The sequence below is a fragment of the Clostridium sp. YIM B02506 genome, assembly GCF_022324845.1.
In the GTDB taxonomy this organism is placed as follows: Bacteria; Bacillota; Clostridia; order Clostridiales; family Clostridiaceae; genus Clostridium_T; species Clostridium_T intestinale.
In genome coordinates this window covers 288,358-346,028 of record NZ_JAKGTG010000002.1, presented here as the reverse complement: position 1 = coordinate 346,028, position 57,671 = coordinate 288,358, and the positions used below count along the sequence as shown (strand labels likewise).

61 protein-coding genes (2 of these 61 only partly in view) are annotated in these 57,671 nt (G+C 30.9%); 55 read left to right on the top strand and 6 right to left on the bottom strand.

All coding sequences use genetic code 11. The features are described from left to right. From L1S49_RS03625 to L1S49_RS23160, 4 genes are all read left to right on the top strand, one after another. Positions 1-307, top strand: the end of a protein-coding gene (locus tag L1S49_RS03625; protein WP_238902585.1) for a WbqC family protein. Its footprint begins 401 nt before the window's first position; only the last 307 of its 708 coding nucleotides appear in the window; the start codon falls outside the window, past its left edge; the stop codon is at positions 305-307. Then, positions 307-1,263 carry a hypothetical protein gene (locus L1S49_RS03620; RefSeq protein WP_238902584.1) on the top strand — a complete coding sequence of 319 codons (957 nt, stop codon included), beginning with the start codon at positions 307-309 and terminating at the stop codon, positions 1,261-1,263. Before L1S49_RS03625 ends, L1S49_RS03620 begins: the two co-directional genes overlap by 1 nt. 25 nt (positions 1,264-1,288) lie before the next feature. Further along, entirely contained in the window at positions 1,289-1,846 is a 558-nt protein-coding gene (locus L1S49_RS03615) for a GNAT family protein (protein WP_238902583.1), read from the top strand. A gap of 75 nt (positions 1,847-1,921) precedes the next feature. Continuing rightward, the gene (locus L1S49_RS23160) at positions 1,922-2,941 is read left to right on the top strand and encodes a CatB-related O-acetyltransferase (protein WP_275299510.1); all 1,020 of its coding nucleotides are present in this window, start codon (positions 1,922-1,924) and stop codon (positions 2,939-2,941) included. 80 nt (positions 2,942-3,021) lie between these two features. On the opposite strand, the gene L1S49_RS03605 is transcribed toward L1S49_RS23160, so the two are convergent. Both L1S49_RS03605 and L1S49_RS03600 read right to left on the bottom strand, forming a co-directional pair. Continuing rightward, positions 3,022-3,243 (bottom strand): DUF2922 domain-containing protein, encoded by a 222-nt coding sequence (locus tag L1S49_RS03605; RefSeq protein WP_238902582.1) that lies wholly within the window; start codon positions 3,241-3,243, stop codon positions 3,022-3,024. Positions 3,244-3,290: 47 nt separating this feature from the next. Further along, positions 3,291-3,524, bottom strand: a complete 234-nt coding sequence (locus tag L1S49_RS03600) for a DUF1659 domain-containing protein (RefSeq protein WP_021800909.1) — start codon at positions 3,522-3,524, stop codon at positions 3,291-3,293. A gap of 184 nt (positions 3,525-3,708) precedes the next feature. Between L1S49_RS03600 and L1S49_RS03595 the strand changes: the two genes are divergently transcribed. The 33 genes from L1S49_RS03595 (at position 3,709) to L1S49_RS03435 (ending at position 32,448) form a co-directional block, all read left to right on the top strand. Then, a complete protein-coding gene (locus L1S49_RS03595) occupies positions 3,709-4,890 on the top strand; it encodes a hypothetical protein (protein ID WP_238902581.1) in 1,182 nt (393 codons plus the stop codon). Positions 4,891-4,959: 69 nt separating this feature from the next. Then, positions 4,960-5,280 (top strand): hypothetical protein, encoded by a 321-nt coding sequence (locus L1S49_RS03590; protein ID WP_073018637.1) that lies wholly within the window; start codon positions 4,960-4,962, stop codon positions 5,278-5,280. A gap of 145 nt (positions 5,281-5,425) precedes the next feature. Next, a complete protein-coding gene (locus tag L1S49_RS03585; RefSeq protein WP_238902580.1) occupies positions 5,426-6,598 on the top strand; it encodes a DegT/DnrJ/EryC1/StrS aminotransferase family protein in 1,173 nt (390 codons plus the stop codon). 108 nt (positions 6,599-6,706) lie between these two features. After that, entirely contained in the window at positions 6,707-7,567 is an 861-nt protein-coding gene (locus L1S49_RS03580; RefSeq protein WP_238902579.1) for a flagellin, read from the top strand. Between the two features lie 384 nt (positions 7,568-7,951). Beyond that, positions 7,952-8,347 carry a flagellar basal body rod protein FlgB gene (gene flgB / locus L1S49_RS03575; RefSeq protein WP_238902578.1) on the top strand — a complete coding sequence of 132 codons (396 nt, stop codon included), beginning with the start codon at positions 7,952-7,954 and terminating at the stop codon, positions 8,345-8,347. A 2-nt stretch (positions 8,348-8,349) separates the two neighbouring features. Beyond that, positions 8,350-8,754 carry a flagellar basal body rod protein FlgC gene (flgC, locus tag L1S49_RS03570; RefSeq protein WP_021800928.1) on the top strand — a complete coding sequence of 135 codons (405 nt, stop codon included), beginning with the start codon at positions 8,350-8,352 and terminating at the stop codon, positions 8,752-8,754. Between the two features lie 9 nt (positions 8,755-8,763). Next, the gene (gene fliE / locus L1S49_RS03565) at positions 8,764-9,069 is read left to right on the top strand and encodes a flagellar hook-basal body complex protein FliE (RefSeq protein ID WP_181601037.1); all 306 of its coding nucleotides are present in this window, start codon (positions 8,764-8,766) and stop codon (positions 9,067-9,069) included. Between the two features lie 22 nt (positions 9,070-9,091). After that, positions 9,092-10,654, top strand: a complete 1,563-nt coding sequence (gene fliF, locus L1S49_RS03560) for a flagellar basal-body MS-ring/collar protein FliF (protein ID WP_238902577.1) — start codon at positions 9,092-9,094, stop codon at positions 10,652-10,654. 4 nt (positions 10,655-10,658) lie between these two features. Next, the gene (gene fliG / locus L1S49_RS03555; protein WP_073018650.1) at positions 10,659-11,672 is read left to right on the top strand and encodes a flagellar motor switch protein FliG; all 1,014 of its coding nucleotides are present in this window, start codon (positions 10,659-10,661) and stop codon (positions 11,670-11,672) included. Next, on the top strand, positions 11,656-12,420 hold the full coding sequence (locus L1S49_RS03550) for a FliH/SctL family protein (protein WP_238902576.1): 765 nt from the start codon (positions 11,656-11,658) through the stop codon (positions 12,418-12,420). The genes fliG and L1S49_RS03550 overlap by 17 nt, the downstream gene beginning before the upstream one ends. Positions 12,421-12,428: 8 nt before the next feature. Then, positions 12,429-13,733: a flagellar protein export ATPase FliI gene (gene fliI, locus L1S49_RS03545; protein WP_238902575.1), complete on the top strand. Its 1,305-nt coding sequence runs from the start codon at positions 12,429-12,431 to the stop codon at positions 13,731-13,733. A gap of 11 nt (positions 13,734-13,744) precedes the next feature. Further along, the gene (gene fliJ, locus L1S49_RS03540; RefSeq protein ID WP_073018657.1) at positions 13,745-14,185 is read left to right on the top strand and encodes a flagellar export protein FliJ; all 441 of its coding nucleotides are present in this window, start codon (positions 13,745-13,747) and stop codon (positions 14,183-14,185) included. Between the two features lie 7 nt (positions 14,186-14,192). Continuing rightward, complete coding sequence (locus tag L1S49_RS23380) at positions 14,193-15,737, top strand: flagellar hook-length control protein FliK (RefSeq protein ID WP_238902574.1); 1,545 nt, start codon at positions 14,193-14,195, stop codon at positions 15,735-15,737. 11 nt (positions 15,738-15,748) lie between these two features. After that, complete coding sequence (locus L1S49_RS03530) at positions 15,749-16,423, top strand: flagellar hook capping FlgD N-terminal domain-containing protein (RefSeq protein WP_238902573.1); 675 nt, start codon at positions 15,749-15,751, stop codon at positions 16,421-16,423. Positions 16,424-16,435: 12 nt separating this feature from the next. Further along, positions 16,436-16,822 carry a TIGR02530 family flagellar biosynthesis protein gene (locus L1S49_RS03525; RefSeq protein WP_021800936.1) on the top strand — a complete coding sequence of 129 codons (387 nt, stop codon included), beginning with the start codon at positions 16,436-16,438 and terminating at the stop codon, positions 16,820-16,822. Positions 16,823-16,900: 78 nt separating this feature from the next. Further along, positions 16,901-19,195, top strand: coding sequence for a flagellar hook-basal body complex protein (locus L1S49_RS03520; protein WP_238902572.1), 2,295 nt, complete (start codon positions 16,901-16,903; stop codon positions 19,193-19,195). A gap of 123 nt (positions 19,196-19,318) precedes the next feature. Beyond that, positions 19,319-19,510, top strand: coding sequence for a flagellar FlbD family protein (locus L1S49_RS03515; RefSeq protein WP_073018667.1), 192 nt, complete (start codon positions 19,319-19,321; stop codon positions 19,508-19,510). Positions 19,511-19,520: 10 nt separating this feature from the next. Continuing rightward, positions 19,521-20,330: a motility protein A gene (locus L1S49_RS03510; RefSeq protein ID WP_238902571.1), complete on the top strand. Its 810-nt coding sequence runs from the start codon at positions 19,521-19,523 to the stop codon at positions 20,328-20,330. After that, positions 20,330-21,022 carry an OmpA family protein gene (locus L1S49_RS03505; RefSeq protein WP_238902570.1) on the top strand — a complete coding sequence of 231 codons (693 nt, stop codon included), beginning with the start codon at positions 20,330-20,332 and terminating at the stop codon, positions 21,020-21,022. Before L1S49_RS03510 ends, L1S49_RS03505 begins: the two co-directional genes overlap by 1 nt. A gap of 1 nt (position 21,023) precedes the next feature. Next, positions 21,024-21,485, top strand: coding sequence for a flagellar basal body-associated FliL family protein (locus tag L1S49_RS03500; protein ID WP_238902569.1), 462 nt, complete (start codon positions 21,024-21,026; stop codon positions 21,483-21,485). Positions 21,486-21,495: 10 nt separating this feature from the next. Continuing rightward, positions 21,496-21,846, top strand: a complete 351-nt coding sequence (locus tag L1S49_RS03495; RefSeq protein ID WP_238902568.1) for a flagellar biosynthetic protein FliO — start codon at positions 21,496-21,498, stop codon at positions 21,844-21,846. After that, positions 21,846-22,598 carry a flagellar type III secretion system pore protein FliP gene (fliP, locus tag L1S49_RS03490; RefSeq protein WP_238902567.1) on the top strand — a complete coding sequence of 251 codons (753 nt, stop codon included), beginning with the start codon at positions 21,846-21,848 and terminating at the stop codon, positions 22,596-22,598. The genes L1S49_RS03495 and fliP overlap by 1 nt, the downstream gene beginning before the upstream one ends. 9 nt (positions 22,599-22,607) lie before the next feature. After that, entirely contained in the window at positions 22,608-22,877 is a 270-nt protein-coding gene (gene fliQ, locus L1S49_RS03485; RefSeq protein WP_073018675.1) for a flagellar biosynthesis protein FliQ, read from the top strand. Between the two features lie 11 nt (positions 22,878-22,888). Next, positions 22,889-24,718, top strand: coding sequence for a fused FliR family export protein/FlhB family type III secretion system protein (locus L1S49_RS03480; protein ID WP_238902566.1), 1,830 nt, complete (start codon positions 22,889-22,891; stop codon positions 24,716-24,718). Positions 24,719-24,737: 19 nt separating this feature from the next. After that, complete coding sequence (gene flhA, locus L1S49_RS03475; protein WP_238902565.1) at positions 24,738-26,801, top strand: flagellar biosynthesis protein FlhA; 2,064 nt, start codon at positions 24,738-24,740, stop codon at positions 26,799-26,801. Continuing rightward, on the top strand, positions 26,802-27,956 hold the full coding sequence (gene flhF, locus L1S49_RS03470; RefSeq protein WP_238902564.1) for a flagellar biosynthesis protein FlhF: 1,155 nt from the start codon (positions 26,802-26,804) through the stop codon (positions 27,954-27,956). After that, positions 27,950-28,804, top strand: a complete 855-nt coding sequence (locus L1S49_RS03465; RefSeq protein WP_238902563.1) for a MinD/ParA family protein — start codon at positions 27,950-27,952, stop codon at positions 28,802-28,804. The genes flhF and L1S49_RS03465 overlap by 7 nt, the downstream gene beginning before the upstream one ends. Positions 28,805-28,812: 8 nt before the next feature. Continuing rightward, positions 28,813-29,451: a PilZ domain-containing protein gene (locus tag L1S49_RS03460; protein ID WP_238902562.1), complete on the top strand. Its 639-nt coding sequence runs from the start codon at positions 28,813-28,815 to the stop codon at positions 29,449-29,451. Between the two features lie 18 nt (positions 29,452-29,469). After that, positions 29,470-30,195, top strand: a complete 726-nt coding sequence (locus L1S49_RS03455; RefSeq protein ID WP_238902561.1) for a FliA/WhiG family RNA polymerase sigma factor — start codon at positions 29,470-29,472, stop codon at positions 30,193-30,195. Between the two features lie 11 nt (positions 30,196-30,206). Then, complete coding sequence (locus L1S49_RS03450; RefSeq protein WP_238902560.1) at positions 30,207-30,683, top strand: hypothetical protein; 477 nt, start codon at positions 30,207-30,209, stop codon at positions 30,681-30,683. Between the two features lie 35 nt (positions 30,684-30,718). After that, positions 30,719-30,877: a hypothetical protein gene (locus tag L1S49_RS03445; RefSeq protein ID WP_021800952.1), complete on the top strand. Its 159-nt coding sequence runs from the start codon at positions 30,719-30,721 to the stop codon at positions 30,875-30,877. Then, complete coding sequence (locus tag L1S49_RS03440) at positions 30,874-31,656, top strand: flagellar hook-basal body complex protein (protein ID WP_238902559.1); 783 nt, start codon at positions 30,874-30,876, stop codon at positions 31,654-31,656. Before L1S49_RS03445 ends, L1S49_RS03440 begins: the two co-directional genes overlap by 4 nt. Positions 31,657-31,674: 18 nt before the next feature. After that, complete coding sequence (locus tag L1S49_RS03435) at positions 31,675-32,448, top strand: flagellar hook-basal body complex protein (RefSeq protein ID WP_238902558.1); 774 nt, start codon at positions 31,675-31,677, stop codon at positions 32,446-32,448. A 31-nt stretch (positions 32,449-32,479) separates the two neighbouring features. Here L1S49_RS03435 and L1S49_RS03430 read toward each other — a convergent pair whose 3' ends face one another. After that, the gene (locus tag L1S49_RS03430; RefSeq protein ID WP_238902557.1) at positions 32,480-34,123 is read right to left on the bottom strand and encodes a putative manganese-dependent inorganic diphosphatase; all 1,644 of its coding nucleotides are present in this window, start codon (positions 34,121-34,123) and stop codon (positions 32,480-32,482) included. A gap of 186 nt (positions 34,124-34,309) precedes the next feature. Between L1S49_RS03430 and L1S49_RS03425 the strand changes: the two genes are divergently transcribed. Further along, positions 34,310-36,856, top strand: coding sequence for a calcium-translocating P-type ATPase, SERCA-type (locus L1S49_RS03425; protein ID WP_238902556.1), 2,547 nt, complete (start codon positions 34,310-34,312; stop codon positions 36,854-36,856). 186 nt (positions 36,857-37,042) lie between these two features. On the opposite strand, the gene L1S49_RS03420 is transcribed toward L1S49_RS03425, so the two are convergent. After that, on the bottom strand, positions 37,043-38,377 hold the full coding sequence (locus tag L1S49_RS03420; RefSeq protein ID WP_238902555.1) for a PLP-dependent aminotransferase family protein: 1,335 nt from the start codon (positions 38,375-38,377) through the stop codon (positions 37,043-37,045). Between the two features lie 176 nt (positions 38,378-38,553). On the opposite strand from L1S49_RS03420, the gene L1S49_RS03415 reads away from it, so the two are divergent. From L1S49_RS03415 to L1S49_RS03345, 15 genes are all read left to right on the top strand, one after another. After that, on the top strand, positions 38,554-39,867 hold the full coding sequence (locus L1S49_RS03415) for a 6-phospho-beta-glucosidase (protein ID WP_238902554.1): 1,314 nt from the start codon (positions 38,554-38,556) through the stop codon (positions 39,865-39,867). Positions 39,868-40,023: 156 nt separating this feature from the next. Continuing rightward, positions 40,024-41,637 (top strand): Na/Pi cotransporter family protein, encoded by a 1,614-nt coding sequence (locus L1S49_RS03410; RefSeq protein WP_021800959.1) that lies wholly within the window; start codon positions 40,024-40,026, stop codon positions 41,635-41,637. Between the two features lie 309 nt (positions 41,638-41,946). Beyond that, positions 41,947-43,191 carry an ammonium transporter gene (locus tag L1S49_RS03405; protein ID WP_021800960.1) on the top strand — a complete coding sequence of 415 codons (1,245 nt, stop codon included), beginning with the start codon at positions 41,947-41,949 and terminating at the stop codon, positions 43,189-43,191. A 13-nt stretch (positions 43,192-43,204) separates the two neighbouring features. Beyond that, positions 43,205-43,567: a P-II family nitrogen regulator gene (locus L1S49_RS03400; RefSeq protein WP_073018703.1), complete on the top strand. Its 363-nt coding sequence runs from the start codon at positions 43,205-43,207 to the stop codon at positions 43,565-43,567. A 204-nt stretch (positions 43,568-43,771) separates the two neighbouring features. Continuing rightward, a complete protein-coding gene (trkA, locus tag L1S49_RS03395; RefSeq protein WP_073018704.1) occupies positions 43,772-45,178 on the top strand; it encodes a Trk system potassium transporter TrkA in 1,407 nt (468 codons plus the stop codon). Then, positions 45,129-46,571 carry a TrkH family potassium uptake protein gene (locus L1S49_RS03390; RefSeq protein WP_238902553.1) on the top strand — a complete coding sequence of 481 codons (1,443 nt, stop codon included), beginning with the start codon at positions 45,129-45,131 and terminating at the stop codon, positions 46,569-46,571. The genes trkA and L1S49_RS03390 overlap by 50 nt, the downstream gene beginning before the upstream one ends. A gap of 307 nt (positions 46,572-46,878) precedes the next feature. Next, on the top strand, positions 46,879-47,205 hold the full coding sequence (locus L1S49_RS03385; RefSeq protein WP_073018706.1) for an ATPase: 327 nt from the start codon (positions 46,879-46,881) through the stop codon (positions 47,203-47,205). Next, the gene (locus L1S49_RS03380) at positions 47,192-49,144 is read left to right on the top strand and encodes a V-type ATP synthase subunit I (RefSeq protein ID WP_238902552.1); all 1,953 of its coding nucleotides are present in this window, start codon (positions 47,192-47,194) and stop codon (positions 49,142-49,144) included. Before L1S49_RS03385 ends, L1S49_RS03380 begins: the two co-directional genes overlap by 14 nt. Positions 49,145-49,161: 17 nt before the next feature. Then, entirely contained in the window at positions 49,162-49,650 is a 489-nt protein-coding gene (locus L1S49_RS03375; protein WP_238902551.1) for a V-type ATP synthase subunit K, read from the top strand. A 16-nt stretch (positions 49,651-49,666) separates the two neighbouring features. Then, on the top strand, positions 49,667-50,266 hold the full coding sequence (locus L1S49_RS03370; protein WP_238902550.1) for a V-type ATP synthase subunit E: 600 nt from the start codon (positions 49,667-49,669) through the stop codon (positions 50,264-50,266). A 13-nt stretch (positions 50,267-50,279) separates the two neighbouring features. Continuing rightward, complete coding sequence (locus tag L1S49_RS03365) at positions 50,280-51,281, top strand: V-type ATP synthase subunit C (protein WP_238902549.1); 1,002 nt, start codon at positions 50,280-50,282, stop codon at positions 51,279-51,281. After that, on the top strand, positions 51,274-51,585 hold the full coding sequence (locus tag L1S49_RS03360; RefSeq protein WP_073018928.1) for a V-type ATP synthase subunit F: 312 nt from the start codon (positions 51,274-51,276) through the stop codon (positions 51,583-51,585). Before L1S49_RS03365 ends, L1S49_RS03360 begins: the two co-directional genes overlap by 8 nt. Before the next feature lie 18 nt (positions 51,586-51,603). Then, positions 51,604-53,379, top strand: a complete 1,776-nt coding sequence (locus tag L1S49_RS03355; protein WP_073018716.1) for a V-type ATP synthase subunit A — start codon at positions 51,604-51,606, stop codon at positions 53,377-53,379. Next, positions 53,372-54,754 carry a V-type ATP synthase subunit B gene (locus L1S49_RS03350; RefSeq protein WP_238902548.1) on the top strand — a complete coding sequence of 461 codons (1,383 nt, stop codon included), beginning with the start codon at positions 53,372-53,374 and terminating at the stop codon, positions 54,752-54,754. The genes L1S49_RS03355 and L1S49_RS03350 overlap by 8 nt, the downstream gene beginning before the upstream one ends. A 3-nt stretch (positions 54,755-54,757) precedes the next feature. Continuing rightward, entirely contained in the window at positions 54,758-55,399 is a 642-nt protein-coding gene (locus L1S49_RS03345; RefSeq protein ID WP_021800972.1) for a V-type ATP synthase subunit D, read from the top strand. A 47-nt stretch (positions 55,400-55,446) separates the two neighbouring features. Here L1S49_RS03345 and L1S49_RS03340 read toward each other — a convergent pair whose 3' ends face one another. Continuing rightward, positions 55,447-55,854, bottom strand: coding sequence for a hypothetical protein (locus tag L1S49_RS03340; RefSeq protein ID WP_021800973.1), 408 nt, complete (start codon positions 55,852-55,854; stop codon positions 55,447-55,449). A gap of 154 nt (positions 55,855-56,008) precedes the next feature. Continuing rightward, positions 56,009-56,221 (bottom strand): DUF1450 domain-containing protein, encoded by a 213-nt coding sequence (locus L1S49_RS03335; protein WP_238902547.1) that lies wholly within the window; start codon positions 56,219-56,221, stop codon positions 56,009-56,011. A 194-nt stretch (positions 56,222-56,415) separates the two neighbouring features. On the opposite strand from L1S49_RS03335, the gene L1S49_RS03330 reads away from it, so the two are divergent. Next, positions 56,416-57,042, top strand: a complete 627-nt coding sequence (locus tag L1S49_RS03330) for an NUDIX hydrolase (RefSeq protein ID WP_238902546.1) — start codon at positions 56,416-56,418, stop codon at positions 57,040-57,042. Between the two features lie 80 nt (positions 57,043-57,122). Further along, positions 57,123-57,671 carry the 5' end (the start) of a patatin-like phospholipase family protein gene (locus L1S49_RS03325; protein WP_238902545.1) on the top strand. The gene runs 552 nt beyond the window's last position, so only the first 549 of its 1,101 coding nucleotides appear in the window; its start codon is at positions 57,123-57,125; its stop codon lies off the right edge, out of view.

Genomic DNA, 57,671 nt, shown 5'->3' with positions numbered 1-57,671 from the left:
CGATTTCATAATATCCTCTCAATATAATTTTAATTATGAAGAGGTTAACACCTCAGGTGATTGGGCATTAGAAATTTCTAAGCAACTTAATGCTACTGAATACATAAATCCATTTGGCGGAATGGAACTATTTGATGAAAAGAAGTTTATTGAAAATAATATTCAGTTAAAGTTTTTAAAGATGGCGGATATAAAATACAATCAGAGAAATAAAGAATTTCAATCAGGCTTATCTATAATTGATATAATAATGTTCAATTCCAAGCTTGAGGTATTGAGTATGCTTGATGGATTTGAGGTGTTTTAATGGGAAAGGAAATTGGTGGTTTCTTTGAGCTGGAACTGAAAAAAGACAGTGAATATCATAAAAATGCAATTAAGCTAAATAGTGCTAGATATTGTATACAATATTTGATAAGAGCAAAAGGATACAAAAAAATATATTTACCACATTATATAGGTAGTAGTGTATTACAACCTATAGTTGAAGAAAATATAGAATATGAATATTATTCAATAGATAGCGCTTTTAAACCATTATTAAAGGCTGATTTAGGCTCAGAAGAAGTAATTTTATATGTTAACTACTTTGGACTAAATTCGAATAACATAAAATATGTTTTAAAGCGATATGATAATGTCATAGTTGATAATACTCAAGCTTTTTTTGAAAAAGGTTCGCAAGAATTTGATAGTGTCTACTCTCCAAGAAAATTTTTTGGAGTACCTGATGGTGGATATTTATATACTGATAAAAAATTTAATATTGAATTAGAAGAGGATATATCATTTAATAGATTTGAACATCTACTAAAAAGAATAGATATGGATGCAAATAATAGTTATAGCTTGTTTAAGAAAAATGAAGAAACATTAGATAATTCCCATATGAAAAAAATGTCTAAAGCAACTATGTCAATTTTATCAAGCATAGATTATGAAGAATGTAAAAAAATTAGAAATAATAATTTTAAATATCTTCATTCGTATCTAGAGAAATATAATAAGATTAGTTTAGATGTAAGTAATTTAAATGGGCCTATGATTTATCCATTTGTGGTAGAGAAATCTGGATTAAAAGATTACTTAATTAAAAATAAAATATATGTGGCTACGTATTGGAAAGAAGTTTTAGAAAGAGTTGAAAAAAATTCATTTGAATATTTATTAGCTAAATATTTAATTCCGTTGCCTATAGATCAAAGGTATTCAGAAAGTGACATGAAACTAATTATAGATATAATTAATGAATTTAACTATTAATAATTAAAAATAAGGAAGTGAAAAAATGAATATACATGGGAAAAAAGTAGTATTAAGATCGATAGAAAAAGAAGATTTAGATACATTAAGAGGAATAATGAATGATCCAGAAGTTGAAAGACTATTAGGGGGATGGGCATTACCAGTTTCAAAATATGAGCAAGAACAGTGGTATGAGAAATCTATAAATAATAAAGATACACTAAGATGGGTTATTGAAACAAAAGAAGATGGCGTCATAGGAATGACTGGATTATGGAATATTGATTGGAAGTATAGAACTGCATTTACTGGAATAAAAATTGGAAATATAGATTATAGGGGCAAAGGATATGGAACAGATGCTGTAATGGCGGTTATGAGATATGCATTTGAAGAACTGCAACTTAAAAGATTGGATGGGGATATAGTTGAATATAATATAGCATCGCAAAAGCTTTATTGTGGAAAATGTGGATGGAAAGAAGAGGGCGTTAGAAGGAAACATATTTTTAAAAATAATAGATACTACGATAGGATATTAGTTGGTATATTAAATGATGAATATTTTCAACTGATAAAAGATAATAAGTATTGGGAGTGAAAATATATTTAATGGAAGTTATAAAAAGATATGAATTACAAATAAAGGAATGATATAAAATATAAGGGGATAGATATGGGAATAATAATTAAAAGTTCCGATTTTAAAGATGGAATGAGGAAATTTATTGCTAACAATAATAAATTTAAAGACTTTCCGATAGTTGTAATGGGAAATAGAAGTTATATAATGGGAATGGAAGTTGAAAGCCCTATAAATAATGAATTTAATAGTATAGTTATAGGAAATTATTCATCTATATCACATAATATAAAATGTATAATTGATGAAAATCATGATTATTTAGCGGTATCTACTTATCCTTGGCAAGCTGTGTTAGGATATAACATGGATTGGAATTTAAATATTAAAGGTCAAATAATTATAGGAAACGATGTTTGGATTGCTCAAGATGTAACTATTTTATCTGGAGTTACTATAGGAGATGGAGCTGTAATTGGAGCAAAAGCAGTTGTGGCTAAAGATGTTCCACCTTATTCAATAGTAGTAGGAAATCCTGCTAGAGTAGTAAAATATAGATTTTCTGAAGAACAAATAAAAAAACTATTAAAAATAAAATGGTGGAATTGGTCTGCAGAGTATATTCATGCAAATAAAGATTGGTTTAATGCTGATATAGATAGCTTTATAGAAGCGTTTTATAATAGGGAATGGGATAGTGAAAATCAAATAGAAGAACTGATATTTGATGCTAAAAAGAATAAAATATTATTCTATCCTGATTTTTATGATAATTATCCTGTATGGAAAAGAGTACTGGAAGAATATTTAAATAAGTTTTCAGGTGATGATAATGTCTCCCTTTTACTTAGAATAGAAGAAAATGATGATTTTGATAAACATGTTTTTGAAATTTCAGAGATGATGGAAAATAAAATAAATGCACCAGATGTATTGATTATTAATGACAGATTAAGTAACGAGGAGGGTTTATTTTATAAAGCTGATTATTACATAACTACAAGGAATATAAACACAGTAAATCATATTAATCTTTCTAACGAATATAACGTTAAAGTTCTATATGGAGTAGACAAACCTATATTTAGAGATGTTGTTTTGAAAGAAGATTAAGATATTTAAAACCCCACAGCAATATAGAAGCCCACTTACTAAAGAGTTACAAAAACTCTAAAGCAAGTGGGCTAAATTTTTTATTTCTTTAACTCAATAACTGAACTGCTCTTACTAACAATCTTAGCGGAGTAAGGTGTTACAAGAGTTCCGTTTTTAGTTAGAAAAGTATTATTTTCTATAATAACCTGCATCAATTCCTCAACTTCTTCATTAGTTAATCCTTCTCTAACATCAGGAATAGTTATAGAGGCTTTACTACCATTGCTGGTGATAAAGACTAGGGAAAGTGAATGATCCATATATCTCACCTCCAGTGCTAGCTAATGTTTTTTCAAAATTCATAATACTATTCTCCTTCAGTTTCTGAAATTTTACTTACTTTAGTTAGTAAATAGTCTCCAGTTTGAGTGTTTAATACTGAAGCTATGGCTTTAGCAACATTTAGAATATTTTCAGTTGGAGCATCAAGCCTTATTCCTGAAAAACTTCTTTTTTTATAGGTTACTTCACCTGAAGGTTTAGTTCCATTGTAGATTTCTATGGCTAAAGTGACTGTTTGCAAATCTTCATTTACATTCATAATAAATCACCTCCTTCCCTAAAATTCAATGTACTAATATAATATGTTGATAAGTTAAAATTGTGTCAATATTTAATGCAAAATGTAGAATAGTGCCTATACTAGAGAGTTTTAGAGATATATAGAAATCTTTTTCTAACTTTTACATAGTATAAAGGGAATAATTTTATTAGGAGAAAGTTTCATGAAGGAAATTACGGTAAGTGAGTTTGGAAGAGATGATAAAGATGAGTATTTAAGCCACTCGGTTTGGACTGATGGAGAGGAGGTTCAAGGAGAGGTTGAGAGAGAAATTTTCTTTAATAAAGATAAAAAGGAAATTAAAGAAGAGGTAATCTTGCCTATAAATAATAATTATCAAACTTCTTTTGATGATGATATAAACTTAGAATGTAAGCTTGAAGATTTAAGATTGACCTTAATAAAACAATATCTTTATGATATTAAAGGTGATCGATACCAAGATGCTTTAAAAATTTCAATCGAGGATATTGGGAAAAAGCTAGATATAATTAAAGAGTCATCAGGAGCTTTAAAAGTTAAAAATATTGGGGCTTTGATGTTTACTGAAAGACCAAAAGATTTTATTCCAGGAAGTTATATAAACCTTGTGCACTTTGAAAATTCATCTGCCGATAAGAAGCATATAATGACGGTTTTTGATGGGCCTATCCATGAACAAATAAGAGGGGTTTTAAGATATGTAAAAACTTATGTACTTAAAATAAATAAACTGGAGAGCGGGGATGTGTGTAACTATCCAATAGATGCTATAAAAGAAGCTGTTGTAAATGCTGTTTATCATAAAAACTATAAGCTGCATATGCCTATAGAGATTAGAATAGATAGGACTAAGTTTGTAATTATAAGTTATCCTGGAGCAGATAAAATTGTAGATGAAAATGAAATAAATGAGGGTGAAGTTTGTGCTAGAATATATAGAAATATAAGGATTGGAGAGTTTTTACAAGGTCTAGTATTTACAACGGGAAACTCTACTGGATTAGGCAAAATGATAAAGGCTATGCATATTAATAATTCCTCGAAACCGATATTTAAAAGCAATGAAAATAGGGATTACTTCTTAGTAAGGTTAAATGTAAATAAAACTTTTTTAGATGAGAAACAAGTAGGTGAAAAGCAAGAACAAGAAGATTATGATGATGTAAATCTAATTGAGAAAAATATTCTTGAACTTTTAAAAGATGGACCTTTAACTAAAAAAGAGATTGCAAATTACTTTGGGTATAAGATTATGTCAGGAGGTGTTAAAAGTTCATTTGACTCGTTATTAGATAAAAAATATATTGAGAGTACTGCAGTAAGACTAAATATCAGAAATCAGAAATACAGACTTATAAAGTAGAATAGTTTGATTTTTATATAAAGATTATCGTATAATTGTAATAAGATGGATTGGGTAGGGTGAATAGTTATGAGTATTAATGATAAACTAGTTGTAAAAAGAGAAGATTTAGAAAAACTAAAAGCTGATTTAAAAGTACTTAAGGTATTGAGTGATAATAAAGATGCTTTAAGGATTATAAATGAGATGTCTGAAGTGATTGAGGATAATCTTAAGTTTGAAGAAATAAACATCAAAGATAAGATTAAAGATAAGATGACTAAAACTGAAGTAACAAACCCTGAATTAAGTTTTAAATTATATATGCTTTATAGAAAGCTAAGTGATGGAAAGATTGATGATGCAGAAGCTGCCAGGGATTTTGAGATATATACAATGATGACGAATTAATAATTGAATAAATTTTAAGCACTTCCTAGTACTCTATTAGGCATAATAGAGTACTAGGAAGTGTTTTTTTACTTTTGTAGTAGATAGTAAGTTTAAGCTTCATATAATAGTAGAGAAAAGATTAACTAAGTTAAGGGGAAGTAATATGAAAGACGAAAGAAAAATTTCTTTTTCTCCTCCAGATATAACAGAGGAGGAAATAGAAGAGGTAACTAAGGTTTTAAAATCAGGATGGATAACTTCTGGACCTAAGGTAGTAGAATTTGAGGACAAGGTTAAAGAATATTGTTCAGTTGACAAAGCTGTAGCAGTTAATTCTGCAACGGAAGCTATGGAGTTAGTTTTAAAGGTTCTTAATATAAAAGGAAAAGATGAAATAATAACAACTCCTTATACCTACTCCTCAACTTCAAGTGTAGCTTTGCATAGGGGACTTAAACCAACTTTAATAGACTTAGAGAAAGATTCCTTTTTTATGGATTTAAATAAACTAGAGAGTGCTATAAATAGTAATACTAAAATGATAATGCCTGTAGATTTTGGCGGAGTTCCTTGTGACTATGATGGTATCAAGGAAGTTTTAAAAGCTAAAAATAGAGAAGATATAATTATACTATGTGACTCTGCACATTCCTTTGGGGGAAAATATAAGGGAGAAGTTGTAGGAGGTCAGTGTGACTTTCATACTTTTTCCTTTCATGCAGTTAAAAATCTAACTACTTCAGAAGGTGGAGCGATTACCTATAATGAGGATATTATTCTAGGAAAAAAAGATCTATACAGAGAGTTTAAAATTACATCTTTACAGGGTCAAACCAAAGATGCACTTTCTAAAACAAAAGCAGGGGCATGGGAGTACGATATCATAACTGATGGGCTTAAATGTAATATGACAGATATAAGTGCAGCTATTGGATTAGTACAACTAAAAAGATATCCTGACATGTTAGAAAAAAGGAAGAAGATTTTTAATGTTTATACAAGTTTGCTTAAAGACTATGATTGGGCTATAGTTCCTTTTGAAAAAGATGATTTAGGAACAGAAACTTCATATCATTTATATCCTTTAAGAATTAGAGAATTTAAAGAAGAGAAGAGAAATAAACTTATTGAGAACTTAGCTAAAAAAGGAATAGCAACTAATGTTCACTTTAAGCCGCTGCCTTTATTTACTTTATATAAGAAGCTAGGATATAAGATTGATCATTATCCAAATGCCCTTTCTCAATATGAAAATGAAATTAGTTTACCCATCTATTCAAGCTTAAGTGTTGAAGATGCTTGTTATGTTGGGGAAGAACTTATTAAAAGTATATAAAATGAACTGAGTCTGTTTTAATTGCAGACTCTTTTAAATTCACCTATAAAGTTTTTAAAGTTTATCTTCGATATAAATTATATATAGAAATTTATTGGAGTGATGAATGTGAGATTAAACACTAACTTAATGTCTCTTAATGTTTATAAAGGATATACAAAGGCACTTAAAACTCAAGAAACTGCTTTTAACAGAATATCTACTGGGTTAAAGATTAACTCGGCGAAAGATGATCCTAATAATTTAGGACAGTCTGAGATGTTAAGACTTCAAATAAGAGGACTTCAAGCAGCGGGAAGAAATCTACAAGATGGAGCATCTATGCTTCAAACCTTTGATGGAGCTTTAAATTCAGTTTCTGAAAGTTTATCTAGAATGAAAGAATTAATTGTTCAAGCTAACTCAGATTCTTTAAATGATGAAGATAAAGCTATTATTCAACAAGAAGTAAGCCAATTAAAGGAACATATAAACTCAGTAACTAAGGATACTGAATTTAATGGAGTAAAGTTGTTGAATGACCAAAATGTAACTGACAATAATAAACCTGGATTTATAAATACAACAATTGGAGCGAATGTAGGAGAACTTGCAAAAATTCCTACATTTAATACAAGTACAACAAATCTAGGCAAAGATGGCGTAGGTTATTTAGAGGAAATCAATGTTCTTGATCCAACTATGCGTAATAAAAATCTTGAAATTCTTGATTCAGCTGTAAATAGTGTAAATTCTATTAGAAGTAAATATGGAGCTATACAAAACAAGTTTGAATCTTTATCTCAGGGTTTAGGGGAAATCTCTCAAGCTGTAGAAAATGCAGATAGTAGTTTAAGAGATGCAGATATAGCTGAAGAAATGATGAACTATTCAAGAGAATCTATATTAGTAAACTCTTCTATAGCCATGATGGTTCAAACAAATAAGCTTCCACAAGACGTTCTTCAGATATTAGAAAGAATAAAATAGTCGAAATTTGTTGTATGATTGTACCTTTTTTTGATATTAAATGTATGTTAAAGTAGAAAATGGAGTTTTTAGAATAAAAAATTATTCTGAAAACTCTTTTTTTATTTTATAGAATAAGATATCATATATCTAATGAGTAATCATTATTATTAGGCAGAAAATTCTGACAATTAAATGTGAAAAGCAGGTTTTGATAAGTTAAAAGTTATTAACAAAGATTAAAATCAATTAAAAATATAAATAAAGACATGAAAACTTGAAAAATTATGTAGAAATATCTTTAAATATAAATTATAATTATATTAAATTGTTTGTTGGATTTTAGGGTTTTAGTAAGAATGATGTAAGAATTTAAATATATAAAGAGAGGATATGAGAAAATCTATGGCGAATATATCAGAATCAACATATAATTTAATCAAAAGTGGATTAAATGCTTCTTCATTAAGAGGAGAAATTATATCGAATAATATATCTAACATTAATACAGCAAATTTTAAAAGAAGCTATGTATCTTTTGAAGATCAATTTAAGAAGAGTTCTAGTGAATTATCATTAAAGGTAACTAAAAACAAACACATAACTGATAACAACGCTTCTGGTACAGCTAAAGTCTTAAAAGATGAAAGTACAAGCATGAGGACAGATGGAAACAATGTAGATTTAGAACTTGAAAAAACTAATCAGGCAGCTAATACTATGCTTTATAATGCCTTAGTTACTTCAGCTAATGGAAAGATAAGCAATTTAAGATATGTTATAACAGGTGGAGGTAAATAATTATGAGTATGTTTAATGCATTAAAGATAAGTTCTTCAGGATTAACTGCTGAAAGACTTAGAATGGATACAATTTCATCAAATATAGCTAATGTAAACACTACTAGAGGTGAAGATGGAAAACCTTATGTAAGAAAAATAGCTGTATTTAAAGAAATTTTAGATAATAAAACAGGTGGAGCAGGGGTAAAGGCTGAGAAGATAGTTGATGATCCATCTCCATTAAGAAAAGAGTATGACCCTTCACACCCAGATGCTGATGAAGAAGGTTACGTAACACTTCCAAATGTGAATATATTAAATGAAATGGCGGATATGATTTCAGCTTCAAGATCTTATGAAGCAAACATAGATACATTAAATGCAAATAAAAGTATGTTTATGAAAGCACTAGAAATAGGAAGGTAGGTATAATACGTGAAGATAAATTCATTCATTCCAAATGAACAGATTTTTAACACAAGTAATGAAAATAAAAATAGCAAAGTAAGTGAAACTGGTGGAAGTGATTTCTTTAAGATATTAAAGGACAAGCTAAACGAAGTAAATGAACAGCAGGTTAATGCTGATGAAATGACAACCAAGATGATTCAAGGTGAAGATGTTGAAGTACACGATGTTATGCTTGCAGCAGCAGAAGCTCAAACTTCTCTACAACTAGCAGTACAAGTTAGAAATAAAATAGTTGAGGCTATCCAAGAAATAAATAGAATGCAGATATAATGATAACAGTGAGGAGTTAATAATGGAGAAAATAAAAGAGATTATAAAGAAGTTCCAAGAGAAATTTAAGTCTCTTTCAAAAGGAGTTAAAATTTCTCTGATTATTGCCCTAGTTGCATTAGTAGTTGGTATTATAACCTTTAGTTTTTACTCTAGTAAAAATAAGTATGGTATTTTATTTAGCGATTTGGAAGCAAGTGATGCACAAACTATAACAGCTAAGCTTAAAGAAGCAAAAGTTGATATGAAGATAGACGGGCAAAGCATTTTAGTACCAAAGGAAAAGGTAAGCGAACTAAGATTAGAACTAGCAACAGAAATTAAGTCCGGAAGTAAAGGCTATGAACTTATGGACCAAAGTAGTTCTTTTGGTATGACAGATGAGGAATTTCAAGTAAAGAAAATACGAATGCTTCAAGGGGAGTTAGAAAAAACTATAAAAAGTTTTTCTCAGATAGAAGCAGCAAGAGTACATATAACCCCTGCACAAAGTTCAGTGTTTGTTAAGGATAAAACACCTGGCAAGGCTGCTGTTTATATACAGTTAAAAGCAGGAAAAACCTTGGAAAATGATCAAGTAAAAAGTATAGTAGCATTAGTTTCAGGAAGTACAGAAAACATTCCAAACGAAAATGTTGAAGTTATGGATTCGGATATGAATCTTTTATCTAAAGGTTTGTTTGATGATAATGGAGTTGAAAGTGCAACTTCAGTAGATAAACAAAGAGCAGCTGAAAAGCAGTTTGAAAAAGAACTACAACAAGCAATTATAGGTTTATATGAGCCAGTTTTAGGTAAAGGAAAAATATCAGCTCAAGTTAATGCTGATTTAGATTTTGATTCAAAAGCTCAAACACAAACGATTGTAGATCCCAATAAGGTTATAGTGAGTCAAGAAACCTCTAAAGATGTTAACCAAAATGGAACTACAACAGATGGAGCAAGTCCAGTTGATAATAATACAAGCAACACAATCGAAACAGAAAATGGTTCAGGGACTTCATCAAGTGAGAAACAAACCACAAATTATGATTATGGTAAAACAGAGACTAAAACTATAAGTGCTCCAGGTGGAATAAAAAGAGTTACAGCATCCGTTATGGTAGATGGAAACTTAGATGCAGCTACTCAAGAGCAGATGAGTAAATCTATAGCTAACGCTATAGGGCTTAAAGCAGATAGAGGAGATGAAATATCTGTTATAGGTATGACCTTTGATCCTACTGCAAATCAAGAAGCAAAAGATCAATTAGATGCTATGCAAGAAGAGATAGCTAAACAAGAAAGAATGGCTTTAATAAGAAATATTGCTATAGGAGCTGGTATAGGAATTATAGCTATAATAGCGCTTATCATATTCTTAAGAAGCAGAAGAAAGAAAGATGGGGATGAAAGACCACATGTCCTAGACATAGTTGTAGGAGAACAAATAAAACCTAAAGAAACAGTGGTTTATAATCCAATAGATTTTGAACCTAACGATGAAGCTAGTCATATAGAAAGTGAAGTTAAAAAATACGCAAAGGAAAAACCAGAACAAGTAGTTGAAATACTTAAGTCTTGGCTTAATGAAAGAGAGAGGTGATTGAGTGGCTAAAGATACAAAACTAACTGGAGTTCAAAAGGCTGCAATTCTTTTTATTACTTTAGGACCAGAGGCATCCTCATCCATAATAAAAAAGTTGCCAGAAAGTGAAATTCAAAAAATAACTTATGAAATAGCTAACATAACCTCAGTTACATCTGAACAAAGACATGGTATATTAGACGAATTTGTAGAGATGAATAAAGCTAGAGACTATCTTTTAGAAGGTGGTATGGATTATGCAAGAGTACTACTTTCTAAAGCTTTAGGGGCTCAAAGAGCTGAGGAGATATTAGAGAAGGTTTCTGATGCTACAGCTCAATATAGACCTTTTGCAATAGCAAGAAAAGCAGATTCACAACAGCTTTTAAATGTAATAATCAATGAGCATCCTCAAACTATAGCTTTAATACTATGTTATCTTCAGGCAGACAAGTCAGCTCAAGTTTTAGCTGAACTACCAGAAGAGATACAATCAGAGGTTGCATATAGAATAGCTACAATGAGTAATACTTCTCCAATGGTAATTAAAGAAATCGAAAAAGTTCTAGAAGGAAAGTTATCATCTGTAATTAGAACAGAAATGACTACCTTAGGTGGAGTAGATACCCTTGTTGATATATTAAACCAAGTTGATAGAACTACTGAAAAGAATATTACAGAAAGCTTAGAGAGAGAAGATGCAGAGTTAGCTGATAGAATTAAGAGTTCTATGTTTGTATTTGAAGATATCATCACTCTTGATGATGTATCTATTCAAAGAGTTCTTAGAGAAACAGATGCTAAAGAACTTGCACTTGCTCTTAAAGGATGTTCAGAAAGCGTTGCTGAAGCTATATTTAGAAATCAATCCAAGAGAGCAGCTGCTTCATTGAAAGAAGATATGGAATTCTTAGGACCAGTAAGACTTATGGATGTTGAAAAGGCTCAACAAAAGATTGTTTCAGTAATTAGAAGACTAGATGAAGCCGGAGAAATAATAATTTCAAGAGGTGGAGAAGATGCGCTCATCTTATAGTGTAATAAAAAAAGATAACTTAAAATCAGGTGAACAAAAAGTAATAACAACTAGCTATACTTCTGTTTCTAGAGCATCCTTTAGTGAGGATGGCTCTGGAGCGGACAATAGAGATGACATAATGCAAAGCTTCAATTCCATAGGAGAAAACATTGTAAAAAATGCTCGAAGAGAAAGAGACAATATTTTATATAAGGTTATGGAAGAGGCAAAGACTATAGAGAAAGAAGCTTATGAAAAAGGATATGCACAAGGTGAAAGTAATGGTTATGAAGATGGTCACGAAAAAGGCTATAGAGAAGCTTATGATGGAACTATAGTAAAAGCACAAGAAGAAGCAAATAGATTAATAAGTGAAGCCAACGAAGTTCTTTTAAAGTCTAATGATGTTTATACCAAATATTTAGAAGATAAGAAAAAAGAAATAGTCAATCTGGCTATAAATATTGCAGAGTCAGTTTTAAAAAGAGAGTTAGGAAAAGAAAATGGTATAGATGAATTAGTTCAAGAGTATATAGAAGCTTCAAAAGGGAATAAAGTCTTTTTAATAAAGTGTAATAAAAAACATAGTGAAAGTATAAAAGCTCATGTTCAAGAGTGGAAAAGTTATTATGGTATTGAAGAAATTCATCTAATTGAAGATGAAAGTATTCCAGAAGGAAATGCTGAGATACATAAAGATAACGGTAAATGTATAGTTGGAATTGATATAGGTATGGAAAAGATTAGAGATGCTTTAATTGGGTAGGTGAATATATGATTTCAATAGATTTTGAGCTTTTAAATAAAAAGGTTAAGGGATTATCCCCTACATACATAGAAGGAAAAGTTAAAAAAATTATAGGATTAACTGTTGAAGTTGAGGGCATTAAAGCCTTTGTAGGTGAACTTTGTACAATCTATAATGAGAGAAATATTCCTATAAAGTGTGAAGTTGTAGGATTTAAGGATAATGAAGTTATACTTATGCCACTTGGAGAACTTAATGGGATATCACCAGGTTGTAAAGTGGTTCCTGAGAGAAAACCTCTTAGCGTAAAGTGTAGTGATAATCTTTTAGGTAAGGTATTAGATGGATTAGGAAATCCTCTAAATGAAGATGAGATAGGTTTTGGAGAAGATTATCCTTTAGATAATTCTCCTCCAGATCCATTAAAAAGAAGAAGAATAAAAGATGTTCTTCCAACTGGGGTTAGAGCTATAGATGGATTCTTAACTTGTGGAGAAGGTCAGAGAATTGGAATATTTGCAGGTAGTGGAGTTGGTAAAAGTACTACCTTAGGTATGATAGCTAGAGAAGCTAAAGCAGACATAAATGTCATAGCATTAATCGGAGAAAGAGGTAGAGAGGTTTTAGACTTTATTCAAGCTGATCTTGGAGAAGAAGGAATGAAAAAGTCAGTAGTAGTATGTGCAACCTCAGATAAACCTGCACTTATAAGATTAAAAGGAGCACTTACAGCTACAGCAATAGCTGAATATTTCAGAGATCAAGGTAAGAAGGTTATCCTTATGATGGACTCTGTTACTAGATTTGCAATGGCTCAAAGAGAAGTAGGGTTAGCTATAGGAGAACCTCCAGCAACTAAAGGATATACTCCTTCAGTTTTTGCGAAACTTCCTATACTTATGGAGAGATCAGGAACTTCAGATAAAGGTTCAATAACAGCTTTTTATACAGTTTTGGTTGATGGTGATGATTTTAATGAACCTATCGCCGATGCTGTAAGAGGTATATTGGATGGACATATAGTTTTATCTAGAGCGTTAGCTCATAAAAATCACTACCCAGCTATTGATATTCTTAACTCAGTTTCAAGACTTATGCCATCTATTGCAGAGGATAATCATAAAGATGCTGCATCGAAGGCCAGAGATTTGTTAGCTACTTATAAGGAAGCAGAGGATTTAATCAATATAGGTGCTTATGTCAGTGGAAGTAACAAAAAAATTGACGTAGCTGTTCAATATAATCCTTATATTGAGAAGTTCTTAAAGCAAGGAATAAAAGAAAAATGTGGGTTTGATGAAAGTGTTAGAACATTAACATCAATGTTCTAGATGGAGGAAAGATGGCTGATAGATTTGTTTTTGGTTTAGAAAAATTGTTAGACATAAGGGTTAAAAAAGAAGAAGAGTCTATAAGAGAGTTTCAAGAGGTAACAAGACAAAAGAAGATTGTTGAAGACCATCTAACTTCTCTAAAAGATGATTATGAAAAACATAAGGGAATAAAAAAAGGTGAAAGTGTAGTCTACCAAAAGATAAAAAGAAACTATCTAATGGCACTTACTCAAGGAATAGACCAAACTGAAAGAGAGTTAGTTGATAAAAGTAAACAAGTTGACTACAAAAGAGAGATAGTAAAACAAAAGACTGTAGATAGAAAAACAGTAGAACTACTAAAGGATAAAAAGTTTCAAGCCTTTAAACAAGAGCAAGATAGGGTAGAGAGAGTTAGTAATGATGAATTCGCTCTATATTCATATTTTAGAAATAGTGAAAGGGGGTGAGAAATAAGTGAATATTAGTCAGATAAACTATACGCCAGACTTTAAAGTTGATAATACTTCTTATAAGTCAACTACTGAAAGTAGTGACAAAAAGAGTTTTAAGGATACTTTAGATAAAAGTACAGGTGTAGATAAAACTACTAAGAAGGTTGAAAACAATGAATCGAGTAAACCTAAAGATGTTGAAAATACAAATGAAGTTAAAAAAGAAGCAGTTAAAAACGATGAAACTAAAGTAGAAAACAAAGTTGAAACAACATCAAATAAAAAATCAACAGAAACTTCAAAATCAGATGAAGTTTCAAAAGAAGAAATTAAACCAGATTTCCTGGGAAATAAAGATGAAGAAGTTAACGAGGTTGTGATATCTACTTTAAGCAGTTTATTGAACCTACTTAATACAATTAAAAATCAAATTACTACTTCAGAAGTAAAGTCTGGGGAAGTTTCTACAGAGTTAAGTAGTTTAGTAACTAAGTTAGTAAATGGAGAAGTAACTTTAAAGGATGTATTATCTAATCCAAAACTATCATCTGATTTAAAAGAAGCGTTTAAAGCTAACAACTTTGACAATCTACTTAATGAAAAAGATGGCAAGTTAGGACAAGAAGTTATGAAACTTTTTAATTTAGAATTAACTGATGAAGTTAAAACAAGTGATATAAAAACTCTAGTGGACAATTTAGTAGCTAAGGTTTCAGAAGTTTTAGATAATGCTTCAACTAACAAGATGGTTAAAAACTTAGATCAAAAACCAACAGTATTAGATAAGTTAACTACACTAATTAGCAAAGAGTTAGAAGTACCTGTAACTAAAGTTGAAACTAATGCTAAAACAAATGAACTTCAAAGTTTGTTAAATGAACAACCTAAAAAAAGTGATTTTGATGTATTAGAACCAAAAGTTCAATATAGAACTACTGAAACTAATTCAAACTCAGTTAAAGTTGACCAAGAAGATAAAGTTAGTTACACAAAGTCAGAAACTACTGCTAAAGAAGATAAGTTTTTAAGTGGACTTCTTAGCGATAATAGTAAAGATGAAAAAACTTTACCAAAAGTAATTCAATTTACACCACTTAACAGTACAACTACTGCAAGTAATGTTTCAAATGAAACACCGGTAGTATCTAAAAATACAGTTGTACAAGATGTAATAAAAACTTTTAAGTATATGGAAGACAATAGTTTAAAAGAACTTACTGTTAAGATTAAACCTAAAGAGTTAGGCGAAATAACTATAAAGCTAATAACTCAAGGTGAAATTATGAAAGCAAGTATAAACGCATCTAATAAGGAAACTTATGATTTATTAAGTTCTAAAGTTCCAGAAATAAAGCATGCATTAAATACTCAAAACATTAAAATTGAAGATGTAAGTATAGATTTCAATGATAGTTTTCAATCATTCCAATCTGGAGAAGGTAATTTTTCTAGAGAAGAAAGGAACAGTTCACAAAATACTACTAAATACTCTGCTAAAGATAGTATAGAAGCTACAGATGCAGAAGATAATTTAGAAACTTTAAATAATTTAAATATTTTAGCATAGGAGGGAAAAGAATGGCTTCAACAAGTGCAATTGGATACAATGGGTCAGCTACTGCAACGGATAGAGGAACTAAGATAGTGAAAGCTGGTAGTGATTTAAATAAAAACTCATTTTTGAAGATATTAGCAGCAGAGTTATCCAATCAAGATCCAACAGCTAATGTAGATTCAACTCAATACATATCTCAGATGGCTCAGTTTACATCAATGGAGCAGATGGCAAATCTTAATAGTACAATGTCAGGCTTTGCTAATAATTCATTAGTTGGAAAAGGTGTAACCACAAATGTGTTAGATAGTAAAGGAAATGCGTATACAGGAGTTGTTCAAGCCGTTACAACACAAAATGGTGTTACAAGCGTATCAGTAGAGGTTAATGAGGATGGGAAAAATATTTATAAAGACTTTGATTTAAGTAGTATAGTAAGTGTCATAAATGTTCCTGATTACTCTATACCAGTATTAACCAGTTTGAATGGGAATATGAGCTTTTTATTAGCATCAGGTTTTATAGGTAAAAATGTTGAGTTAACTGAAAAAGATAGTAGCGATAAAAATATTAAAGGAACAGTTATTGGTGTAAGTAAAGATAACGGAGTTGTAAATATAAAGCTAAAAGTAGATGGCAGTGATGAAATATTGACAGTAAGTGTTGATAAAGTAAGCAAAGTAGAAAATAAAGAATAGAAGTGATTAAAGATGGGCTATAGAATAATTAATGGCAGAGCCTATCCTGTAGGAAATTTCCCAGAATATAAAGATCCTGTTACTAAAAATAGTAAGGTAACTGGAGAAACTTTTAAAGAAGTTTTAGATAGGCAAATAGAAAAGACAAGTGGAGGGTTTACACTTTCCAAACATGCCGCAGAAAGATTGGACAATCTTAATTTTACAAAAGATGATTACAAGGAAATAGAAAGAGGATTAGGTAAGGCTAGAGAAAAAGGCTCAAAAAATACTCTTATGCTTTATAAAGATGTGGCTATAATAGCTTCAGTTCAAAATAACACCGTAATAACTGCTGTTGATAAAGAAAGATCAAAAGAAAATGTATTTACAAACGTAGATAGCGTAGTAATTTTATAGGCTGGACCTTAAATAAGGAAGCCTTCACCTGCTGAATGATAGATGCAGGAAAATAAAAAAACTTGGAGGTAAGAAAATATGTTAAGATCAATGTATTCTGGAATATCTGGAATGAAAGCAAATCAAACAAAATTAGATGTTATAGGTAATAATATATCAAACGTTGGAACAACTTCATTTAAAGCTTCAAGAGCTAAGTTTCAAGATATGTTATATCAAAATGTTAAAGATGCTATGACTCCTTCAACAAATCAAGGTGGAGTTAATGCTAAGCAAGTAGGACTTGGAGTTCAACTTTCAAGTATTGATAGAATAATGACACAAGGTATGATGCAACCTACTAATAGAGCACTAGATGTTGCAATAGATGGTAATGGATACTTCATGGTAAGTAGTGGTCCAGCTGTTTTAGGTGATAATACTTTAGAAGTTTCACATACTGCTGGTTCACATAACATAACTGATCAATCATTATCAAGTTCAGGATCTAAGATAATGTACTCAAGAGATGGTGCATTTACATTAGATGAAAGTGGAAACTTATTAACTTCAGATGGATATAGAGTATTAGGATATACATTAACTAATGATGATAATGCTCAAGCTGCTACAGCTATATCTCCAGATGGAATGAATCTATCAAGTATAAATTTTAGTTTCGGTCCAGGATCACAGCTTAATGGTTATAAGATAGCATTTGGAAAGATTTCTCCAGGAACAGTTGCTTCAGCAGAAGTTGATAAAACAAATAAAGTAATAGTTATAAATGGAGATTTTTCAGAAACTTCAACTTTAACTACTGCTCAAGTGGAGTCAGCAGTTAATAAAGCTGTATCCTCAGCTGGAATATCTCAAAGAGTAAAAGCTTCAGGTGAAATACCAGCTTATGCTTCTATAGGAACTAAAGCTATAGAAGGTGGTTCAGATGCTACAGCACCAGATTCAGTTAGACTAGTAGGAGTTCAGATAAACTTTGAAAAAGGTGAAGAACTTAATGGATACTCATTTAAAATTGACCAAATAGCTAATGGAGGCACAACCACAGCTGCAATAGATACAACTAACAAAGTTATAACTATTTCAACTGATTTATCTAGTGCAACTCCAGATGATATAGTTAATGCTATTAATGCACAGTTAAGTGCTACAACTAACCCAGAAACAACTGCAGTATTTGCGCAAAAACTTAAATCAGGGACAGGGGTTGTTTCACCAATATCAGGAACAGAGGTTACAGCAGCTGGTGCAACAGCAACAACAGCTCCAACAGCTACAATACAAGGATTAAATATAACTTTACCTACTGGAACCTTAACTGATTATAAAATATCAATAAATAGAGTAAATGGACCTACCCCAGCTACAGCAGCAGTAGATGCAACTAATCATGAAATAGTTATTAACGGAGATTTCCTAACACCTTCAACTACCTTAGCAGCTGATCTTCAGGCAGCAATTGCAGCTGTTTTACCTGGAAGTACAGTTACTGGAAATGGGAAAGCTTTAACAGGATTAGAAAGCACAACTATACAAGGTGGAGCAAAAGATAGTAAACCATCTGATCAAGAAGCTTTTGGTATGAAATTTACTTTTGCAGAAGGTGGATCTTTAAACGGGTATAAGATTCAAATAGGAAAAATTACTAAAGGTACAGATCTTTCAACTGTGGTAGATGAAAAAGCAAAAACAATAACAATAAATGGAGACTTTACAACAACTCCTACAACTTTAGATAACAATAAGATACAAGCTTCTTTACGTAAAGCACTTAATGATAAAGGGTTAACTCAATTAGTTACTGTAGCTAATGCACCTAAAACTATATCAGAAGCTATAACTGCAACTGAGGTTACAGGCGGAACACCGGTGCAAAGTTTAAATGCTGATGGAACAATATCATTTGTTGATGCTACTAAAGACTTAAAATCATATGATGGAGCTTTAAAATCTTTGAAAATTCCAGAAACAGTTGTAGTTCCAGGAACTGGACAAGAATTAAAGGTTAAGTCTTACACTATAGATAAAACAGGAGTAATAAGTGCAATCTTAGAAGATGGTTCAGTTGCGGCTTTAGGTCAAATAGCTATGGCAAGTTTCAGAAATTCAGAAGGTTTAACTTCTTTAGGTAAAAACCTTTATGAAGCATCAGCAAACTCAGGTGGAGCTACTATAAAGAGTGGGCTTGAAACTACTGGAGAAGATAACTCTAAAGGTTATGGAGACAATGTTCAAGGTATGCTTGAAATGTCAAATGTTGACCTTGCAGAACAATTCACAGATATGATAGTTACAAACAGAGCTTTCCAAGCAAGTGGAAAGATGATAACAACTGGAGATGAAATTCTTCAAGATATAATAAATCTAAAAAGATAATTAATTAGTTGAGAGTTGAAATTTGAAGGTTAAGAGTAAGTAAAGAAATTCAGATATAGGATTTCGGTTGGATCTCTTAACTCTTCACTATCACTCTCAATTAAACTAAATTGGAGGGTATATATGGTTAATTTAACAGCTATGAATGGAAAAGAACTTATACTTAATGCAGAACACATAGAGAAGATTGAAGAAGTTCCAGAAACTATAATTACTCTAACTAATGGGAAGAAGTACATTGTCTTAGAAACACCAGAAGAAGTAGTGGATAGAGTAATAAGATACAAGAATAGAATTTTTAATATGAAGCTGTAGGAGGAACAACATGAAGAGGACAGATATATTAACCATAGCAGGGCTAGTGGCTGCTATAGTTTTAACTATATGGGGAATGGCTATGGGAGGAACCAACATGATAATTTTCTGGGATGCAGCATCAGTTGCTATCACAGTTGGTGGTTCCTTTGCAACAGTAGTAATTACTGCATCTTCAGAAGACTTTAAAAATTTGCCTAAGGTTTTTATGCAAAGTTTTAAAGAGTCAAAAGAATCAAGAATTGATTTAGTTAGTAGATTTTCTGGACTTTCCAAAAAAGCTAGAAGAGAAGGTCTATTATCTCTTGAAGATGAAATAAATGGAGTAGAGGATGAATTTCTTAAAAAAGGGCTTCAGATGGTTGTAGATGGAATAGAGCCAGAAACTATAAAAGAAATAATGGAGCTTGAAATAGGAGAAATGGAAAACAGACATGAAAGAGGTATAAATTTACTTCAACAATGGGCGGCTTATGCGCCTGCATTTGGTATGATAGGAACTTTAATAGGTCTTATTCAGATGCTTGCAGCTCTTGATGACCCTTCAAACATAGCTTCAGGTATGGCAAAAGCTCTAATAACAACTTTTTATGGATCTGCTTTGGCGAATATATTCTTAGTACCTATAGCAAATAAGTTAAGTACAAGAAGTGGAGATGAAGCATCTTTTAGAGAAATGATGATTGAGGGAGTTTTAGCAATTCAATCTGGAGTAAATCCTAGAATAATAGAAGAAAAGTTAAATACATATCTTACACCTAAGGAGAGACTAGCGTATTTACAAAAATCAATAAGTGCTAATGAAGGAGTTGCTGAGTAATGGCTAGAGAAAAAAAGCCTAAAAAAGAAGTTAAAACTGATGCATGGCTAGCAACTTATGGGGATATGGTTACCCTAGTATTAACTTTCTTTGTTTTAATGTATTCTTTTTCTAGTGTTAATGAAAAAAAATTAGCATCAATTGCAAGTGCATTAAATAGTTTATTAACTGGAAATTCTAGTAATACTATTATGGACGGGCAGGGAGAGATGTTAGAAGCACCAGAGGTTACGGCTCCATCCATGTATGATCAAGTAAAAGAATTTATTGAAAAAAATGATTTAGAGGATGTAGCAGAGATAAAAAATGATGCAAGAGGTGTAATCATACAGCTAAAAGATAGCATATTATTTGATTCAGGTAAAGCTGACCTAATACCTCAGAGTAAAGAGGTTTTAGATAAGATAAGCTCTTTGATGGCAACTATGGATAATAATTTCATTATTGAAGGGCATACGGATAACATACCTATTAACACTTATAAATTTAGTGATAACTGGGAACTGTCATCTGATAGAGCAACAAGTGTTATAAGATATTTTACTCAAGCTAAAGGGTTAGATAGTACTAAGTTTCAGTCAGCCGGTTATGGCGAGTTTAGACCTCTAGTAGATAATTCTACAGAAGAAAATAGAGCAAAAAATAGAAGAGTAAACATATTAATTGTAGCTACTGAAAAGGAGAGTAATTAAAATGGCTGAGAATAAAGACAAAAAAGAGAAAAAAGGTGGCAAAGGTAAATTTATAATAATAGTATTACTTATTATTGTTTTTGCTGGAGGTGGAACCTTTGCTGGAGTTTATTTTTATAAGCAATCTAAAAATGCAGCAGTAGAAAAGAAAGTTGAAAAGGCTTATTTTGTAGCAGGTGAAGAAGCACTTTTAATAAATCTTAAGGACTCAGGTGGGAAAAGATATGTCAAGGTTAAAGTGACATTAGGTTATGATTCTTCGGTTAAAGATTTACCTAAAGAGCTTGAAACTAATCTTTCATTAATAAGAGATAGAATAATTACAACCTTTAATGCAAAAACTGCAGATGAAGCATTAGGAAATAAAGTTGCTATCCAAAAAGAGATAATGGAGAGTATAAATTCAGAACTTAAAAAAGGTCAGATATTAGAAGTAGTTTTTTCTGATTTTACAGTTCAGTAAGGATGAGTATATGGAAAGTGTGGATCTAATATTTAGATTTATAATTGTTTTACCTATAATTATTTTTCTATTAATATTAACTTTAAGGTTTTTAAACAATAAATCTGTATCCTTAGCTAAGGCTAATTATTTAAATGTAATTGAAAAAATTCAACTTACAAAAGAGTGTACTTTAGCTATTATAAAAACAGGGGAAGATGCTTTAGTTGTAGCTATAACTTCTGGTGGGGTAGGGACTTTAAGAAGACTTTCTAAAGATGAATTACAAACTATCTTGGATAATAAAGAAGAACATAGAAAAGAGCTAGTAGAAAGTTATCAAAAATATTTAGATAAGATTAAGTATAGAGGAAAGAAGTAATGAAGAAAAAAAGAGTAATTATATATACAATTATGTTTTTAGCAATATTTTTTACAATTAGTCAGAAGGCTTTTGCAGCACCTAACTTAAGTGTTTCTCTAGATGGTGGAGATACGCCTACAGACTATGTAACAAATATAAAATTATTAATATTCTTAACCATTTTAACTTTGCTGCCTTCCTTTATAGTGATGGTGACTTCTTTCACTAGAATAGCTGTAGTTTTATCCTTTCTTAAAAATGCTATAGGAGCTCAGCAAGCAATACCATCTCAGGTTATGGTTGGACTAAGTTTATTTCTAACCCTTTTTATAATGCAACCAGTTTACAATGAGATAAATACAAATGCTCTTCAGCCTTATATGGAAAACAAAATAACACAAGAACAAGCAATAGAGGCAGGTTCAAAACCTTTAAGAGAGTTTATGATAAAGCAAACAAGACCGAAGGATTTAGAACTTTTTGTTGAAACATCAAAAATAGATACCACTGATTTAACAAAGGATAATGTTCCACTATATGTTGTGATACCAGCCTTTGTTATAAGTGAATTAAAAACAGCATTTACAATAGGATTTTTAATATTTTTACCATTTTTAATAATTGATATGGTTGTAGCCTCTGTACTTATGTCTATGGGAATGTTTATGCTTCCTCCTGTCATGGTATCTCTTCCATTTAAATTACTTTTATTTGCTATGGTAGATGGTTGGTATTTAGTAGTAAAATCTCTTATTATGAGTTTTGCGTGAGGTGATTAGATGAGTGAAAATATGGTTTTAGGTATAGTTAAAGATGCAATAGTAACTGCATTAACAGTTGCAGCGCCATTTTTAGTTATAGCCTTGGTTTTAGGTTTAATTATAAGTATAATACAGGCAACCACACAGATACAAGAACAAACCCTTACCTTTGTTCCGAAGCTTATAGGAGTAGCGGTAGTAGGGTTATTACTAGGTAGTTGGATGTTTCATAAGTTATTAGGATTTACAGAAAGAATTTTTCAAATAATAGCTAATATAACCAAGTAGGAGGAAAAATCTTGATTAATACAGATTACTTTTTAGCAATTTTCTTGATTTTCCTTAGAGTAGGTGCCTTCCTAATGCTTGGAAGAATTTTTTTCCCGTCAGGAACTCCAGGAACTGTAAAAGCATTTTTTGCTTTTATCCTTTCTTATATGATAATTGGAGGAATTGACTACTCTGTAGTAAATAGTATAGATAATAATTTCCTTCTTATGTTTTATTGTGTAAATGAAGTAATGACAGGAATAATTTTAGCTATGATAGTCAACATATGTTTTGACTTCATTAAATTTGCAGGAGCATGGATGGATACCCATATAGGGCTTAGTATGATAAATCTTTTTGATGCTTCATCTCAAAGCACATCAACTCTTTTAAGTAATATATTTCATTGGATTGGCATAATGGTATTTTTCCTTATAGACGGACACTATATGTTAATTAAATCTTTAATAGAAAGTTTTCAAGTTGTATCATTAGGAACAACTATAATTTATCAAGAAACAATAAATCAAGTTTTTTTAAGTATTTCACAGTATTTTATAATAGGTTTGAAAATAGCAATACCAATAGTATTGATTATTATAATAGCAGATGTCTGCATGGGGTTAGTTTCTAGATCTGTTCCACAGTTAAATGTAATGATTTTAGGAATGCCTCTTAAGATTTTAGTTGGATTTTTATGTATAATAATAGCAATGCCTATATTAGTAAAGTTTATAATAAGTGCATTCAATTTAATACCCGAAATATTTAGAGGTATTTATGGAGCTATACCTTTGGTTTTTATCTTTGCAGATGATAAAACTGAAGAAGCTACACCAAAGAAAAAAGGTGAATCAAGAAAAAAAGGTCAACTTCCAAGAAGTAAGGATGTAGGTTTAGCTTTTACTTTACTTATATGTACATTAGTAATATCTTTATTTAGTGGATTTATTGCAGGCAATTTTAAAAGTGACATGATATATTTTTTATCTTCAGATTATAAGCAGGAGATTACAGATATTTCAGCTAAAAACTATGGAATGTTTGTAATGCTTAGAATGGCTATGGGAATCTTTCCTGTTGTAATACCTATAATGGTAGGTGGAGTAGTTGCATCTTTAATGCAAACAGGATTTTTGCTTACAGGTGAACCTCTTAAACCATCTTTAGGAAAGTTAAATCCTCTAAAAGGTATAAAAAATATGTTTTCTAAAAGAAGTCTTTTAGAACTTGTAAAAAATCTAATTGTCATAAGCATTATAGGATATCTAGCTTATGACTTTGTAATGGCAAACTACAAAAGTATCTTATCTATGGGGAATGTATATTTTCCAAGTTTGGGTTTAGAAATTAAAAATCTAGTTATGGGTATATTTACTAAAATAACCATGTTAATGATTGTTTTAGCTATAATAGATTATGTTCTTCAACGAAGAATTTTTAGTAAAGAAATGAGGATGAGTAAACAAGAAGTTAAAGAAGAGTTTAAGCAAATGGAAGGAGATCCTCAAGTTAAAGGTAAAATAAAACAAAAGCAAAGAGAAATGGCAACAAGAAGAATGATGCAGGCTGTACCAGATGCAACTGTTGTAATCACAAACCCAACACATATTGCAGTAGCATTAAAATATGAAGAGGGTGGAATGAATGTACCAAAAGTTACAGCAATAGGTGCAGATAATATTGCTATAAAGATTAAAGAAATTGCAAAAGATAATGACATACCTATAATAGAAAATAAACCCTTGGCAAGGGCTATATACGATACTCTAGATATAGGTTCAGAGATACCAGGAGAAATGTATCAGGCTATTGCAGAGATTCTTGCTTTAGTTTTTAAGATGAAGAAGCAGAAATAAAAAGGATGGATGAGTACATATGGAGGTCTTAGGCAAAAGAAATTTTAAAAAGAATTTTGATATATTAGTAGCTTTTGGAGTAATAGGAATAGTAATGATGATAATTATTCCTTTACCAACATGGCTGCTAGATGTATTTTTAGCTTTTAATATAACCTTATCTATAGTAATTTTATTAATTACTATGTTTACAACAAACGTTTTACAATTTTCTGTATTTCCAACATTATTACTTGTAACAACACTATTTAGGTTAGGATTAAATATATCATCAACAAGGCTTATATTATCTCAAGGAGATGCAGGGAATGTAATAGAGGCCTTTGGTACCTTCGTTGTAGGAGGTAATTATGCAGTAGGAATTATTTTATTTGTTATAATTGTTCTTATTCAGTTTATAGTTATAACTAATGGAGCTGGGAGAGTTTCAGAAGTTTCAGCTAGATTTACATTAGATGCTATGCCAGGAAAACAGATGAGTATAGATGCAGATTTAAATGCAGGGCTTATAGATGAAACTGGAGCTAAAAAAAGAAGAGAAGATCTTCAGGCAGAAGCAGATTTTTATGGAGCTATGGATGGAGCTTCAAAGTTCGTTAAAGGAGATGCTATAGCCGGAATAGTAATTACTATAATCAATATTTTAGCCGGAATAGTTATAGGGATACTTCAAAGAAATTTAGATGCTGCGCAAGCTGCATCAATATATACAAAATTGACAGTTGGAGATGGTCTTGTTTCTCAGATACCTGCACTTCTTATATCAACAGCTTCAGGTATTTTAGTTACTCGTTCAGGAAATGCCACTAATTTTGGAGAAACTCTAGGTAAACAGATAACAGCCTTCCCTATAGTATTAGGAATGGCTGGAGTAATATCAGGTATGATGGCAATTATACCAGGATTTCCTAAGATACCGTTTTTAGTGGCAGGAGCTGCTTTAGGTTCTGCATCATATTTCTTAATTAAAGATCAAAATGAGCAGATAGAGCAAGAGTTTACAAGAGAAGAAGAAGAGCTTATGGAGATAGAAAAAAAGGAACCAGAGAATGTTATGAATTTAATTTCTGTGGAACCTATGGAAGTTGAAATAGGTTATGGTCTTATTCCTTTAGCAGATGAATCTATAGGTGGAGATTTACTTCAAAGAATAGCTTCTGTTAGAAGACAGTGTGCTATAGAAATGGGGATAATAGTTCAACCTATAAGAATAAGAGATAATCTTCAACTTAAAACTAATGAGTATGTTATAAAAATAAGAGGAACTGTAATAAACTCATCAGACTTAATGCCTAACATGCTTTTATGTATGGATCCTTCAGGGGATACAACTGATATACCAGGAATTAAAACTATGGAGCCAACATTTGGACTTCCAGCAGTATGGATTAATAAGGATCAAAGGGAAGAAGCTGAAATAAGAGGACTTACTGTAGTTGATCCTACAACTGTTATGGTTACTCACTTAACTGAGACTATAAAAGCTCATGGTTATGAACTTCTAGGAAGACAAGAAGTTAAGATGATAGTTGACAATACTAGAGAAAGATACTCAGCAGTTGTTGATGAACTTATACCAGACTTAATGACTATAGGAGAACTTCAAAAGATATTACAAAATCTTTTAAAGGAGAAAGTTCCAATAAAAGATATGGTTACAATATTAGAATCTTTAGCTGATAACTCAAGAAATACAAAAGATGTTGAACTTTTAACTGAGTATGTAAGATTCTCTTTAGCAAGAACTATCTGTAATGGACTTATAGATGAAAATAGAGCAATAACAGTTGTAACTTTAGACCCACAAATAGAAGACCTAATTGCAAATAATACACAAAAATCAATACAAGGTTCATTCCCAGCAATCGATCCTGATACTACAACAAGAATATTTAATGGAATTAGGGATGTAGTAGAAAGAGTTTATTTCTATAATAATCAACCAGTTGTTTTAGTATCACCAAAGATAAGACCTGTTTTTAGAAAACTTATTGAAATGGTGTACCCTCATATTATGGTAGTTTCTTTAAATGAAATACCTAATGATGTGGAAATAAGAACTGAAGGAGTAGTGACAGTATAGATGGTTATAAAAAAGTACATAGTGAGTAGCATGAATGAAGCTATGACTAGAATTAGATATGAACTTGGAAAAGATGCAGTTATACTTAGTCAAAGAAAAATAAAAAGACCAGGCTTTAAAGGATTTTTTTCTCCTAAGCTTATAGAGGTAACTGCTGCTGTAGAAAAAATGTCAGAACCTAAAAATGAAGTTAAAAAAGCTAATGAATTTGAAAGTTCTATAGATTCTATAAAAAAACTTATGGAACAAGAGTTAAAGAATAAAAGTACTAAAATGGATGTTAAAGCTGACACTCCAAAAGAAACTGCTGTATCCACTTCTTCAGATAATGAATTAAAAAAGGAAATGGGAGAAATTAAAGATCTTTTATCTAAGGTTTTAGAAAAGGAAGAAATAATAGAAGAAGATAAATTCATTTCTTTTCTAAAAGATAGAGATATTGAAGAAGTATTCATAAAAGACATCATTAGAGATATTAAGGCAACTCCAGCTTTTGAAGAGAAAAAAGAGATTTTAAGGAATTATTTAAGTAATTTAATAAAAATAGATACAAACAATTTAAATGGAACAGTGGTTTTTGCAGGACCTACAGGGGTTGGTAAAACTACAACAATAGCTAAAATAGCTGGAAAACTTGCTTTAGTTGAAAAGAGAAAAGTTGGACTAATAACTATAGATACATATAGAATAGGTGCTGTTGAGCAATTAAAAACCTATGCAGAAATAATGGGAATAGCTTTAGAAGTTGTAATAACTTTAAAGGAAATGGAAGAAGCTATTGAGAAGTTAAAATACTGTGACACCATATTAGTAGATACCACAGGAAGAAGCTCTAAAAATACAATGCAGATTTCAGAACTTAGAGCATTTGTTGAAAAAGCTTCTCCAGATTCAATATATTTAGTAATGTCTTCAATTATAAAAAATAAAGATATTGATATAATTTTAGAAGGATATAGACTTTTAAATTATGATGGAATAATAATAACAAAACTTGATGAAACTTCAGTTTATGGAGGATTAGTAAAGATAATAAAGGAGTCAAACAAACCAATAGTTTACGTAACTACAGGACAGTCTGTTCCAGAAGATATTAAAAAGCCTACAAAAAGAGAACTATTAGAACTTATTCTTGGGGAGGATAGTGTATGCTAGATCAAGCTGTTAAGTTAAGAGAATTAGCTTCAAATGGTGGAAATAAACCTAGATGCAAAATCATTACTATTACCTCTGGAAAAGGTGGAGTTGGGAAAAGTAATATAGTAGTTAACTTGGCCATATCTCTTAGAGAACAAGGAAAAAGAGTTTTGGTTTTTGATGCTGATATAGGAATGGGAAACGATGATGTTTTGATGGGAGTTTTTCCAAAACATAATTTGTTTGATATTTTAGATGACAGTAAAGATATACATGAGGTGTTAGCTGATGGTCCCTTAGGAGTAAAACTTCTTTCAGGGGGATCAGGAATTAATAAGGTAGAAGATCTTACAGAACAAGAAAGAAATAAGTTTCTAGAAAAAATTCAAACCCTAGAAGACTATGATTATATATTAATAGACACTGGAGCCGGCATAAATAGAAGTGTATTAGCTTTTATATCCTGCTGCGAGGAATTAATAGTGGTTACTACTCCAGAACCTACCTCTTTAACCGATGCATATAGCTTGCTTAAAGCAACAAAACACTTTAAAATTAAAAGTAAAGCGAATATAATTGTAAATAAAGCATTTACTATAAAAGAAGGATCCGATACATTCTCTAAATTTAAAAGTGCAGTAGATAAATTTTTAGGATTAGAACTAGCTCATTTAGGAACAGTTTTAGAGGATAGAAAACTAGTGCAATCAGTAAGAGAACAAAAACCATTTACTCTAGCTTATCCTAATAGTGATGCGTCAAGATGTATAAAAGAAATAGCAACTAAACTTCAAGGACAAGAAGTAAGAAACGAAAGCATAGGTGTGCAGGGGTTGTTTAAGAAAATATTTAGTATTTTTTCATAGGGGGAGAAATGGAAACATTAGAAATAGGGCTAAACAGAATTATATCTATATTTTGGGATGATAAAAAAGTATATAAGTCAACGGTTCAAGAGGAAGATGAAAAGACTTTTTCTATTACTATACCTGTTGCAGAAGGAAATTACCTTTTTATAAAAGAAGGTGAATGGATTTCAGCAACCTTTCATGAAGAAAATGGAATAGTATATAAATTTACAACTATGATTATAAAAAGAAAAATTGAAAATAATATACCTATGTATGTTTTATCTATTCCAGAGAAATATACTAAGGTACAAAGAAGAAACTATGTTAGAGTTACAACTATGTATCCAGTAGAATACTCAATTTTTACAGTTGATACTCAAACTGTATTTAGTAGTTTTAAAACTGCAACTCTACTAGACTTAAGTGGTGGAGGTTTAAGGTTTAAAACTAAAGAAAGAATAGAGCTTTCAGAGAAAGTTGCATTAAAACTTAAGTATGAGGAAGAAGAAGTTTTAATAAAAGGGAAAATAGTAAGAGTTGATAAAACAGAAGATAGCCAATATATTTATGGAGTTTCTTTTTCAAATCCTTCAGAAAGAGAACGAGATAAGATAATTAAGATAGTATTTACTATAATTAGAAAACAAAGAAGTGTAATATAAAATAAGGGGGACAAAGTCATGACAATAGCCAATGCTAGACCATCTAAAGAGCAGCTAGCAGAAAAATATATACCATTAGTAAAGTATATAGCATCGAGAGTAATATTAGGTAAAACAAAGTATGTTGAATACGATGATTTATTAGGCTATGGCATGGTTGGTCTCATGGATGCTATTAATAAATTTGATTATGAAAAGGGAATGAAATTTTCAACCTATGCATCTATAAGAATAAGAGGATCAATGATAGATGAGATAAGAAAAAACTCTCCTATTACAAAAGGTGCAATTGATAAATTAAATAGATTTAATGATGCAGTAGAGCATCTTCAAAGAACTCTTCTTAGAGAACCATCTACACAAGAGGTAGCTAAGGAGCTTGGAGTTACAATAAAGGATGTTGCAGAGGTTGAGAACTATATAAATTATATATCTATTCAGTCTTTAGATGACGTAATATTTTCAGATGATGAGGATATGTCAATAAAGGGAATAATAGAAGATAAGAATAGTCCTTCCCCTGAAAAAACTCTAGAAGAAAAAGAAGAACTTGAGATGCTTGAAAAAGCTATAGAGCTTCTAAATGAAAAAGATAAAATGATATTAAGTTTATATTATTATGAAGGATTAACATTGAAAGAAATAGGTAAGGTTCTTGAGGTATCTGAGTCAAGAATCTGCCAATTACATAGTAGAGCAATTAGAAATTTAAGAACTAATATGAAAAAATTACATTATACATAAAGAGGGATTATATGCCGATACTTATTATTTTAGCAGGAGTGCTCTTGATTTATTTTAACTATAAAGGTTTAAAAAAAGAGGATAAGAGTTTTTTGAGTATATTACATAATGAAGAAGAGAATATTTCAGATACTGATTTAGAAATAGGAAAGCTTAGAAGAGAATTTTCCGAAACTATCCTAGAACTCCAAAAAGAGATTATTGAATTAAAAGAAGTAAAGCAGTATAATTATCCAAAGGACAATAGTTATCAGTTAGAGGATAACACGAATGATGAAAACTATACTAAAATAGACACACTTATAGATGATGAAATTGATATAATTGAAGAAGAGAATGAAACAGAAAATCAAGTAATCAGTAGAATGAATGTAATTAAGGGTCTTATAGATAAAGGATATACTGACGAAGATATATGTGAAAGCCTTTCAATGGGAAAGGGGGAAGTACTATTAATAAAAAGTTTATTAAAACAATCAAAAATTTAATCAATTTTTTAAATGATAGAAAATTATTAATTGGTATGGGAATAGGATTAATTTTAGCTACTATTTTAATGCTTGGATATAATTCTAATCAGCAACTTTCACAAGCAAGGATTGAAGAAAAAGCCAGAGAATATGGTATGAAATATCCAGATGAAGTAAAAGTTATTTTTGATAAAGAGGATGTGGAGAAATGATAAGAGGTTTATACACGGCAGTAACAGGTTTAGTTACTTTAGAGGCTAAACAAGATGTAATTACTAACAATATAGCAAATGCTAATACAACTGGATTTAAAGGTGATAACTTATCTATAAAGAGTTTTGAAGATGTACTTTTAGCTAATAAAGAGAAACTTGCAAATGGCAACGTAGTTAAAAACACTTTAGGAAAGTTAAACTTAGGAGCTAAGATAGACGAAACTAATACTCTTTGGACTCAAGGAACTTTAAATGAAACTGAAAAAAAGACGGACTTTGGAATACAAGGAAGTGGATTTTTTACAGTTAGAAAAAATACTGCTGAAGGTGTAAAAGAATATTATACAAGAGACGGTAACTTTAGAGTAAATACTCAAGGATATTTAGTTACTAATACTGGTGATAGTGTATTAGGAGTAAACAATGCTACAGGTGCAAGAGAACCTATATACGTAGGAAACAACGAACCACAGTTAGATGCAAGTGGTAATTTGTTTATTAATGGAGTAAGTACATATAAATTCGCAACAGCTGATTTTGAAGATTATAATTCACTTAAAAAAATTGGAGACAACCTTTATGAAGGACAAAATCCTAACTATGGTGGTGAAGTTTCTGTACAGCAAGGTGTTTTAGAAAAAAGTAATGTTAATATAATAAATGAAATGGTTAATATGATGACAATAATGAGAAGTTTTGAAACTAACCAAAAAGTAGTACAAACTATGGATGAGACTTTAGGAAAAGCAGCTAGTGAAATAGGTGCAGTAAGATAATAAGGAGGGGAAAGCTTTATGATGAGAATATTATGGACGGCTAAAAGTGCAATGAATGCTAATCAAGAGAAACTTGACAGCATATCTAACAACTTAGCTAATGTTAATACTACAGGATATAAGAAAACAGAAACAGCTTTTAAAGACTTGTTATCTGAGTCTTTTGATAGATTAGGTTATCCTATTTACGACAAAGATTCCTATACAGGAACTGGAGTAAAAACTACAGAGTGGACTAGAAACGGCAAGCAAGGAAACTTAATGGAAACAAAACAACCAACTGATATAGCAATAGATGGACAAGGTTATTTTAGAGTAACCAAAGCTGATGGAAGTTATGCTTATACTAGAGATGGAAGTATTAAAATTGATGCTTCTGGAACCTTAGTAACAGCTCAAGGGGATAAGTTATCTATTCAATATGCAAATGGATATGGAGAAGGTAATCCAGCTCTTACAGCTAACACAACTAAAATCGATACAGACGGTAGTATATATATACAAAATGGAAGTACATATAATAGGATAGGAAATATTCCTCTATATAATGCAGTTGGAGATAATGCCTTTGTTTCAGCTGGCTCTAATCTTTATGTTCCAGCAGAAGGAATACAAGTTAATGAAGAAACTAATGCAGACTTACACCAAGGTTTCTTAGAAGGATCAAATGTTGACATGGCTCAAGAGTTTTCAGAGATGATAATTACACAAAGAGCATTTCAACTTGCATCTAAAGGAATAACCACAGCAGATGAGATGTGGGGAATGGTAAATAATATGAGAGGTAGATAAAAAGCTTTGGCGAAATGCCAAAGCTTTTATTTTACATTGAAGTTATTGTATTAGTTAAAGGTGGTATAACTTGTTTCTTTCTAGATAAAACTCCAGGTAAGAAAGCAGTGTGATCAACTAAAGAAACCTTAAACGCATTCTCAACTATTTCTGGTCTGCCACCAGCAACTAGTACTTGAGAACCTTCATTTAGTATATCAGTTAATAGAAGAACTACAACCTCTAAACCATTATCTATAGCTTTTTTACTCATATACTCAAGCATTGAATCCTTTAATGGCATAAAGCCTTCAATATCCATGGTATTAACTTGAGCAACACCTATTTTAGTGTTTTCTATAGTGAAAGGTTTGAAGTCTTGATTAAATATTTCTTCTACAGTTTTACCTTTTAAAGATGTACCTGCTTTAAACATTTCTTTTGCAAACTCTTCAATATTTATTTCAGCTATACTTGCAAGTCGCTTACAGATATTTTTATCTTCTTCAGTACAAGTTGGACTTCTGAATAATAATGTATCAGAAATGATAGCACCACATAAAAGTCCAGCAGCTTCTCTAGATGGTCTTATGCCATTTTCGAAGAATCTCTTAGCAACTATTGAAGAAGTTGAACCTATAGGCTCATTTCTAAAGTAAATAGGATTGCCAGTTTGAATGTCTGCAACTCTATGGTGATCTATAATCTCAAGAATTTCAGCATCTTCAAGTCCATTTACTGATTGACCTCTTTCGTTGTGGTCAACTTGAATGACTTTCTTTTTGTAGTTAGAAATCATGTGATATCTTGAGAATGTACCAACAACTTTGTTACTAGAATCTAAAACTGGATAGTTTCTGAATCTAGTTTCAACCATGATACTCTTTAAGTCATCTACTAAGTCTTCAGTAGAGAAAGCAATCAAGTTATCTTTAACCATTACATACTCTACAGGAATAGATTGAACTATTAATCTAGAAGCAGTAAATGAATCATGAGGAGTAGATATTACAGTTATACCAAGTTCACGAGCTTTTTCTAATAAAGCATCATTTAGTGTATGTGAACCTGTCAATATCATTAGAGATACTTTAGCATCCATAATGGTTTCTTGAGCATCAGCTCTATCTCCACCTACAATAACAATATCTCCTTCATCAATATATTCCTTTAAACCTTCTGGTTGCATAGCAGCCACTATTATTTTCCCGGGAAATACACTAATAGCCTCATTTATGTAAATTGATTTTGCAGATAAAGTGTCAACTATATTATCAATAGTAGTTTCACTTTTTGATAATATTTTGTTATCCCAAATATCCATATAACTAGATACTATGTTTGAAATAGATAAAACTCCTATTAAGTGAGTATTTCCATCAACTACTGGAATAGATTTAATGTTTTTTTCTTTCATTAAATTCCAAGCAGTTTTTAAAGATATATCAGCTGCAAGAGGAGTAATTTTATCAAAGGCAAGATCTCCAACCTTTAACTTTACTGTCTCTAAGTACATTGGCTTTTCAACTTTAAAATAATCTAATATAAATTGAGTTTCTTGATTTACGTTTCCTAGTCTTACTGGAATAGCTGGTATAGTGCCTGTTTTGTTTTTAAATTCCGCATAAGCTAAAGCTGCACATATGGAATCTGAGTCAGGATTTTTATGTCCAGTAACATAAATAACATCTTTCATTAAATGGCCTCCTTTATTGTCTTTGTTCCTAGTAATATTCTAATTTTAAAAGCCCTAATTGTAAAGAGCTAGTTAATATTTTAAATGTTTACACAATTATTAATATTATTATTGTAAATTTATTTCATAATTTATAGGTTGAGTTACATATATTAGGATAGAGACAATATAAAAGGAGGAACTCAATTGATAGAGGAGAAAGTAGTTACTTTAGGATTAAGTAGTAGAGAAGCTGAAAATAGAAAAAAGAAATTTGGAAGCAATGAGCTTATAAAAGAAAAAAAGAAATCAGCATTTATGGTATTTATCTCTCAATTTAATGATCTAATGATTTGGGTGCTTTTAGCATCAACTGTTGTTTCCGCTTTAATGGGAGATATTGCAGATGCCATAACTATTGTTATAATAGTTGTTGTTAACGCAATTTTAGGATTTGTTCAGGAGTATAGAACTGAAAAATCTTTAGAAGCATTAAAAAATCTTGCTGCCCCTACTTGTAAGGTAATAAGAGATGGAGACATGAAGGTTATAAATGCTGTAGATTTAACTATTGGAGATTTAGTTGTTTTAGAAGCAGGAGATAGAATTCCAGCTGATGGAACCTTAAGTGGAGGTAGTGGACTAACTATAGATGAATCTCTATTAACAGGTGAATCTGTAGGAGTAAATAAGGATACAAGACAAGGACACTCTTCAGTATTCATGGGGACTACTATATTAAAAGGAAAAGGAACCATGAAGGTAACTGCAATAGGAATGGCTACAGAAATGGGCAAGATAGCTAACCTACTTCAAAATATTGAAGAAGAAAAAACACCGTTAAAGCAGAAGCTAGAATCTTTAGGAAAGGTTTTAGTATTTTTATGTTTAGGTATATGTGCAATAGTAACAGTTGTAGGAGTTGCTAGAGGTAATGATATTGGGGAAATGTTTTTACTTGGAGTAAGCCTAGCGGTTGCTGCTATACCAGAGGGGCTTCCAGCAATAGTTACAGTAGCTTTAGCTTTAGGTGTTTCAAGAATGATAAAAAGAAACGCCTTAGTAAGAAAACTTCCTGCTGTAGAAACCTTAGGATGTACCTCAGTTATATGTTCAGATAAAACTGGTACCTTAACACAAAATAAAATGACTTTAAAAGAAATCTATATTGATAATAAGGTATATAATTTAGATAAAGATAATCCACCGAATAATATTGTACTAACGAAAGCATTAGTTTACTGTAACGATTGTAATTATAATTTTTCAGAAAAAAACATGGACAAAGTTCTTCATGGAGATCCAACAGAAACAGCATTAGTTAAAGGACTTTTTAAAGATGTAAAAGCCCTTAAAAACTTTTTGAGTTTCCATAAAAGAGTTTTTGATTTACCGTTTGATTCTAATAGAAAAATGATGTCTGTAATAGTTAGTGAAAATGGTAAGGAAACCTGCTATGTAAAAGGTGCACCAGAAAGAATTATGGATAGGTGTAGCCACATATTAGAAGATGGAAAAATAAAGCCATTAACTCAAACTAAGAAAAAGGAAATCTTAATGACAGTTGATGGTATGTCTAATAGAGCTCTAAGATGTTTAGGAGCAGCTTACAAGGAAGGTTACTTAGTAAAAGATGAAAGTTTAGAAAAGGGTTTAACCTTTATTGGTATAGTTGGTAGCATAGATCCTCCAAGAGATGAAGCAAGAGATGCAGTATTACAATGTAAGCTTGCAGGAATTAGACCTATAATGATAACTGGAGATCATAAAAATACAGCCTTTGCTATAGCTAAGTCATTAAGTATATGTAATTCTAATGATTCAGTCTTAACTGGAGAAGATTTAGAAAGATTAACTGACAAAGATTTAGAGAGAGAGGTTAAAAAAGCAAAGGTATTTGCAAGAGTAAGTCCTAACCATAAACTTAGAATTGTAAAGGCCTTAAAGAAAAATGGTAATATAGTTGCTATGACAGGAGATGGGGTTAATGATGCTCCTGCAATTAAAGAAGCAGATATTGGAGTTTCAATGGGTATATCTGGTACAGACGTTACTAAAGAAGCCTCTTCAATGATATTAATGGATGATAACTTTGCAACTATAGTGGCTGCTGTAGAAGAGGGAAGAGTAATATATGATAATATAAGAAAGTTTATAAGATATCTTCTTTCTTGTAACCTAGGAGAAGTATTAACTATGTTCCTAGCATCACTTTTTTATCTTCCAAACCCACTTACACCTATTCAAATACTTTTTGTGAACCTAGCTACAGACGGTCTTCCTGCAATAGCCTTAGGTGTAGACCCAGCTGACAAGGATATAATGTCACAAAAACCAAGAAAAAAGGATGAAAGTATATTTGCAAGAGGGTTAACTGAAAAGATTTTAGTAAGAGGTACTTTAATAGGTATATGTACTTTAACTTCATTTATAGTTGGTCAGTACTTTGGGTTTGATTTAAAGACTTCTAGAACAATAGCTTTAGCAACTCTAGTAATGTCACAATTAATTCATGTATTTGAATGTAGATCAGAAAGACACTCTATAATAGAGATTAAACTACTAAGTAATCCTTACTTAGTAGGTGCAGTTCTAGTTTCTATAACTATGATAATGAGTATAATGTATATACCATTTTTACAAGGTGTATTTCAAACTCAAGCTCTAAACTTATTAGAGTGGGGGATAGTAATGTTTTTCTCAGGAATAATAGCTACTATAAACTCAGTATTCCTCTATTTTAAAACAAGATAGTGAGAGTAGTTTAGAGTTAAAACATAAGAGTTAGTAAGTTAGAGAAGAATTTACTCAATTTTGCTGAGTTTCTTATTTAACTGCTAACTCTTAATTAGTTTTGCTGACTTACTTAAAACTAGGTTCTCTAACTCTGTTAAACTTTAAGCAACTTAATTGAAGTTTGTCAAACTTAGAGAAACTTAGCTAAACTTTGTTAAGTTCATCAATCAATATTCTCATACCTGCTCTAATCTGATTTTCATCAGTTCTAGCTATACTAACTCTAACCCCTTTTTTATAGTTGAGATTAGAAGAGAAGTAGTTATATCCTGCTGAAACCAAAACTCCCTTAGTTTTTAAGGAGTAGACTAAAGAACTTTCACTTACTTCTTCAGGTAAATAGATGTAGCTATATAAAGATGTATCTAAAGAAGAAACTTTAACTTTTGTGTTAGTTAGAGTTTTAAGTTCATCACTAAAAGCTTTTAATCTAGACTTTTGTTGTTTTTTAATTAGTTTAACATGTTTAGATAAAATATTGCTTTTAAGATATATTTCTAAAGTAGCTTGAGAGATTAGAGATGGAACAAAGTATGAATAATAATAAGAATAACTAGCTTGTTTATTAAATTCATCTATAAGTTCAGTTGGAATAACAGCTAACCCTATCTTTATCCAAGGGATTATCTTAGTAAAACTTTTTAAATATATGAAGTGAGAGTGATCCCCATAAGCATATATAGGATCAAACTTAGAATCAAATTCTATATCTCCAAAGTAGTCATCTTCAACTATGTACACATCATACTTTATAGCTAACTCAGCTATAGCCTTTCTTTGAGTTTTTGAATACTTAGTTCCTAAAGGATTGTGATTTCTAGGAGTAGTATAAAAAAACTTTATATCTCCAGTTTTAAATAAATTCTCTAGTTCATTTAAATCAATTCCACTAGGAGTTCTATCTATAGAAAGAAAGTCTATCTTAGAGTATTTCAAGAAGTCTAAAAAGTATTTATAAGTTGGGTTTTCAAGTAAAATTTTTGTTTTTCCATTAGGAAAAGGCATGTTTGTAAGTAAACTTAATATCTGTTGTATTCCTAAATTGATAAAGATATTTTCTTTAGGTACAAAAACTTGAAAGTTTGACAAATAGTTTGGAAGTAGAGACTTTAGAGAATCAATTCCCATAAGATGAAAGTCTACAGGTTGATTACCATATATATCAACAGCCCTATCTAAACAATGTTTTAAATCAGGCGTTAAAATCCTGCCCATATTAAGATTACCATTAGAAAAGTCTATAATATTAGGATAGGATAAATTATTTAAGTGTTCCTCAACTACATAATATCCGCTTTGGGGTATTGAATATATTAAGTGCTCATTAATTAAACTTTCATAAGCTTTTATAGCAGTATTTTTACTGCAGGAATATTCACTACACAAACTTCTTATAGAAGGAAGTTTTTTAGATGAGGTGTATTTTTTATTATAAATATCAGACTTTATATCTAAAGCTATCTGTTTATATATGTCCATAATTTCCTCCATGATTATAAAAATGTAAAGGGATACGAACAGCCTATTCCACAAAGGTTACCATTATTAAAGAATAAGAACTGTACTGGTACAGTTCCATTTTATCATAATTGAAAACATTATCCTACTGAGATATTATTAAATTGTACACTAAAACCATGCAAGGAGGGTAAGCTATGGATGGTATAAAAATAGTTACTATAGGTGGAGGATCAAGTTATACACCTGAATTGATTGAAGGGTTTATCAAAAGATATTCACAATTACCTGTAAGAGAATTATGGCTTGTGGACATAAAAGAAGGTGAAGAAAAACTAAAAATTGTTGGAGACTTAGCTAAGAGAATGGTTAAGAAGGCAGGTCTTCCAATAGAAGTTCATACAACTCTAGACAGACGAGAAGCTTTGAAGAGTGCCGACTTCGTAACAACTCAATTAAGAGTTGGCTTATTGGATGCTAGAATAAAAGATGAACGAATACCACTTAGTCACGGTTTTATAGGACAAGAAACAAATGGTGCAGGTGGAATGTTTAAAGCATTAAGAACAATTCCTGTATTATTAGACATTGATAAAGATATGTCAGAACTTTGTCCTAATGCTTGGCTTATAAACTTCACAAATCCAGCAGGTATAGTTACGGAAGCACTTCTTAGACATGGAAAAAATAAAAAAATAATAGGTCTATGTAATGGTCCTATAGGTATGGAGATGGCTGTTGCTAACATGCTTGAAGTTGAACATAGCAGAGTGAGAATGGACTTTGCTGGTTTAAATCATATGGTATTTGGACTAAACATATATCTAGATGGAAGAAATGTTACAGATGAAATAATAGAATCCATGGTAAATGGGAATCCAGGTGGTATAGCTAAAAACATTAAAGATATGCCATGGACTCCAGAGTTTATTAAAGCTTTAGGAGTAATGCCTTGTGCCTACCATAGATATTATTTCCAAAACAAAAAGATGCTTGAAGAAGAACTAAAGGAATTTGAGAAGGGTGAAACAAGAGCAGAAGTTGTTAAGAGATTAGAAGATTCTTTATTTGAACTTTATAAAGATCCTAATCTTGATATTAAACCACCTCAACTTGAAAAAAGAGGAGGAGCTTATTACAGCGATGCAGCTTGTCGTTTAATTACATCTATATACAATGATACGGGAGATATACAACCTGTAAATACCAGAAACAACGGTGCAATTGCAGATTTACCACAAGATTCAGCAGTTGAGATAAGTTGTATAATTACTAAAGATGGCCCTAAACCAATAAACATGGGACATTTACCAGTAGCAGTAAATGGATTAATACAACAGATTAAATCTTTTGAAAGAACTGTAGTTGAAGCAGCTGTTGAAGGAAGTTATGATAAAGCTGTACTAGCTTTAACAATAAATCCATTGGTAGCTGATGATAAAGCTGCAAAAATGTTAGTAGACGAACTAATAGAAGCTCATAAAAATTATTTGCCACAGTTTAATAAATAACATATATAATGAAAGATTCTTCCGATTATGGAAGAATCTTTTTTGCAGTTTATGTTAAGAACATGTAAAAAATGTTGAAAGTCTATTAACATTTGTTAATAAATGTAGTAAGCTAATCAAGGGCAAAAAAATAATTTTTTTTCGGAGGAGATTAACTTGAGTAGTGTAGAAATCATTATATCTGTAATAGGTGGATTAGGTTTATTTATTTACGGTATGAAACTTATGGGAGATGGATTAGAAAATGCTGCAGGAGAAGGATTAAAAAGTATTTTAGAAAAAGTTACATCTAATAAAATAGTAGCAGTATTAGTAGGAGCAGCAGTTACCGCAGTAATTCAAAGTTCATCCGCAACTACAGTAATGGTAGTTGGGTTTGTAAATGCAGGATTAATGAATTTAATTCAAGCAACTGGTATCATAATGGGAGCTAATATAGGTACAACAATAACAGCTCAATTAGTTGCGTTTAAGTTAGATGCAATAGCTCCAGTATTTGTTGGTATTGGTACAGCTGTAGTTATGTTTGCTAAAGGCAAAAAGAGAAGAGAAATAGGAAACATAATACTTGGTTTTGGTATACTATTTATGGGTATGGGAATAATGAGTTCTGCATTAAAACCATTATCAGATTCGCCAGCTTTTGGACAATTAATTTTAGCAATAGGTCATAGATGGTATATAGGCATATTAGCAGGTTTAATAATGACGGGAATAGTACAAAGTTCCTCTGCAACAACAGGAATACTTATAGCTTTAGCAACAACAGGAGCTATAGATATAAAATTAGCTATTCCAGTACTGTTTGGATGTAATATAGGTACCTGTGTTACTGCTTTATTAGCTTGTATAGGTACAAGTAAAACAGCACGTAAGGCAGCACTTATACATTTAATATTTAATACTTTTGGAACTTTAATATTCATTCCTTTTATAACCATATTAGGAGATGTAGTTAGTGGATTAACACCAGGAGATATAAAAAGACAAATTGCAAATGCACACACTATTTTTAATGTTATAAATACCTTAATTATGTTACCACTTACTGGTTTATTAATAAGTATTGTAAACAAGATTATTCCAGGTGAAGATGAAATTGAAAAGGCAGCTCCTAAATACATTGATGATAGACTTCTAGAAACCCCAGTTATAGCAGCTGGTCAAGTTGCAAAAGAAACATTAAGAATGGCAAACAAGGCTAGAAAAAATCTAGAAATTTCTATGGATGCCTTATTAAAAGGTGATGAGAAATTAATTTCTAAAGTTATGGAAAATGAACATATAATAAATGTATTAGAAGAAGCTATAACTTCTTATTTAGTTAAATTATCAAAAATTGAGTTGTCAGATAAAGAAAAAAATCTTGTGGCAGCAACTTTTCATGTAATAAATGATATAGAGAGAATTGGGGATCATGCTGAAAATATAGCAGATTTAGCTAGTCAAAAAATACATAAAAACTTAAAATATACTGATGAAGCTATAGAAGAACTTCAAAATATATATAACTATACACTACTTGCATTAGAGATTGCCATAGAGAGTTATGCAAATAGAGACGTAGAAAAAGCTTCAACTATAATGGAATATGAATCAAAAATTGATTCATACGAAAAAGAATATAGAGATAATCATATTAAAAGATTAAATAAAGGACAATGTAATGCATATTCTAGTGCGTTTTTCTTAGAGGTATTAAGTAACTTTGAGAGAATAGGGGATCACGCAACTAATATAGCTGAAAGTGTAATAGAAAGTAATTCATAATAAATTTTAAAAGTTAACCTCAGAGTGTGGATAAAATCCACACTCTGTTACTTTCTCAAAATAACAATTTAATAACAGAATACGTTTAAAATTAAAATGTTTATATTTTAACTTAAAAAAGCTAGACAAATTGAAATAAGCATGTATAATTTAAATATAAATTAAATATTAAATTCTTGTGCGCAATGAGGTCACAGTAGATATGTATATAACTACTCGTGGGCTCTTTTTTTATATTAAATTTTATAAATATATTTTTCTGCAGAAAAAATATAAAAAAGAAATTATAATTTAAAGGGGGACTTATTTATGGATACAAAGGCACTAGACACGTTATGGGTATTACTTGCAGCGGTATTAGTATTTTGGATGCAAGCAGGATTTGCTATGGTAGAAACAGGATTTACAAGGGCTAAAAATGCTGGAAACATAGTAATGAAAAATTTAATGGACTTTGTTATTGGATCGTTAATTTTCTGGGTTTTAGGTTTTGGACTTATGTTTGGTACTGACGTTGGTGGGTTTATAGGAGCACCTAACTGGTTTTCGGCAGGGAGCATAGAACATTTAGGATTAACTATTCCTAAAGAAGCGTTTTTAATATTCCAAACAGTTTTCTGTGCTACAGCAGCTACTATAGTTTCAGGTGCTATGGCTGAAAGAACTAAGTTTATATCATACTGTATTTATAGTTTTGTTATAAGCGCATTTATTTATCCAGTAGTTGGACATTGGATATGGGGTGGCGGATGGTTATCTCAATTAGGTTTCCATGATTTCGCAGGTTCAACAGTAGTTCACTCAGTAGGTGGATATAGTGCATTTGTGGGGGCATTAATTTTAGGGCCTAGAATAGGTAAATATACTAAAGATGGGAAATCTAATGCTATCCCTGGACACAGCATAACATTAGGTGCCTTAGGAGTATTCATTCTATGGATGGGATGGTTTGGATTTAATCCTGGTTCATCTTTATCAGGAACAGCCGTTGATTTAAATTCAAGAATATTTATTACAACAAACTTAGCAGGAGCTGCAGCAGCATTAGTAACGATGATAATAACTTGGGTACGTTACAAGAAACCTGATATAAGTATGACTTTAAATGGTGTATTAGCTGGTTTGGTTGCTATAACAGCAGGATGTGATGTTATATCACCAACAGGAGCAGTTATTGTAGGTATAATAGCAGGCTTTGTAGTAGTATATGGTATCGAATTTATAGATAAAGTACTTAAAATTGATGATCCTGTTGGAGCTATAGGGGTTCATGGATTATGTGGTATAACTGGTACATTAGCAGTTGGATTATTCGCTGCTTATGGTGATACATTAGGATTATTCTACGGTGGTGGATTTGGATACCTTGTAACTCAGCTTATAGGGATTGTAGCAGTAGGAGCGTGGACTGTAGGTACTACTTTCATATTATTTAAAGTAATAAAAGCTACAGTTGGATTAAGAGTTTCTAAAGAAGAGGAAATTAAAGGACTTGATCCAGAAGAACATGGTCTTGAAAGCAGTTATGCTGATTTCCAAACTATAGATCTATAAGGGGGACAATAGCATGGAAGATAAAATTACCAAAATTGATATTATTACAAGAAAAGATAAATTTGATGCACTTAAAGATGCTTTGAATAATATTGGAATTACTGGAATGACAGTAACACAAGTTTTAGGTTGTGGAGTTCAAAAAGGTGATACTCAATATTATAGAGGAGTACCTATGGAGTTAAAGCTACTTCCTAAGGTTAAAATAGAGATAGTTGTATGTGAAGTTCCTGTTGATCTAGTTGTAAAAACAGCTCAAGATGTACTTAGAACAGGAGAAATTGGGGACGGAAAAATATTTATCTATGAACTAGCAAACGCAATAAAGATAAGAACTGGAGAAGAAGGTAAAGCAGCATTGGCTGATGAAAAATAAAATATTAAAAAAATTAAGTGCAGAATCATAAGATTCTGCACTTAATTTTTTTTGGAAATAACTCTTGATTATATGTAGCTAAGAGTTGTAATATACTATTTAAGAACGTAAAACTAAGAAAAGTATAATTTAACAGAAATACATTAACAGATGATGGGAAAAGTATTGTTTTAAATAACTAATAGACCTATGTAGGAGGAATATATGAAGGTTATTATAATTGGTGCTGGAAAAGTTGGATATACATTGGCAGAATGTTTAGCTAATGAAAATAAAGACGTGACTATAATAGATACAAGGGTACAAGCTCTTCAAAAAATTGAAGATAACTTAGATGTATTGAGTATAAATGGAAATGGAGTTAGTACAAGCATCTTGTTAGAAGCTGGGGTAGCTAGTGCAGACTTACTTATAGCTGTTACAGGAAGTGACGAAGTTAATATGGTATGTTGTTTAACAGCTAAAAAGCTTGGTGTGAAACAAACAGTAGCTCGTGTAAGAAATCCAGAATATTCAGATGAACTGTCTCTTATAAAAGATGAGTTAGGTCTTGACTTTATTATAAATCCAGAATATACAGCAGCAGAGGAAATAGCAAGTACAATAAATTTTTCATCTGCAATTAATGTAGAAAGATTTGCTAGTGGAAGAGTTAGAATGGTTGAACTTAAGATTACTTGTGGAATAGATATTATTGGCAAAAAAATTAAGGATATAGATAGACAATCTAATTCTTCTGTACTAATAGGAATAATTGTTAGAGGAAATGAAGTAATAGTTCCAGATGGAGATGAAGAAATAAAGGAAAATGATATAGTATATGTAGTAGGCAAGATGTCTAACATATATAAGTTCTGCAAAATATATGGAAGATATCCTGATAAAATCAAAAATTTGATGATAGTTGGAGGAGGCAGAATTACATATTATTTGTACAAGCTATTAAATGACATGAATATAAAAATGAAGATTATAGAGATAGATAAAACAAGATGTGAAGAGTTATCAGAAAAATTACCTAATGCTCTTATTATTAATAGCGATGGTACAGATGAAGAGGTGCTTATGTCAGAAAACATAGAACACATGGATGCATTTTTATCTGTTACTGGTATAGATGAGGAAAATTTTATGTCTTCTCTTATTGCAAAAAGAGCAGGTGTTAAAAAAATAATTACTAAACTAAGCAGAACTAATTATATAAACATTGTTAGGGATGTTGGATTGGATGGTATTGTTATTCCTAAAAGAATAACCACCAATAAAATTCTTAAGTTTACAAGAGGTGCTGATTTACAGTCTTTACGTAGAATACTTGAGGGAAAAGTTGAAATATTAGAGTTTGTTGTAGATAATTCTAGTAAGTTAATAAATAAAGAAATTAGAAAATTGAATATTTCTTCTAATACAGTTATTGCAACTATTGTAAGAAAACAGGAAGTGGTTGTGCCTCATGGAAATGATATTATTAGAAGTGGAGATAGAATTATTGTTATAACAATGGAGGCAAACATATCAACTTTAAGAGAACTAGAATCGGCTGTAATTGGAGGAAATCAAAATGAACTTCGCAATGGTATTAAAAAACTTGGGAAAATTATTAGTATGTGAAGCACTTTCTATAGTGCCAGCTGCATTAGTTTCTATATATTATAAAGAAAATGAATTTTGGTCATTTTTATACACAATAATCATATTAATAGTTTTAGGGGTTATTCTAATTAGAATAAAAGCTAAAAATAAAAATATATATTCTAGAGATGGCTTTGCAATAGTAGCAATAGGATGGATATTGCTTTCATTTTTTGGAGCTTTACCATTTTATTTTAGTGGAGCAATTCCATCATTAGTAGATAGTTTTTTTGAAGCTAGTTCAGGATTTACAACTACTGGAGCAACTATACTTGGAGAAATTGAAAGCCTGTCTAGAGGGATATTGTTTTGGAGAAGTTTCACTCATTGGATTGGAGGTATGGGAGTCTTAGTTTTAGTTATGGCTATATTACCATCTGCTGGTGCTGGAAGTATGCAAATAATGAAAGCTGAGAGTCCAGGGCCTAACCCAGGAAAACTTGTTCCAAAAGTTAAAGAAACAGCAAAAATTTTATATGGTATTTATTTAATAATAACTTTAGTTCAGCTAATACTACTTAAGGTTTCTGGATTACCTCTTTTTGACTCAATTATCCATACTTTGGGTACAGTAGGTACAGGTGGGTTTTCAAACAGAAATATTAGTGTAGGAGCTTATAACAATATAGCTGCCGAAATAATTATAACTGTTTTTATGCTTATATGTGGTGCTAATTTTGCCCTACATTATCAACTATTAAAGGGGAATATAAAAGGCTTTTTTAAGGATGGAGAGTTTAAACTATATCTCTTTATTGTAACTATGTCTATAATACTTATTACCTTTAATCTTAATGGTAATATATATAATTCGGTTAAAGAGTCCTTAAGACATGCCAGTTTTCAGGTAGCATCAATTATAACAACAACAGGTTATGCAACTGTAGATTTTAATACCTGGCCATCACTTAGTAAATTAATATTACTGTTACTTATGTTTGTTGGAGGATGTGCAGGTTCAACAGCTGGAGGGTTAAAAAATATAAGGATTTTGCTTCTATTTAAGGCGGCTAAAAGAGATCTTTTAAAGATAATACATCCTAAAGCAGTATATACAGTTACTCTTCAAGGAAAGGCTGTAAATGAGCAGACCCTTTCAGAAGTTCTAGGGTTTTTCTTTATGTATGTTATTATTTTCTGCTTTTCAGTATTAATAGTATCCTTTGAAGGAAAAGATATTGTTACTACCATTAGCTCAGTAGCAACCACTTTAGGAAATGTTGGACCGGGATTAGAAATAGTTGGACCTATGGGGAACTTTTCGAGTTTTACTGTATTTAGCAAACTTATATTTTCTTTTTGTATGATAGTAGGAAGATTAGAAATATACCCTATGATTTTATTACTTATGCCTAGATTTTGGGCAAAGTAGCAACATCATATATTTAAACAAAAGATACAATGGCGTTTATTATTTCTTTAATTATTTTTAAGTAATTAGAATAATAAGGCCTTTTTTATTTAAAGTATTAAATTTTCTTGAATTTTTTACGAAAATAAAAATAGAATAAAAACTTAGAAAAAAGGAGAAATCTAAAGTATGTTTATGTGTAAACATTGACAACGATAAATATGTAGAATATTGACAAAATTCATTTTATACTACATAATAAAGAGTAATGAATACTATATAAAACATTAAAAAATATCTTTGATATGCATTAAAAGGTGGTGATAAAGTGGCATTAGAAGCATTAAAAGAAATTAAGGAAGCTGAAGAAAAAGCAGAAAAAATTATTAAAGATGCAGAAGTTAGAAAAAAGGATATTATTTTAAATGCTCAAAAAGAGGCTAAAGATAAGTATAATGAAATCATAAATTTAGCTAAGGGTGAAGCAGGTAAATTAATTGAAACTGCTACAAATGAGGCAAATAAAAGAGCTACGCCTATTTTAGAGCAAGGTAAAAAAGAAATCGATGAAATTTTAAGTATTTCTGAAGAGGAAAAAGGGAAAGTTATAAATTTAGTAATTGAGAGGATAGTGAATATTCATGGCAATAGTTAAAATGAATAAATTTACTTTGCTAGCCTTTGAATCTGATAGAAAAAAACTGTTAGAAGAACTTCAGAAACTTGAGGAGGTTCAATTTATAAACCTTCAATCACAAGACGTACTTGAAGATCAAGAAGATTTTGTTGGGTTAGATAAAGTTTCATTAGATTCTAGTTATGCAAAGTTTGAAGAAGATTTATCAAAGATTAAATTCACCATGGAATTCCTTAAGCCATATATTTCAAAAAAATCTGAACTTGGAGAGATGCTTTCAGATAAAAAGCAGATGTCTTATGAGGAAATTAATAAATATATGACTAATAGCTCATGGAAGGTAATTTATAATGAAATAAAGGGAAAAGAAGAAAGGTTAAATTCAATTAATAATGAATTAACTAAAATTGAGTCTGAAATAGATTTATTAAAAGCTTGGATTAATTTTGATGCACCTTTTAAACTTCTAAAGAATTTAAAAAGTGCATATTTTTTAGGGTCATTTCCTAAACAATATGAAGAGGAATTAATTGATAAACTTAATAAGTCAGAATATCCAACTTATTACGAAGTAATAAGTAAAAATAATTCGGATGTTTCAATATTAGTTATAACTAATATTGAAAGTAGAGACAATATCTCAGAAGAGTTAAAGCAAGTAGGATTTTCAGCTTTCCCAGTAATTTATGATGAAACTGCTTCAGAAAAAATAAACAGTTTAAATAGTAACCATAAAAACCTCTTAGACGAGGAAAAAAGTATTAAAGAATCATTAATAACTTATAATGATAAAATAGAAGAATTAGAAATAGCTTATGAGTTTTTTAATAGTTTGATTGTTAGAGAATTAGCATCTAATAATTTCTTAAAAACTAGTAAGATAATTGCTATATCAGGTTGGATTAAAAAAGACTCTAATGAAATATTAGAGAAAGCTGTAGGAAATATATTAGATAATAACTATTATATGACTTTCAGTGAAGTTGAGGATAAGGAAATTGAAAAAGTTCCTATTAGGCTTAAAAATGGTTCTTTTTCATCAAACTTTGAAGGTTTAGTTGAAATGTATAGTTTACCTAAATATTCAGAAGTTGACCCAACTCCAATATTATCAATCTTTTACTTTATATTTTATGGGATGATGCTTTCAGATGCTGGATATGGATTAATTATGGTTTGTGCAACTTCATATGCGTTATGGAAGGTTAAAGACCCAGAAAAGAGAAAGTTTTTCAAATTACTTTTTTTTGCAGGTATTTCTACAGTGATTTGGGGAGCAATATATGGATCTTGGTTTGGGGATTTATTCCCAGAGTATTTTGGAATAAATGTTCCATATTTATTAAATCCAACAACTGGAATAATGGAGATTTTCATAATGTCCTTAGTTTTTGGGTTTGTGCATGTATTTGTAGGATTAGGTATAAAAGCATATATACTTATTCGTGCAGGTGCTATAAAGGATATGGTATATGATGTTTTAACTTGGTATTCAACGCTAATTGGAGCTGTGCTTATGCTTCTTGGTATTGGAGGAGTATTAGGTAAGGTTCTTCTTTTTGGTGGATTAATAGCTTTATTGTTAACTCAAGGAAGAGCATCAGAAAGTATAGGTGGTAAAATAGGTGGAGGAGTTTATGGAGTATATGGAATAACAGGATATTTAGGTGATATTGTTTCATATTCTAGACTTCTAGCTTTAGGGCTTGCTACAGGATTTATAGCAAATGCATTAAATCTTATAGTAAACTTAATTCCATCACCATTTAGTTATATTATTTCGCCAATTTTATTTATTGGATTACATTTGTTCAATTTATTGATAAATGCGTTAGGTTCCTATGTACATGCAGCGAGATTGCAGTACCTAGAGTTCTTTGGTAAATTTTATGAAGGTGGAGGACGAAAGTTCACTCCATTTAAATTAAGTGATATTTTTATTAAAATAACAAAATAATTAGGAGGATTTAAAACATGAGTTGGATAGAATTTTTTGTTGATAAAGGTGGATTAGTTTTTGCATTATTAGGGGCTGCTTTAGCAGTAGGCTTAGCAGGTATAGGATCAGCTAAAGGTATAGGTATAGCTGGAGAGGCTGCTTCAGGGTTAATGACTGAAGAACCAGAAAAGTTTGGTAGTACATTTATATTAGTTGCATTACCTGGTACTCAAGGGTTATACGGATTCGTTATAGCACTTCTATTATTCACTAAAATAGGAATATTTGGTGGAGATGCACCAACTTTTGAATTAGGATTAAAATACTTAATGGCTTGTCTTCCAGTAGCATTAGCAGGATGGCAATCAGCTATAGCTCAAGGTAAAGTTGCAGCAGCTGGTGTTCAAATATTAGCAAAGAGACCAAATGATGTAATGAAGGGTGTTATATATGCTGTTATGGTTGAAACATATGCAGTTTTAGGATTCGTTGCTTCATTATTCATGGTACTATTCATAAAATAGTTTGGAGTGATGGTAAATGTCTAATATTAAAAATCTTACAGAAAAGATTCTGGAAGAAGCAAAGCATAAAGAAAAAGAAATAGCTGCTTATGCAGAAAGTGAAAAAGAAAAAATTCTTTCTTCAAAGATAAAGGAAGCTGACGATGAAAAAAAATTAATTCTTTTAAAAGCAGAAGAAGAGGCTAAAATTAAAAAAGAAAGAATTATATCTAGCACAACTTTAAAGGTAAGAAATGAAAAACTTGAAATAAAACAAAAGCTTATTAGTGAAGTTTTTGATAAGGCATTAGAAGAACTTTGTTCAATGAATTCTAGCAAATTAAAAAACTTCATAAAACATACAATTTTAGATTTAGACATAGATGGTGATGAAACAATAATTCTCAATGAAGATGGAAAATCAAAAATTGATGATAAGTTTGTAGAAGATTTAAACTTTATTTTCCTTGCTAGAAATAAAAAAGGAGAGTTAAAGGTTAGAGAAGAAAATGGAAACTTTAAAGGTGGATTTATTGTAGAGAAAAATGGAGTTGAAATAAACAACACATTTGAATCTCTAATGGACTCTATGAAAGATGAACTAGAGTATGAAGTATCTAAAGCATTATTTAATTAAGGAGGTTTAGCGTATGGATTCAATGGTATTTACCCAAGTTATACCTAGAATTAGGGTGTTAGAGACTAAACTTCTTGATAAAACTAAACTTGAAAGAATTGTAGATTCAAGTTCAGGGGAAGAAGCTTTAAAAATACTTGGTGAAACTGAGTACTCTAACGTTATGGGAAATGTCAAAAGAATAGAAGATTATGAAGAAATATTAAGCTCAGAGTTAAAGAGAGTTTATAAACTTCTATATGAAATATCTCCTATAAAATCTGTAGTAGATGTTATGAGTATAAAATATGATTACCATAACATTAAGGTGCTTATTAAAGAAAAGATATTAAATAAAGATTTTTCAAATATGTTAGTTTCAGTAGGAAAAGTTGATATTTCTAAACTTAAAAATGCTATAGATAATGATTATTATAGAGACTTAAATTCTGTAATGAGAAAATATATAGAAGAGGTTTTTAAAGATTACGAAAATACAAAAGATCCTCAGAGAATAGATATTATATTAGATAAAGGTATGTTTGAAGAACTTCTTATTTTAGATAAAGAAATAGAAGATAAGTTTTTACACAAATATATAACTACGCTAATTGATACAACTAACTTAAAGACTTTGCTTAGAGTAAAAAAACAAGGTAAGGGAAGAGAATTCTTTAGTGAAGTATTAATTTTAGGGGGAACTATTGATAAAGATAAATTATTTGCTTTATTAAATGATTCTGCTGAAAATATAAGCTCAAAACTTTCCTACACAGATTATAGTGAGATTTTAAAGATTGGAATTGAAGCCTATGTTAAAAATGGTTCTTCTGCACTTTTTGAAAAATTAAGTGAAGACTATATTATGAAGCTTATGAAAAATGCTAAATATGTAAGTTTTGGAGTAGAACCTATTTTAGCGTATGTTTATGCTAAAGAAACAGAAATAAAGTTGCTTAGAATTATTATGGTTGGCAAGCTTAATAATATTGCTAGTGAAGTAATAAGAGAAAGGCTGCGTGATAGTTATGTATAAGAAGATAGGAGTAGTTGGAGATAAAGATTCAGTTTTAGCATTCAAGGCATTAGGAATTGAAGTTTTTCCTGTTGTTGAAAAAGAAGAAGCTAGAAAAACTATCGATAGGTTAGCTATGACTGATTACGCAGTTATATTTGTAACGGAGCAGGTTGCAAAGGATATTCAAGAAACTATTGAAAGATATAACAGAATGCTTCTACCTGCTGTAATATTAATTCCAAGTAATCAAGGATCATTAAATATAGGAATTCAAAGAATAAGTGACAACGTAGAAAAAGCAGTTGGCGTTAATATTTTATAGGAAGGTAGGTTTTAGAAGGTGAAAACTGGAAGTATTATAAAAGTTTCAGGTCCTTTAGTAGTTGCTGAAGGAATGGATGAAGCTAATGTATATGATGTATGTAAAGTTGGAGCAAAAGGCCTTATCGGAGAAATCATTGAAATGAGAGGAGATAAGGCATCTATACAGGTATATGAAGAAACGTCAGGAATAGGGCCAGGAGATCCAGTAGTAACTACCGGAGAACCTCTTTCAGTTGAACTTGCACCAGGATTAATAGAGTCAATGTTCGATGGAATACAAAGACCTCTTGATGCATTCATGGAAGCTGCGAACTCATCATTTTTGGTTAAAGGTGTTTCAATACCAAGTTTAAATAGAGAAAAAGTTTGGGGCTTTAATCCTACAGTAAGCGTAGGAGATGAAGTTCATGCTGGAGATGTTATAGGAACAGTTCAAGAATCTCCTGTAGTACTTCATAAAATAATGGTTCCATATGGACTAAAAGGTAAAGTTAAAGAAATAAAAGAAGGAGAGTTCACTATTACTGATGTTGTTTGTGTTCTTGAAACTGAAAAAGGTGATAAAGAAGTTTCAATGTTACAAAAATGGCCAGTAAGAAAAGGAAGACCTTATGAGAGAAAGCTAAATCCAGTTGAACCAATGGTTACAGGACAACGTGTTGTAGATACATTTTTCCCTGTAGCTAAAGGTGGAGCAGCAGCCGTTCCAGGACCATTCGGAGCAGGTAAAACTGTAGTTCAACATCAAATAGCAAAGTGGGGAGATACTGAAATTGTTGTTTATGTTGGATGTGGAGAACGTGGTAATGAAATGACAGATGTTCTTAACGAGTTCCCAGAGCTTAAAGATCCAAGAACTGGAGAAAGCTTAATGAAGAGAACTGTACTTATAGCTAATACTTCAAATATGCCTGTTGCAGCTAGAGAAGCTTCTATATATACAGGAATAACTATAGCTGAATATTTTAGAGACATGGGATATTCTGTAGCTATAATGGCTGATTCTACATCAAGATGGGCAGAGGCTTTAAGAGAAATGTCAGGTAGACTTGAAGAAATGCCTGGTGATGAAGGTTATCCAGCTTACTTAGGATCGAGACTTGCTGATTACTATGAAAGAGCAGGTAAGGTTGTATGTCTAGGTAATGAGGGAAGACAAGGTGCTATTACAGCAATAGGAGCAGTTTCCCCTCCAGGCGGAGATATATCTGAACCAGTTACACAATCTACTTTAAGAATAGTTAAAGTATTCTGGGGACTAGATGCACAACTTGCATATAGAAGACATTTCCCATCAGTTAACTGGCTAAGTTCGTATTCCTTATATCTAGAAAAGATGGGAGTATGGATGAATGATAATGTTGCACCAGATTGGTCAACACTTAGAACTGATGCCATGGCACTTCTACAAGAAGAAGCAAGTTTAGATGAAATAGTAAGACTTATAGGAATAGATGCTCTTTCAGAGAAAGATAGATTAAAACTTGAAGTTGCAAAGTCTATTAGAGAAGATTACTTGCAACAAAATGCTTTCCATGAAGTAGATACTTATGCTTCATTAGATAAGCAATATAAGATGTTAAAACTTATACTTAAGTTTTATGATGAAGCAAATAGAGCTTTAGAAGTTGGAGTTTATTTAGATAAAATACTTGCTCTAGAAGTAAGAGACAAAATAGCAAGAAGTAAGTATATAGCAGAAGAAGAAATAGCAAAAATAGATGATATTTCTAACGAGTTAAATAAAGCAGTAACTGATTTAATCAACGAAGGAGGGGTTCTAAATGCTTAAAGAATATAGAACAGTTAGAGAAGTAGTAGGACCACTTATGGTTGTTGATGGTGTAAGTGGAGTCAAGTATGATGAACTAGTTGAAATAGAGATGCAAACAGGTGAAAAGAGAAGAGGAAAGGTTCTTGAAGTTAATGGAGAAAAAGCTATGGTACAGCTTTTTGAAGGATCTTCAGGGATAAACTTAAAAGGAACTAAAGCTAAATTTTTAGGTAGACCTCTTGAACTTGGAGTATCTGAGGATATGTTAGGAAGAGTATTTGATGGAATGGGAAGAGCTAAAGATAATGGCCCTAAAATACTTCCTGAAAAAAGAAATGATATTAATGGTGAGGCTATAAATCCAGTAGCAAGAAACTACCCATCAGAGTTTATTCAAACTGGTATATCCGCTATAGATGGATTAAATACGTTAGTTAGAGGACAAAAGCTTCCAGTATTCTCTGCATCAGGACTTCCTCATGCTGAACTTGCAGCTCAAATAGCAAGACAGGCAAAAGTTTTAAATTCTGATTCAAAGTTTGCAGTTGTATTTGCAGCTATAGGAATAACTTTCGAAGAAGCTGAATTCTTCGTAGAGGAGTTTACTAAAACAGGAGCAATAGATAGATCAGTTCTATTTATGAATCTTGCATCAGACCCTGCAATAGAAAGAATTGCAACACCTAGAATGGCTTTAACTACAGCAGAGTTTTTAGCTTATGAGAAAGGAATGCATGTACTTGTTATAATGACAGATATAACTAACTATTGTGAAGCTTTAAGAGAAGTTTCTGCAGCTAGAAAAGAAGTTCCAGGAAGAAGAGGATATCCAGGTTACTTGTATACTGACCTTTCAACTTTATATGAAAGAGCAGGAAGACTAAAAGGAAAAGAAGGTTCAATAACACAAATTCCTATATTAACTATGCCAGAAGAGGATAAAACTCATCCTATTCCTGACTTAACTGGATATATAACAGAAGGGCAGATAATATTATCTAGAGAGTTATACAAAAAAGGTATCACTCCTCCAATAGATGTACTGCCATCTCTATCAAGACTTAAAGATAAGGGTATTGGTAAAGGTAAAACAAGAGAAGATCATGCTGATACTATGAACCAATTATTCTCTGCATATGCTCAGGGAAAACAGGCAAAAGAATTAGCAGCTATATTAGGAGAATCAGCTCTATCAGATGCAGACAAAAAATATGCTGAGTTTGCCGAAGCTTTTGAAAAACAGTATGTTAATCAAGGTTTCACTACTAATAGATCCATAGAAGAAACACTAAATTTAGGATGGAAGCTTCTAAAAATACTACCAAAAACAGAACTTAAGAGAATCAGAGATGAATTCCTTGAAAAGTATATGTCAGCTGGAGAGGAAGTATAGCATATGGCAAAGTTAAATGTTAATCCTACAAGAATGGAGTTAACAAAACTTAAGAAGAGATTAACCACTGCTGTTAGAGGTCATAAGCTCTTAAAAGATAAACAAGATGAATTAATGAGGCAGTTTATAAGTCTTGTAAAGTATAACAATGACTTAAGAAAAGATGTAGAAGATAAACTTCATGGTTCATTGAAAGACTTTGTTATGGCAAGAGCATTGATGAGTTCTGAGTTTTTAGAAGAAGCTATTGTCTATCCAAAAGAAAGTATATCTGTGGAAGTAGGAAACAAAAACATAATGAGTGTTAATGTACCACTTATGACGTTTAAAAGAAAACTTGAGGGTGATACAGGAAGTATATACCCTTATGGGTTTGCAAACACTTCCTCAGAGTTAGATGACTCTATAAAAGGATTGTATGAAATACTACCAAAACTTCTAGAGTTAGCTGAAGTTGAAAAGAGTTGTCAACTCATGGCTGATGAAATTGAGAAAACTAGAAGAAGAGTTAATGCATTAGAATATATGACAATTCCTCAACTTCAAGAGACTATAAAGTATATTAGAATGAAGCTTGATGAAAATGAAAGAGGAGCTTTAACTAGACTTATGAAGGTTAAGGCTATGATTGAACAAAGAAGCTAAATTAAAAAAGAAGCTATCTCAAAATATTTGAGATAGCTTCTTAAATTTTATCCTCTACTCTTAGGAGTAGGTTGCTTCATTTTCTTTAATTGAGAATGGTCTATTGGAACTAAATCTGTTTTATTAGTCAGATTTAATACATTCATGATAGAGATGTGTTCATTCTTCTCTTTATCACCTTTAAGACCCATAACAATGACTTTATGTCCTTGATTAACTTGAATAAAAGAAGGTTTCTTAAACCAAGAATTTTTCTTGTAAACGCATTTAATAACCATTTTACCTGCATCAGGTTTAACTATTAAAGTTGCAGTGATCTTGTGAAAAATCCAAAGAATAGTTTTTGTTTCTATCTTAGATGATAAAACGCTACCTTGAAATTGCGTCATTCTATCGCCATATTTCTTTATGTAAGAATCAGTATAATATTTTGAAATCTTTTCTTTAAAACCCATAATTATAACTCCTTTGTATTTATAATATTATGACATATATTGATTAAACGTAAAAATACAAATTAATTATAACATAATAACATATCTATTCAAATAAAATTTTTATTAGGATTGATTTAATTAAAAAAATCACCCAAAAGCAGGTGATTTTTAATTAGTTTAAGTTTTTTCTAATATCTTCTAGAAGCTCCTCTAAAGAATCTCCAGTAGCATCATTACCATTTACAATCGCTATTCCGCTACAGAAACATTCTCCACATCTTCCAAGGCAACCTTCAACATTAATCTCGCTTTCAGGTATATCCTTTTTTAATACCTCTATTGCTGCATCTGTATATTCATTGTTTTCACAAAAATGTAGTGCCATTTATAAATCCTCCATAAATTAAAGTTAATATAAAGCAATTATAAAATGAGAATTGATATCAGTCAATAGTTATTATTTGTTAAGTTTGAATTTAAGACTTATACTACTATTATGTGGAAGCTTCACTTAAGGCTTCATAAAATTTCTTTACTGTAGTAAAATAATATTAAAATAATTTAGAAACAGGTGATTAAATGGGAGCAAGGAATAGCTTAGGGCAAACGGAAGAAGAGTTTTTAAAAGAATATGATAGTTCAAAGTATAAAAAGCCATCAGTAACTACGGATAACGTAATATTTTATGTAAAAGAAAATAATATAGAGGTTTTATTAATTAAACGAGGAAATCATCCAGATATAAATAAGTGGGCATTTCCAGGTGGATTTATAGAGATGGATGAGAATCTTGAAGTTGCAGCCCTTAGAGAGTTAAAAGAAGAAACAAATCTGGAAGGAATAGAGTTTGAACAATTACATACTTTTGGGGATGTAGATAGAGATAAGAGAGACAGGATAATTACTGTAGTTTATTTTGCTGTAATTGAGGAAAAAAAGAAAGCTGTAGCAGGGGATGATGCTGGGGATGCAAAGTGGTTTTCTGTAGGTTATGAAAAAATAAGCATAGAGAATTCAGAAGAATATATATTAGATATAAAACTTAAAAGTGATGACTTAGAATTAAATCCACAAATTAGAGTTAGTCAATCTAAAGGTAAATATATAGCAAAAAAGAAATATACACAGATAAAAAATGATAATATGGCAGGAGATCATGGAAAAGTGTTAGCTGTAGCTTTAGAGAAGTTTTTAGAAAAGTTCTAAACAAATTATATATTTATAAGACAGAAAAATAAAGATAGCATATTATATATGATAATAAATTTATTTAATTGGAGAAAAAAGTGTTTAATAAAGAAACAAGAATTGGATTAGCTCTTTCCGGAGGAGGTATTCGTGCTTTAATTTTTCATTTGGGTATTTTGAAGTTTTTAGCTGAAAATGGTGATCTTGAAAATGTTAAGACAATATCCACAGTATCTGGTGGAAGCATTTGCATAGGGCTTATATTGTCTATAAATGATTATAAGTGGCCAACCAGCAAGGAATATTTAGAAAAGGTTTTGCCTGAATGTAAAGGTATAGTTCTTAATAATGATATTACTAGTGGAATGATGAGGCTTAAGGAGAAGTATCCTGAGTATGATACAGTGATGCTATTGGCTAAGGCATTAGAAGAAGAGTGGGGAGTACATGGAGATTTGCAGACTATCCCTTCTTCAATTAATTGGGAAATTAATTGTGCTACTTTTGAAACTACAAAAAATTTCAGGTTTAGCAAAAGACGTATGGGAGATCCTTTATTGGGCTATACAATGAATCCAGATTTTCCAATTTCAAATGCTGTTGCTGCTTCAGCCGCCTTTCCAGAGATCATAGGAACATATAGATTA

What these genes read in the sequence shown, in the direction of transcription:
- L1S49_RS03330 (WP_238902546.1), top strand. Translation starts at nt 56,416, where the DNA reads ATGGGAGCAAGGAATAGCTTAGGGCAAACGGAAGAAGAGTTTTTAAAA.
- L1S49_RS03450 (WP_238902560.1), top strand. Translation starts at nt 30,207, where the DNA reads ATGCCGATACTTATTATTTTAGCAGGAGTGCTCTTGATTTATTTTAAC.
- L1S49_RS03335 (WP_238902547.1), bottom strand. Translation starts at nt 56,221, where the DNA reads ATGGCACTACATTTTTGTGAAAACAATGAATATACAGATGCAGCAATA.
- L1S49_RS23160 (WP_275299510.1), top strand. Translation starts at nt 1,922, where the DNA reads ATGGGAATAATAATTAAAAGTTCCGATTTTAAAGATGGAATGAGGAAA.
- L1S49_RS03605 (WP_238902582.1), bottom strand. Translation starts at nt 3,243, where the DNA reads ATGGATCATTCACTTTCCCTAGTCTTTATCACCAGCAATGGTAGTAAA.
- fliJ (WP_073018657.1), top strand. Translation starts at nt 13,745, where the DNA reads ATGGCTGATAGATTTGTTTTTGGTTTAGAAAAATTGTTAGACATAAGG.
- L1S49_RS03400 (WP_073018703.1), top strand. Translation starts at nt 43,205, where the DNA reads ATGGAAGATAAAATTACCAAAATTGATATTATTACAAGAAAAGATAAA.
- L1S49_RS03415 (WP_238902554.1), top strand. Translation starts at nt 38,554, where the DNA reads ATGGATGGTATAAAAATAGTTACTATAGGTGGAGGATCAAGTTATACA.
- L1S49_RS03350 (WP_238902548.1), top strand. Translation starts at nt 53,372, where the DNA reads ATGCTTAAAGAATATAGAACAGTTAGAGAAGTAGTAGGACCACTTATG.
- flhF (WP_238902564.1), top strand. Translation starts at nt 26,802, where the DNA reads ATGGTTATAAAAAAGTACATAGTGAGTAGCATGAATGAAGCTATGACT.
- L1S49_RS03495 (WP_238902568.1), top strand. Translation starts at nt 21,496, where the DNA reads ATGGAAAGTGTGGATCTAATATTTAGATTTATAATTGTTTTACCTATA.
- L1S49_RS03500 (WP_238902569.1), top strand. Translation starts at nt 21,024, where the DNA reads ATGGCTGAGAATAAAGACAAAAAAGAGAAAAAAGGTGGCAAAGGTAAA.
- L1S49_RS03520 (WP_238902572.1), top strand. Translation starts at nt 16,901, where the DNA reads ATGTTAAGATCAATGTATTCTGGAATATCTGGAATGAAAGCAAATCAA.
- L1S49_RS03345 (WP_021800972.1), top strand. Translation starts at nt 54,758, where the DNA reads ATGGCAAAGTTAAATGTTAATCCTACAAGAATGGAGTTAACAAAACTT.
- L1S49_RS03435 (WP_238902558.1), top strand. Translation starts at nt 31,675, where the DNA reads ATGATGAGAATATTATGGACGGCTAAAAGTGCAATGAATGCTAATCAA.
- L1S49_RS03445 (WP_021800952.1), top strand. Translation starts at nt 30,719, where the DNA reads ATGGGAATAGGATTAATTTTAGCTACTATTTTAATGCTTGGATATAAT.
- L1S49_RS03465 (WP_238902563.1), top strand. Translation starts at nt 27,950, where the DNA reads ATGCTAGATCAAGCTGTTAAGTTAAGAGAATTAGCTTCAAATGGTGGA.
- L1S49_RS03515 (WP_073018667.1), top strand. Translation starts at nt 19,319, where the DNA reads ATGGTTAATTTAACAGCTATGAATGGAAAAGAACTTATACTTAATGCA.
- L1S49_RS03600 (WP_021800909.1), bottom strand. Translation starts at nt 3,524, where the DNA reads ATGAATGTAAATGAAGATTTGCAAACAGTCACTTTAGCCATAGAAATC.
- L1S49_RS03595 (WP_238902581.1), top strand. Translation starts at nt 3,709, where the DNA reads ATGAAGGAAATTACGGTAAGTGAGTTTGGAAGAGATGATAAAGATGAG.
- fliI (WP_238902575.1), top strand. Translation starts at nt 12,429, where the DNA reads ATGATTTCAATAGATTTTGAGCTTTTAAATAAAAAGGTTAAGGGATTA.
- L1S49_RS03585 (WP_238902580.1), top strand. Translation starts at nt 5,426, where the DNA reads ATGAAAGACGAAAGAAAAATTTCTTTTTCTCCTCCAGATATAACAGAG.
- L1S49_RS03370 (WP_238902550.1), top strand. Translation starts at nt 49,667, where the DNA reads ATGTCTAATATTAAAAATCTTACAGAAAAGATTCTGGAAGAAGCAAAG.
- L1S49_RS03390 (WP_238902553.1), top strand. Translation starts at nt 45,129, where the DNA reads ATGAACTTCGCAATGGTATTAAAAAACTTGGGAAAATTATTAGTATGT.
- L1S49_RS03430 (WP_238902557.1), bottom strand. Translation starts at nt 34,123, where the DNA reads ATGAAAGATGTTATTTATGTTACTGGACATAAAAATCCTGACTCAGAT.
- fliP (WP_238902567.1), top strand. Translation starts at nt 21,846, where the DNA reads ATGAAGAAAAAAAGAGTAATTATATATACAATTATGTTTTTAGCAATA.
- L1S49_RS03365 (WP_238902549.1), top strand. Translation starts at nt 50,280, where the DNA reads ATGGATTCAATGGTATTTACCCAAGTTATACCTAGAATTAGGGTGTTA.
- flgC (WP_021800928.1), top strand. Translation starts at nt 8,350, where the DNA reads ATGAGTATGTTTAATGCATTAAAGATAAGTTCTTCAGGATTAACTGCT.
- L1S49_RS03455 (WP_238902561.1), top strand. Translation starts at nt 29,470, where the DNA reads ATGACAATAGCCAATGCTAGACCATCTAAAGAGCAGCTAGCAGAAAAA.
- flhA (WP_238902565.1), top strand. Translation starts at nt 24,738, where the DNA reads ATGGAGGTCTTAGGCAAAAGAAATTTTAAAAAGAATTTTGATATATTA.
- L1S49_RS03375 (WP_238902551.1), top strand. Translation starts at nt 49,162, where the DNA reads ATGAGTTGGATAGAATTTTTTGTTGATAAAGGTGGATTAGTTTTTGCA.
- L1S49_RS03340 (WP_021800973.1), bottom strand. Translation starts at nt 55,854, where the DNA reads ATGGGTTTTAAAGAAAAGATTTCAAAATATTATACTGATTCTTACATA.
- L1S49_RS03420 (WP_238902555.1), bottom strand. Translation starts at nt 38,377, where the DNA reads ATGGACATATATAAACAGATAGCTTTAGATATAAAGTCTGATATTTAT.
- L1S49_RS03550 (WP_238902576.1), top strand. Translation starts at nt 11,656, where the DNA reads ATGCGCTCATCTTATAGTGTAATAAAAAAAGATAACTTAAAATCAGGT.
- L1S49_RS03615 (WP_238902583.1), top strand. Translation starts at nt 1,289, where the DNA reads ATGAATATACATGGGAAAAAAGTAGTATTAAGATCGATAGAAAAAGAA.
- L1S49_RS03590 (WP_073018637.1), top strand. Translation starts at nt 4,960, where the DNA reads ATGAGTATTAATGATAAACTAGTTGTAAAAAGAGAAGATTTAGAAAAA.
- trkA (WP_073018704.1), top strand. Translation starts at nt 43,772, where the DNA reads ATGAAGGTTATTATAATTGGTGCTGGAAAAGTTGGATATACATTGGCA.
- L1S49_RS03530 (WP_238902573.1), top strand. Translation starts at nt 15,749, where the DNA reads ATGGCTTCAACAAGTGCAATTGGATACAATGGGTCAGCTACTGCAACG.
- L1S49_RS03525 (WP_021800936.1), top strand. Translation starts at nt 16,436, where the DNA reads ATGGGCTATAGAATAATTAATGGCAGAGCCTATCCTGTAGGAAATTTC.
- L1S49_RS03510 (WP_238902571.1), top strand. Translation starts at nt 19,521, where the DNA reads ATGAAGAGGACAGATATATTAACCATAGCAGGGCTAGTGGCTGCTATA.
- L1S49_RS03405 (WP_021800960.1), top strand. Translation starts at nt 41,947, where the DNA reads ATGGATACAAAGGCACTAGACACGTTATGGGTATTACTTGCAGCGGTA.
- fliF (WP_238902577.1), top strand. Translation starts at nt 9,092, where the DNA reads ATGGAGAAAATAAAAGAGATTATAAAGAAGTTCCAAGAGAAATTTAAG.
- L1S49_RS03360 (WP_073018928.1), top strand. Translation starts at nt 51,274, where the DNA reads ATGTATAAGAAGATAGGAGTAGTTGGAGATAAAGATTCAGTTTTAGCA.
- fliQ (WP_073018675.1), top strand. Translation starts at nt 22,608, where the DNA reads ATGAGTGAAAATATGGTTTTAGGTATAGTTAAAGATGCAATAGTAACT.
- L1S49_RS03460 (WP_238902562.1), top strand. Translation starts at nt 28,813, where the DNA reads ATGGAAACATTAGAAATAGGGCTAAACAGAATTATATCTATATTTTGG.
- L1S49_RS03505 (WP_238902570.1), top strand. Translation starts at nt 20,330, where the DNA reads ATGGCTAGAGAAAAAAAGCCTAAAAAAGAAGTTAAAACTGATGCATGG.
- flgB (WP_238902578.1), top strand. Translation starts at nt 7,952, where the DNA reads ATGGCGAATATATCAGAATCAACATATAATTTAATCAAAAGTGGATTA.
- L1S49_RS03380 (WP_238902552.1), top strand. Translation starts at nt 47,192, where the DNA reads ATGGCAATAGTTAAAATGAATAAATTTACTTTGCTAGCCTTTGAATCT.
- L1S49_RS03620 (WP_238902584.1), top strand. Translation starts at nt 307, where the DNA reads ATGGGAAAGGAAATTGGTGGTTTCTTTGAGCTGGAACTGAAAAAAGAC.
- L1S49_RS03440 (WP_238902559.1), top strand. Translation starts at nt 30,874, where the DNA reads ATGATAAGAGGTTTATACACGGCAGTAACAGGTTTAGTTACTTTAGAG.